Source organism: Delftia sp. CH05 (assembly GCF_009827015.1).
Taxonomy (GTDB): domain Bacteria; phylum Pseudomonadota; class Gammaproteobacteria; order Burkholderiales; family Burkholderiaceae_C; genus Comamonas; species Comamonas tsuruhatensis.
This window is the reverse complement of record NZ_WUMG01000003.1, coordinates 167,964-223,777: the sequence shown is the minus strand read 5'-3', so window position 1 is coordinate 223,777 and position 55,814 is coordinate 167,964. Positions and strand designations below refer to the sequence as shown.

At 68.8% G+C, this 55,814-nt stretch carries 50 protein-coding genes (2 of these 50 cut by a window edge); 22 read left to right on the top strand and 28 right to left on the bottom strand.

From position 1 onward, the window contains the following. From GRX31_RS04550 to GRX31_RS04515, 8 genes are all read left to right on the top strand, one after another. On the top strand, positions 1–1,201 hold the 3' portion of the coding sequence (locus tag GRX31_RS04550; RefSeq protein ID WP_017405426.1) for an AMP-dependent synthetase/ligase. It extends 737 nt beyond the left edge of the window; only the last 1,201 of its 1,938 coding nucleotides appear in the window; its start codon lies beyond the left edge, outside the window; its stop codon occupies positions 1,199–1,201. A gap of 14 nt (positions 1,202–1,215) precedes the next feature. After that, positions 1,216–2,001: an ABC transporter ATP-binding protein gene (locus tag GRX31_RS04545; RefSeq protein ID WP_012203089.1), complete on the top strand. Its 786-nt coding sequence runs from the start codon at positions 1,216–1,218 to the stop codon at positions 1,999–2,001. A 10-nt stretch (positions 2,002–2,011) separates the two neighbouring features. Further along, positions 2,012–2,941, top strand: a complete 930-nt coding sequence (locus GRX31_RS04540; RefSeq protein ID WP_016446594.1) for a branched-chain amino acid ABC transporter permease — start codon at positions 2,012–2,014, stop codon at positions 2,939–2,941. Between the two features lie 24 nt (positions 2,942–2,965). Next, a complete protein-coding gene (locus GRX31_RS04535; RefSeq protein WP_016446595.1) occupies positions 2,966–4,030 on the top strand; it encodes a branched-chain amino acid ABC transporter permease in 1,065 nt (354 codons plus the stop codon). A gap of 230 nt (positions 4,031–4,260) precedes the next feature. Then, complete coding sequence (locus GRX31_RS04530) at positions 4,261–5,577, top strand: ABC transporter substrate-binding protein (RefSeq protein ID WP_160851667.1); 1,317 nt, start codon at positions 4,261–4,263, stop codon at positions 5,575–5,577. A gap of 173 nt (positions 5,578–5,750) precedes the next feature. Then, a complete protein-coding gene (locus GRX31_RS04525; RefSeq protein ID WP_016446597.1) occupies positions 5,751–6,584 on the top strand; it encodes an ABC transporter ATP-binding protein in 834 nt (277 codons plus the stop codon). A 190-nt stretch (positions 6,585–6,774) separates the two neighbouring features. Continuing rightward, entirely contained in the window at positions 6,775–8,022 is a 1,248-nt protein-coding gene (locus tag GRX31_RS04520; RefSeq protein WP_016446598.1) for a phenylacetate--CoA ligase family protein, read from the top strand. Positions 8,023–8,264: 242 nt separating this feature from the next. Then, on the top strand, positions 8,265–9,254 hold the full coding sequence (locus GRX31_RS04515; RefSeq protein ID WP_016446599.1) for a tripartite tricarboxylate transporter substrate-binding protein: 990 nt from the start codon (positions 8,265–8,267) through the stop codon (positions 9,252–9,254). A 109-nt stretch (positions 9,255–9,363) separates the two neighbouring features. On the opposite strand, the gene GRX31_RS04510 is transcribed toward GRX31_RS04515, so the two are convergent. Both GRX31_RS04510 and GRX31_RS04505 read right to left on the bottom strand, forming a co-directional pair. Next, on the bottom strand, positions 9,364–9,879 hold the full coding sequence (locus tag GRX31_RS04510; protein WP_016446600.1) for a hypothetical protein: 516 nt from the start codon (positions 9,877–9,879) through the stop codon (positions 9,364–9,366). Between the two features lie 64 nt (positions 9,880–9,943). Continuing rightward, positions 9,944–10,828: a LysR family transcriptional regulator gene (locus tag GRX31_RS04505; protein ID WP_160851665.1), complete on the bottom strand. Its 885-nt coding sequence runs from the start codon at positions 10,826–10,828 to the stop codon at positions 9,944–9,946. Positions 10,829–10,979: 151 nt separating this feature from the next. Between GRX31_RS04505 and GRX31_RS04500 the strand changes: the two genes are divergently transcribed. Further along, positions 10,980–11,963, top strand: a complete 984-nt coding sequence (locus tag GRX31_RS04500; protein ID WP_160851663.1) for an aldo/keto reductase — start codon at positions 10,980–10,982, stop codon at positions 11,961–11,963. A 22-nt stretch (positions 11,964–11,985) separates the two neighbouring features. On the opposite strand, the gene GRX31_RS04495 is transcribed toward GRX31_RS04500, so the two are convergent. From GRX31_RS04495 to GRX31_RS04485, 3 genes are read right to left on the bottom strand one after another with little or no spacing between them, the layout of a single operon-like run. Then, positions 11,986–12,315, bottom strand: a complete 330-nt coding sequence (locus tag GRX31_RS04495) for a DUF1840 domain-containing protein (protein WP_016446603.1) — start codon at positions 12,313–12,315, stop codon at positions 11,986–11,988. A gap of 33 nt (positions 12,316–12,348) precedes the next feature. After that, positions 12,349–13,677, bottom strand: coding sequence for a class I SAM-dependent methyltransferase (locus GRX31_RS04490; protein ID WP_016446604.1), 1,329 nt, complete (start codon positions 13,675–13,677; stop codon positions 12,349–12,351). Between the two features lie 24 nt (positions 13,678–13,701). Beyond that, a complete protein-coding gene (locus tag GRX31_RS04485; RefSeq protein WP_016446605.1) occupies positions 13,702–14,310 on the bottom strand; it encodes a hypothetical protein in 609 nt (202 codons plus the stop codon). A gap of 22 nt (positions 14,311–14,332) precedes the next feature. Here GRX31_RS04485 and GRX31_RS04480 point away from each other — a divergent pair, with 22 nt between their 5' ends. Further along, positions 14,333–15,622: an aminopeptidase gene (locus GRX31_RS04480; protein WP_160851755.1), complete on the top strand. Its 1,290-nt coding sequence runs from the start codon at positions 14,333–14,335 to the stop codon at positions 15,620–15,622. Here the strand turns inward: GRX31_RS04480 and GRX31_RS04475 are convergent. Together GRX31_RS04475 and GRX31_RS04470 are read right to left on the bottom strand one after the other, a co-directional pair. Continuing rightward, the gene (locus tag GRX31_RS04475; RefSeq protein ID WP_160851662.1) at positions 15,574–17,001 is read right to left on the bottom strand and encodes an ATP-binding protein; all 1,428 of its coding nucleotides are present in this window, start codon (positions 16,999–17,001) and stop codon (positions 15,574–15,576) included. The genes GRX31_RS04480 and GRX31_RS04475 overlap by 49 nt on opposite strands. Then, positions 16,994–17,668, bottom strand: a complete 675-nt coding sequence (locus GRX31_RS04470; RefSeq protein ID WP_016446608.1) for a response regulator — start codon at positions 17,666–17,668, stop codon at positions 16,994–16,996. The genes GRX31_RS04475 and GRX31_RS04470 overlap by 8 nt, the downstream gene beginning before the upstream one ends. 148 nt (positions 17,669–17,816) lie before the next feature. On the opposite strand from GRX31_RS04470, the gene GRX31_RS04465 reads away from it, so the two are divergent. After that, a complete protein-coding gene (locus GRX31_RS04465; protein ID WP_160851660.1) occupies positions 17,817–19,583 on the top strand; it encodes a phosphoethanolamine transferase in 1,767 nt (588 codons plus the stop codon). 18 nt (positions 19,584–19,601) lie between these two features. On the opposite strand, the gene GRX31_RS04460 is transcribed toward GRX31_RS04465, so the two are convergent. From GRX31_RS04460 to GRX31_RS04435, 6 genes are all read right to left on the bottom strand, one after another. Continuing rightward, a complete protein-coding gene (locus tag GRX31_RS04460) occupies positions 19,602–20,117 on the bottom strand; it encodes a nucleoside deaminase (protein WP_126311247.1) in 516 nt (171 codons plus the stop codon). Between the two features lie 14 nt (positions 20,118–20,131). Beyond that, a complete protein-coding gene (locus GRX31_RS04455; RefSeq protein WP_012203071.1) occupies positions 20,132–20,899 on the bottom strand; it encodes an ABC transporter permease in 768 nt (255 codons plus the stop codon). A 16-nt stretch (positions 20,900–20,915) separates the two neighbouring features. After that, entirely contained in the window at positions 20,916–21,758 is an 843-nt protein-coding gene (locus GRX31_RS04450) for an ABC transporter ATP-binding protein (protein ID WP_017406667.1), read from the bottom strand. A 69-nt stretch (positions 21,759–21,827) separates the two neighbouring features. Next, the gene (locus tag GRX31_RS04445; RefSeq protein ID WP_160851658.1) at positions 21,828–22,865 is read right to left on the bottom strand and encodes an ABC transporter substrate-binding protein; all 1,038 of its coding nucleotides are present in this window, start codon (positions 22,863–22,865) and stop codon (positions 21,828–21,830) included. Positions 22,866–22,920: 55 nt separating this feature from the next. Further along, positions 22,921–23,436, bottom strand: coding sequence for a nucleoside deaminase (locus GRX31_RS04440; RefSeq protein ID WP_012203068.1), 516 nt, complete (start codon positions 23,434–23,436; stop codon positions 22,921–22,923). A 10-nt stretch (positions 23,437–23,446) separates the two neighbouring features. Beyond that, on the bottom strand, positions 23,447–24,475 hold the full coding sequence (locus GRX31_RS04435) for an ABC transporter substrate-binding protein (protein ID WP_043780730.1): 1,029 nt from the start codon (positions 24,473–24,475) through the stop codon (positions 23,447–23,449). A 597-nt stretch (positions 24,476–25,072) separates the two neighbouring features. Here GRX31_RS04435 and GRX31_RS04430 point away from each other — a divergent pair. Continuing rightward, positions 25,073–26,095 carry an isopenicillin N synthase family dioxygenase gene (locus GRX31_RS04430; protein WP_047468388.1) on the top strand — a complete coding sequence of 341 codons (1,023 nt, stop codon included), beginning with the start codon at positions 25,073–25,075 and terminating at the stop codon, positions 26,093–26,095. A gap of 82 nt (positions 26,096–26,177) precedes the next feature. Here GRX31_RS04430 and GRX31_RS04425 read toward each other — a convergent pair whose 3' ends face one another. The 4 genes from GRX31_RS04425 to GRX31_RS04410 all read right to left on the bottom strand — a co-directional run bounded on the left by GRX31_RS04425 (position 26,178) and on the right by GRX31_RS04410 (position 29,949). Beyond that, on the bottom strand, positions 26,178–26,432 hold the full coding sequence (locus GRX31_RS04425) for an acyl-CoA-binding protein (RefSeq protein ID WP_012203065.1): 255 nt from the start codon (positions 26,430–26,432) through the stop codon (positions 26,178–26,180). Positions 26,433–26,547: 115 nt separating this feature from the next. Continuing rightward, a complete protein-coding gene (locus tag GRX31_RS04420) occupies positions 26,548–27,327 on the bottom strand; it encodes an ATP-binding cassette domain-containing protein (RefSeq protein WP_160851656.1) in 780 nt (259 codons plus the stop codon). A gap of 61 nt (positions 27,328–27,388) precedes the next feature. Then, positions 27,389–28,597, bottom strand: coding sequence for a M20 aminoacylase family protein (locus GRX31_RS04415; protein WP_133073434.1), 1,209 nt, complete (start codon positions 28,595–28,597; stop codon positions 27,389–27,391). Between the two features lie 194 nt (positions 28,598–28,791). After that, on the bottom strand, positions 28,792–29,949 hold the full coding sequence (locus GRX31_RS04410; protein ID WP_016446617.1) for an ABC transporter substrate-binding protein: 1,158 nt from the start codon (positions 29,947–29,949) through the stop codon (positions 28,792–28,794). Positions 29,950–30,146: 197 nt separating this feature from the next. Here GRX31_RS04410 and GRX31_RS04405 point away from each other — a divergent pair, with 197 nt between their 5' ends. Together GRX31_RS04405 and GRX31_RS04400 are read left to right on the top strand one after the other, a co-directional pair. Continuing rightward, the gene (locus tag GRX31_RS04405) at positions 30,147–32,225 is read left to right on the top strand and encodes a molybdopterin-containing oxidoreductase family protein (protein WP_160851654.1); all 2,079 of its coding nucleotides are present in this window, start codon (positions 30,147–30,149) and stop codon (positions 32,223–32,225) included. Between the two features lie 90 nt (positions 32,226–32,315). Continuing rightward, on the top strand, positions 32,316–34,100 hold the full coding sequence (locus tag GRX31_RS04400) for an ABC1 kinase family protein (RefSeq protein ID WP_160851653.1): 1,785 nt from the start codon (positions 32,316–32,318) through the stop codon (positions 34,098–34,100). 220 nt (positions 34,101–34,320) lie between these two features. On the opposite strand, the gene GRX31_RS04395 is transcribed toward GRX31_RS04400, so the two are convergent. The 3 genes from GRX31_RS04395 to GRX31_RS04385 form a co-directional block, all read right to left on the bottom strand. After that, positions 34,321–35,295, bottom strand: a complete 975-nt coding sequence (locus GRX31_RS04395; RefSeq protein ID WP_016446620.1) for a Bug family tripartite tricarboxylate transporter substrate binding protein — start codon at positions 35,293–35,295, stop codon at positions 34,321–34,323. Positions 35,296–35,376: 81 nt separating this feature from the next. After that, positions 35,377–36,390, bottom strand: coding sequence for a TraB/GumN family protein (locus GRX31_RS04390; protein ID WP_160851651.1), 1,014 nt, complete (start codon positions 36,388–36,390; stop codon positions 35,377–35,379). Continuing rightward, on the bottom strand, positions 36,387–37,409 hold the full coding sequence (locus tag GRX31_RS04385; RefSeq protein WP_026062874.1) for a fumarylacetoacetate hydrolase family protein: 1,023 nt from the start codon (positions 37,407–37,409) through the stop codon (positions 36,387–36,389). Before GRX31_RS04385 ends, GRX31_RS04390 begins: the two co-directional genes overlap by 4 nt. Before the next feature lie 126 nt (positions 37,410–37,535). Here GRX31_RS04385 and GRX31_RS04380 point away from each other — a divergent pair, with 126 nt between their 5' ends. From GRX31_RS04380 to GRX31_RS04345, 8 genes are all read left to right on the top strand, one after another. Continuing rightward, complete coding sequence (locus tag GRX31_RS04380; protein WP_012203056.1) at positions 37,536–38,315, top strand: IclR family transcriptional regulator; 780 nt, start codon at positions 37,536–37,538, stop codon at positions 38,313–38,315. A gap of 167 nt (positions 38,316–38,482) precedes the next feature. After that, the gene (locus tag GRX31_RS04375; protein WP_202396480.1) at positions 38,483–39,661 is read left to right on the top strand and encodes a DUF3108 domain-containing protein; all 1,179 of its coding nucleotides are present in this window, start codon (positions 38,483–38,485) and stop codon (positions 39,659–39,661) included. A 235-nt stretch (positions 39,662–39,896) separates the two neighbouring features. After that, positions 39,897–40,190 (top strand): BTH_I0359 family protein, encoded by a 294-nt coding sequence (locus GRX31_RS04370; RefSeq protein WP_034363542.1) that lies wholly within the window; start codon positions 39,897–39,899, stop codon positions 40,188–40,190. A 238-nt stretch (positions 40,191–40,428) separates the two neighbouring features. Beyond that, positions 40,429–41,886, top strand: a complete 1,458-nt coding sequence (locus GRX31_RS04365) for an MFS transporter (protein WP_016451943.1) — start codon at positions 40,429–40,431, stop codon at positions 41,884–41,886. 13 nt (positions 41,887–41,899) lie between these two features. Beyond that, the gene (locus GRX31_RS04360) at positions 41,900–43,441 is read left to right on the top strand and encodes an FGGY family carbohydrate kinase (protein ID WP_160851649.1); all 1,542 of its coding nucleotides are present in this window, start codon (positions 41,900–41,902) and stop codon (positions 43,439–43,441) included. Continuing rightward, positions 43,438–45,120 (top strand): glycerol-3-phosphate dehydrogenase/oxidase, encoded by a 1,683-nt coding sequence (locus tag GRX31_RS04355; protein ID WP_160851647.1) that lies wholly within the window; start codon positions 43,438–43,440, stop codon positions 45,118–45,120. The genes GRX31_RS04360 and GRX31_RS04355 overlap by 4 nt, the downstream gene beginning before the upstream one ends. Beyond that, positions 45,114–46,664, top strand: a complete 1,551-nt coding sequence (locus tag GRX31_RS04350; protein WP_012203050.1) for an FAD-binding oxidoreductase — start codon at positions 45,114–45,116, stop codon at positions 46,662–46,664. Before GRX31_RS04355 ends, GRX31_RS04350 begins: the two co-directional genes overlap by 7 nt. A gap of 1 nt (position 46,665) precedes the next feature. Then, positions 46,666–47,232 carry a glycerol-3-phosphate responsive antiterminator gene (locus GRX31_RS04345; protein WP_012203049.1) on the top strand — a complete coding sequence of 189 codons (567 nt, stop codon included), beginning with the start codon at positions 46,666–46,668 and terminating at the stop codon, positions 47,230–47,232. Between the two features lie 8 nt (positions 47,233–47,240). On the opposite strand, the gene GRX31_RS04340 is transcribed toward GRX31_RS04345, so the two are convergent. From GRX31_RS04340 to narI, 8 genes are all read right to left on the bottom strand, one after another. Then, positions 47,241–48,335 carry an AbrB family transcriptional regulator gene (locus GRX31_RS04340; protein WP_046239402.1) on the bottom strand — a complete coding sequence of 365 codons (1,095 nt, stop codon included), beginning with the start codon at positions 48,333–48,335 and terminating at the stop codon, positions 47,241–47,243. 72 nt (positions 48,336–48,407) lie between these two features. Beyond that, a complete protein-coding gene (locus tag GRX31_RS04335; protein WP_160851646.1) occupies positions 48,408–48,980 on the bottom strand; it encodes a hemerythrin domain-containing protein in 573 nt (190 codons plus the stop codon). 52 nt (positions 48,981–49,032) lie between these two features. Beyond that, positions 49,033–49,686: a DUF4276 family protein gene (locus GRX31_RS04330; RefSeq protein ID WP_202396479.1), complete on the bottom strand. Its 654-nt coding sequence runs from the start codon at positions 49,684–49,686 to the stop codon at positions 49,033–49,035. Positions 49,687–49,688: 2 nt separating this feature from the next. Next, entirely contained in the window at positions 49,689–50,921 is a 1,233-nt protein-coding gene (locus GRX31_RS04325) for an AAA family ATPase (RefSeq protein ID WP_017407750.1), read from the bottom strand. Between the two features lie 100 nt (positions 50,922–51,021). Further along, positions 51,022–53,466: an adenosylcobalamin-dependent ribonucleoside-diphosphate reductase gene (locus GRX31_RS04320; protein WP_160851642.1), complete on the bottom strand. Its 2,445-nt coding sequence runs from the start codon at positions 53,464–53,466 to the stop codon at positions 51,022–51,024. 55 nt (positions 53,467–53,521) lie between these two features. Further along, positions 53,522–54,199, bottom strand: a complete 678-nt coding sequence (locus GRX31_RS04315; RefSeq protein WP_016451950.1) for a carbonic anhydrase — start codon at positions 54,197–54,199, stop codon at positions 53,522–53,524. Positions 54,200–54,213: 14 nt separating this feature from the next. Next, complete coding sequence (locus GRX31_RS04310; RefSeq protein WP_160851752.1) at positions 54,214–55,035, bottom strand: peptidylprolyl isomerase; 822 nt, start codon at positions 55,033–55,035, stop codon at positions 54,214–54,216. 106 nt (positions 55,036–55,141) lie between these two features. Next, positions 55,142–55,814, bottom strand: partial view of a respiratory nitrate reductase subunit gamma gene (gene narI / locus GRX31_RS04305; protein WP_012203043.1) — the 3' portion only. The gene runs 65 nt beyond the window's last position; only the last 673 of its 738 coding nucleotides appear in the window; its start codon lies off the right edge, out of view; its stop codon occupies positions 55,142–55,144.

The following is a 55,814-nucleotide window of genomic DNA, read 5'->3' as shown; positions in this document are numbered from 1 at the left end:
CTTCACCATCAACTGCCCGGAGTCGGCCTCGACCGTGTCCATCGACCTGCGCGAGATCGGCCCCAGCTACTACTTCGCGCCGCCGCGCATCTTCGAGGGCATGCTGACCTCGGTGTCCATCCGCATGGAGGATGCCGCGCCGTTCAAGCAGTGGATGTACGGCCGCGCCATGGCCGTGGCGCGGCGCGTGGGATCGGACATCCTGGACGGCAAGAAGGTGGGCGCGCTGGACCGCCTGAAGTACGCGCTGGGCGACCTGTGCATCTACGGCCCGCTGCGCAATGCCATGGGCCTGTCGCGCATCCGCGTGGCCTATACGGCAGGTGCGGCCATCGGGCCCGAGCTGTTCCGCTTCTTCCGCTCCATCGGCATCAATCTCAAGCAGCTCTACGGCCAGACCGAGACCTGCGCCTATGTGTGCATACAGCGCGACGGGCAGGTGGAGCTGAGCAGCGTGGGCCAGGCCGCACCGGGCATCGAGCTGAAGATCGCCGACAACGGCGAGGTGCTGCTCAAGGGCGTGTCCGTGCTCAAGGAGTACTACAAGCGCCCCGACGCCACGGCCGAGGTGGTGGATGCCGACGGCTGGTTCCACACGGGCGATGCCGGCGTGATCGACGCCAGCGGGCAGCTGCGCATCATCGACCGCGCCAAGGACGTGGGCAAGACCAGCCGGGGCGCCATGTTCGCGCCCAACTACATCGAGAACAAGCTCAAGTTCTTCCCCCAGATCAAGGAGGCCGTGTGCTTCGGCCACGGTCGCGACCAGGTCTGCGCCTTCATCAACATCGACTACGAGGCCGTGGGCAACTGGGCCGAGCGCCAGGGCCTGCCCTACGGCGGCTATGTGGACCTGGCATCGAAGGCCAAGGTGCTGGAGATGGTGGCCGACTGCGTGGCCCAGGTGAACGCCGACCTGGCCGCCGAAGCCGGCATGGCCGACACGCAGGTGGCGCGCTTCCTGGTGCTGCACAAGGAGCTGGACCCCGACGACGACGAGCTGACCCGCACGCGCAAGGTGCGCCGCGGCTTCATCGCCGACAAGTACGGCGTGCTGGTCGATGCGCTGTACACGGGCAAGCGCGAGCAGTTCATCGAGACCCAGGTCAAGTTCGAGGACGGCCGCACCGGCAGCGTCAGCGCCACGCTGTCCATCATCGATGCCAAAACCCATTCGGTGGCTGCCACCGCCAGGGCCTGACCGGAGCCGCTGACATGACCCACAAGAAGATCGGCGATGTCATCCTCGACATCAAGAACATCAGCCTGCGCTTCGGCGGGGTGAAGGCGCTGACGGACATCTCGTTCGATGTGCGCGAGCACGAGATCCGCTCCATCATCGGCCCCAACGGCGCAGGCAAGAGTTCGATGCTCAACTGCATCAACGGCGTGTACACCCCGTCCGAGGGATCGATCACCTTCCGGGGCAAGACCTTCAGCCACATGAACAGCCGCCAGGTGGCCGAGATGGGCGTGGCGCGCACCTTCCAGAACCTGGCGCTGTTCAAGGGCATGAGCGTGATCGACAACATCATGACCGGCCGCAACCTGCAGATCAAAAGCGGCATCCTGATGCAGGCCCTGCGCCTGGGCCCGGCCCAGCGCGAGGAGATCCGCCACCGCGAGTTCGTCGAGCACATCATCGACTTCCTGGAGATCCAGGCCTACCGCAAGACCCCCGTGGGCCAGCTGCCCTACGGCCTGCAAAAGCGCGTGGACCTGGGCCGCGCCCTGGCCATGCAGCCGCAGGTGCTGCTGCTGGACGAGCCCATGGCCGGCATGAACGTGGAGGAAAAGCAGGACATGTGCCGCTTCATCCTCGATGTGAACGACGAGTTCGGCTCCACCATCGTGCTGATCGAGCACGACATGGGCGTGGTCATGGACATCAGCGACCGCGTCGTGGTGCTGGACTACGGCAAGAAGATCGGCGACGGCGCACCCGACGAGGTGCGCCAGAACGAAGACGTGATCCGCGCTTACCTTGGCACAGGCCATTGAGGGGACTGACATGGGATTTTTTCTGGAAACCTTGTTCGGCGGCCTCATGGTGGGCACGCTGTACGCGCTGATCGCCATCGGCTTCGTGCTGATCTTCAAGGCCTCGGGCGTGTTCAACTTCGCCCAGGGCGCGATGGTGCTGTTCTCGGCCCTGGCCATGGCGCGCTTTTCCGAGTGGATCCCGAAGTGGATCGGCATGGAGCCGGGCTGGTTCACCAACCTGCTGGCCATCTGCGTGTCGCTGGCCATCATGGTGGTCGTGGCCTGGGTGATCGAGCGGCTGGCGCTGCGCCACCTGGTCAACCAGGAGCCCATCACGCTCTTGATGGCCACGCTGGGCATCGCCTACCTGCTCGACGGACTGGGCCCGATGATCTTCGGCAGCGCCGTCTACAGCATCAACGTGGGCATGCCCAAGGACCCCATGTTCATCCTCGACGGCCTGTTCGAGGGCGGCGTGCTGCTGAGCCAGGAAGACCTGTATGCGGCCTGCATCGCCGCGCTGCTGGTGGCCGCGCTCAGCGTGTTCTTCCAGAAGACCAAGACCGGCCGCGCGCTGCGCGCCGTGGCCGACGACCACCAGGCGGCGCAGTCCATCGGCATCCCGCTGTCGCGCATCTGGGTCATCGTCTGGTCGGTGGCCGGCGGCGTGGCCCTGGTGGTGGGCATCATCTGGGGCTCCAAGCTGGGCGTGCAGTACTCGCTGTCGCTGGTGGCCCTGAAGGCCCTGCCCGTGGTGATCCTGGGCGGCCTGACCTCGCTGCCCGGCGCCATCATCGGCGGCCTGATCATCGGCGTGGGCGAGAAACTCTCCGAGGTCTACCTGGGCCCCATGGTCGGCGGCGGCATCGAGACCTGGTTCGCCTACGGCCTGGCCCTGTGCTTCCTGCTCGTGCGGCCCCAGGGGCTGTTCGGCGACAAGATCATCGACCGCGTCTGAGACCGTATACGGAGAACTTGCACCATGTTTTATCGTGAGAACGGTCAATTCAAGACGACCTACGCATCCGACCAGCAGATCTTCGGCGTCGCCCAGGACCGCTGGGCCATCGTGGCGCTGCTGGCCGTCGCCTTCCTGGTGATTCCCTTCAGCGTCAGCGACTACACCTTCCAGGCCGTGCTGATCCCCTTCCTGATCATGTCGCTGGCGGCGCTGGGGCTGAACATCCTGGTCGGCTACTGCGGCCAGATCTCTCTGGGCACCGGCGCCTTCATGGCCGTGGGCGCCTATGCGGCCTACAACCTGCAGGTGCGTTTCGAGGGCATGCCGCTGCTGGTGGCCCTGATCGGTGGCGGCGTGCTGGCCATGGTCTTCGGCGTGATCTTCGGCCTGCCCAGCCTGCGCATCCGCGGCCTGTACCTGGCCGTGGCCACGCTGGCCGCCCAGTTCTTCGTGGACTGGCTGACCAGCCGCGCCGCCTGGGTGACGAACAACTCCTCCTCGGGCTCGGTGAGCGCGGGCCCGCTGTCCATCATGGGCTGGAAGATCGACACGCCCATGGAAAAGTACCTGCTGTGCCTGGGCATCCTGTGCCTGCTGGGCCTGGCCGCCAAGAACCTGGTGCGCGGCGCCATCGGCCGCGAATGGATGGCCATGCGCGACATGGACGTGGCCGCCAGCGTGATCGGCATCCGCCCGACCTACGCCAAGCTCAGCGCCTTTGCCGTGAGCAGCTTCATCGTCGGCGTGGCCGGCGCGCTGTGGGGCTTCGTTCACCTGGGTGCCTGGGAACCTGCGGCCTTCAGCCTGGACCGCTCGCTGCAGCTGCTGTTCATGATCATCATCGGCGGCCTGGGTTCGGTGGTCGGCAGCATCTTCGGCGCGGCCTTCTTCGTCCTGCTGCCGCTGCTGCTCACCCAGGTGCCTCACTGGCTGGGCCTGCCGCTGTCCACGGCCACGGCGACCTACCTGGAGCACATGATCTTCGGTGCGCTGATCGTGTTCTTCCTTATCGTGGAGCCGCATGGTCTGGCAAAACTGTGGGCCACAGCCCGCCAGAAGCTTCGCGTCTGGCCCTTCCCGCATTGATATGACACCCCCTGAGTCGCTTCGCGCCTTCCCCCTCTCTACTCGCTACGCGAGGGAGGGGGACGACACCCTCGGTGCGGGGCGGCCCTTCCTCGGTGTCCCTGACCTGGGGCTCGCCAGTTCCACAGATGGCGCCAGGAAACATGGAATGTTTGATTCTGATCGAGACAGGGCGCCACAGAGTGCCGGATAACCGGGGAATCTTCCCCAGCCAACTAGGAGACAACGTCATGATGTTCAAGAAAGTCGCCATCGCCGCCGCCACCGTCGCAGCCGGAATCGGTGGCCTCGTGGCCGCCCCCGCCGTCCAGGCCCAGGACCAGTTCGTGCCGCTGCTGGTCTACCGCACGGGCCAGTTCGCTCCGCTGGGCATTCCATGGGCCGATGGCAAGCAGGACTACATCAAGCTGGTCAACGCCAAGGGCGGCATCAATGGCGTGAAGATCGCCTACGAGGAATGCGAGACGGCCTACGACACGGCCAAGGGCGTGGAGTGCTATGAGCGCCTGAAGGGCAAGGGCGGCGGCGCGGCGGGCTTCGATCCGCAGTCCACCGGCATCACGTTCGCCGTGACGGACAAGGCGCCCGGCGACAAGATGCCCATCATCACCACGGGCTACGGCCTGTCGCAGTCGGCCGACGGCAAGGTCTTCGAGTGGAACTTCCCGCTGCTGGGCAACTACTGGACGGCGGCCGACTCCATCATCCAGGACATCCTCAAGAAGGAAAAGGGTAGCCTCAAGGGCAAGAAGATCGCCCTGGTCTACCACGACTCGCCCTATGGCAAGGAACCCATTCCGCTGCTGCAAAAGCGCGCCGCCAAGGAAGGCTTCGACCTGACGCTGCTGCCCGTGACGGCGCCCGGCGTGGAGCAGAAGTCCACCTGGCTGCAGATCCGCCAGCAGCGCCCCGACTACGTGCTGCTGTGGTCGGCCGGCGTGATGACGCCCACGGCCGTGCGCGAGGCGCAGGCCACCGGCTACCCGCGCGAGAAGATGTACTCCATCTGGTGGGCCGGCTCGGACCATGACGTGAAGGACATCGGCGCCGGCGCCAAGGGCTACAACACCGTGACCATCCACAACACGGCCGAGCACGACAAGGTGCACGACGAGGTCAAGGCCATGGTCTACGACAAGGGCCAGGGCACGGCCACCGACGCCAAGGAACTGGGCGCCATGGCCCATACGCGCGGCATGGTGATCTCCATGCTGCAGGTGGAGGCCATCCGCACGGCACAGGAAAAATACGGCAAGGGCAAGGTCATGACCTCCGAGCAGGTGCGCTGGGGCCTGGAGAACCTGAACCTCACGCAGGAGCGCCTCAACGAGCTGGGCTTCGGCAAGATCATCCGCCCCGTCAAGACCAGCTGCGACAACCACCTGGGCACCGACTGGTCGCGCATCGCCCAGTGGGATGGCACCAAGTGGAAGGTGGTCTCCGACTGGTACCAGGCCGACAAGTCCATGGTCGAACCGCTGGTCAAGGAGTACGCGGACAAGTACGCCAAGGAAAAGAACGTAAAAGCTAGAACTTGCACCCCCTGAGGCGCTTGCGCGCCTTCCCCCTCTCTACCCGCTTCGCGGGGGAGGGGGACGACACCCTCGGTGCGGGGCGGCCCTTCCTCGGTGTCCCTGAGTTGGGGCATGCCCCGCGCAGAGATGCTTCGAGAGTTGCGGCCCCGCACTCCGCTTTCGTATCAACGCCCATGGACGACGCCATGACCACCGCACCCACCTCCGCCCCGGCCGCCAGCGATCCGCTGCTCGTGGTCAATGGCATCGAAGTCATCTACAACCATGTGATCCTGGTGCTCAAGGGCGTTTCGCTCCAGGTGCCGCGCGAGAGCATCGTGGCCATCCTGGGCGGCAACGGCGCGGGCAAGACCACGACGCTGCGCGCCATCTCCAACCTGCTCAAGGGCGAGCGCGGCGAGGTGACCAAGGGCACGATCGAGCTGGAGGGCGAGCGTATCGAAAGCCTCACGCCCTCCGAGCTGGTGCAGCGCGGCGTGGTCCAGGTCATGGAGGGGCGGCACTGCTTCGCCCACCTGACCATCGAGGAAAACCTCATGACCGGCAGCTACACGCGCACCGACAAGGGCGAGATCGCGGCCAACCTCGAGAAGGTCTACAACTACTTTCCGCGCCTGAAGACGCGCCGCACCTCGCAGGCCGCCTACACCTCGGGCGGCGAGCAGCAGATGTGCGCCATCGGCCGCGCGCTGATGGCCAACCCGCGCATGGTGCTGCTGGACGAGCCCTCGATGGGCCTGGCCCCGCAGATCGTCGAGGAGGTGTTCAACATCGTCCGCGACCTCAACAGCAAGGAAAAGGTCACCTTCCTGCTGGCCGAGCAGAACACCAACATGGCGCTCAAGTACTCGGACTACGGCTACATCATGGAAAGCGGCCGCATCGTCATGGACGGCGCAGCCTCGGACCTGGCCAGCAACGAGGACGTCAAGGAGTTCTACCTGGGCGTGGGCGGCGGCGAGCGCAAGAGTTTCAAGGACGTGAAAAGCTACAAGCGCAGAAAACGCTGGCTTGCATGAATACCCCCTGAGTCGCTTCGCGCCTTCCCCCTGAAAGGGGGACGACACCCTCGGTGCGGGGCGGCCCTTCCTCGGTGTCTCTCGCCTGGGGCCGCGCCGGTTTCGCAGGCAACGGCGTTGCTGAATTTCTGGAATAAACCACTATCACTGGCCGGACTCCATCTGCCCTTTTCCACATACAGGACTAGCCATGAGTGCCTTCTACGACGCGCTGGAGACGCGCACCCCTGACGAACGCGAAGCGGCGCTGCTGGCCGCCCTGCCCCGACAGATCGCCCATGCGCAGCAACAGTCGGCTGCCTTCGCCCGGATCCTGGACGGCGTCGACGCCGCGCAGATCACCAGCCGCGAGGCCCTGGCCCGCCTGCCGGTGACGCGCAAGTACGAGCTGCTGCAGCGCCAGGCCGAGCAGCGGCCCGCGCAGATCTTCGGCGGCTTCAACGCCATCGGCCTGGGCCAGCCCATGCCGCGCCTGTTCTGCAGCCCCGGCCCCATCTACGAGCCCGAGAGCCGCCGCCCCGACTACTGGCGCATGGCGCGCGCGCTGCATGCCTCGGGCTTTCGGCCCGGCGAGCTGGTGCACAACTGCTTCAGCTACCACTTCGTGCCCGCGGGCTCGATGATGGAAAGCGGCGCCCATGCGCTGGGCTGCACGGTGTTCGCAGGCGGCACGGGCCAGACCGAGCAGCAGGTGCAGGCCATGGCCGACCTGCGTCCCGCCGGCTACGTGGGCACGCCCAGCTTCCTCAAGATCATTGTGGAAAAGTCCGTGGAGATGGGCCTGCCCATCCCGTCCGTGACCAAGGCCATGGTCTCGGGCGAGGCCTTTCCGCCCTCGCTGCGCGACTGGCTGGCCGAGCGCGGCATCGCGGGCTACCAGTGCTACGCCACGGCCGACCTGGGCCTGATCGCCTACGAGACCGAGGCGCGCGAAGGCCTGGTGCTGGACGAGCAGGTCATCGTCGAGATCGTGCGCCCCGGCACGGGCGACCCCGTGGCGCCCGGCGAGGTGGGCGAACTGGTGATCACCACCTTCAACCCCGACTACCCGCTGATCCGCTTCGGCACGGGCGACCTCTCTGCCGTGCTGCCCGGCCAGTGCCCCACGGGCCGCACCAACGCACGCATCAAGGGCTGGATGGGACGCGCCGACCAGACCACCAAGGTGCGCGGCATGTTCGTGCACCCGGGCCAGATTGCCGACGTCGTGCGCCGCTTTCCGCAGGTGGGGCGCGCAAGGCTGGTGGTCACGGGCGAGATGGCCAATGACCAGATGCAGTTGCTGGTCGAAACCCGCGAGACCTCGCCGGGCCTGGCCCAGCAGCTGTCCGACGCGGTGCGCGAAGTGACCAAGCTGCGCGGCGACGTGCAGATGGTGCTGCCGGGCACGCTGCCCAATGACGGCAAGGTGATCGAAGACGCGAGGTCGTACAAGTAGCCACCGAGGCGCGGGGGACGGTGGCCGCGCCGCCGCGCAGCCGGCGCAATCCCTGAAAACATGACGCCTGTCAAGCCTCCAAGGGTTTGCACTAGATCAATGGCAAGGGAATCTGCTGCGGCGCAATAGAAACAATTCTTAAAATTCGTCTCCTCGTGCATTCGGTTTCTTTTGCGTGTTTGCCCTTTAGGGCGAAAACGCATCGCCCCCTATCATTTGCACGCCATTCACCTGGAGACACTATGAAAGCATTGTTCAAGATCGCAGCCATCGCCCTGGCAGCCGGCGCAGCCATTGGCGCTCATGCGCAGGACTATCCTGCCGCAGGCAAGACGATCACCCTCATCGTGCCGTTCACCGCAGGCGGCCCGACCGACAAGGTGGCCCGCGATCTGGCCGAGTCCATGCGCAAGCATCTGAACAATGCCACCATCGTGGTGGACAACGCCGACGGCGCCGGCAGCACCATCGGCACGGCCAAGGCTGCACGTGCCCGCCCTGACGGCTACACGCTGCTGATCAACCACATCGGCATGTCCACGATCCCGTCGCTGTACCGCAAGCTGTCGTTCAACGTGCTCAACGACTTCGAGTACGCCGGCATCATCAACGACGTGCCCATGACCCTGATCGGCCGCCCCAGCCTGCCGGCCAAGAACTTCGCCGAGGTCAAGGACTGGATCGGCAAGAACCAGGGCAAGGTCAACCTGGCCAATGCCGGCATCGGTTCCGCCTCCCACCTGTGCGGCCTGATGCTGCAGGCGGCCATGAAGACCGAAATGACGCCCGTGCCCTACAAGGGCGCCGCGCCGGCCATCGCCGACCTGATCGGCAACCAGGTCGACCTGCTGTGCGACCAGACCACCAACACCACGGGCCAGATCACGGCCAAGAAGGTCCAGGCCTATGCCGTGACCACGCCCAAGCGCCTGGTCATGCCCGCACTGAAGGACCTGCCGACGCTGGCCGAAGTGGGCGTGCCCGACTTCCAGGTCACCATCTGGCACGGCCTGTACGCGCCCAAGGGCACACCGGCCGACGTCGTCAAGAAGGTCAACGAGGCCATGAAGGCCGCCCTCAAGGACCCCGAGTTCATCAAGCGCCAGGAAGCCCTGGGCGCCGTGATCGCCAGCGACGGCCGCATCGAACCCGAAGGCCACAAGAAGTTCGTCCAGGCCGAGATCGAGAAGTGGGGCAAGGTCATCAAGGCAGCCGGCACCTACGCCGACTGATCCCGAGGACCACCACCGCGACGGATCGCCCAGTTGCAACCACGATCAAGCCCGGCTTCGGCCGGGCTTTTTCGTTGGCGGGGACGGCGCGACAGCGGCGATGCAGGGTTCAGGGCGCCGGCCCGCGCAGCGCCATCACGGCCTGCCAGCTGCCGCCGCGCTGGCTTGCGTTGTAGAGGTTGCTCTGCGTGTTGCCGGGACCTTCGTAGTAGCTGCCGCGCATCAGGCATTGCGATCCCGAGGCGGTGCAGTGCACAAGCTCGACGCCGAACATCAGCGCCGGCCGGCCGCTGGCCCGGTCCAGCACCTGCTCGCCGCCCTTGCCCACGTCGCAGGCCGAAGCCGGCCGCACCTGGCTCTGGCCGCTGAGCAGGGCCAGCGTGCCCGCATCGGGGTCCAGCAGCGCCCAGCCCCGGCCGTTGCCTATGCAGTAGGCCGCCGCCTTGGGGCCGAGGTTGGAGGCGTTGTCCAGAAACAGCAGCGAATACACGGCCGCCGCCGCTCCCGGGGGCGCCTGCGGGCCGGTGGGCGCCTTGGGCCTGTCGGCGCAGGCGGCCAGCGCCAGCGTGGCGGCCAGCGCGCCCAGCCAGGGCAGGAATCGGGAGGAATGACGGAGGCGGTGCATGGAAGTCCTTTCTTTCTCGCAATCTGCGTGCGTGTTTAACACGGCGCGCGGCCCCTGCTGCGGCTCAGGCCGGGCCTTCGAGTTCGGCATGCCGCCGCTCGAACAGTTCAATGAGGTGGTCCGCCACGGCCCGCACCCGCCGCGAATGGGCAAGGTCGGCATGCATGGCAAGCCAGATCGGCTGGTCGGCGCCCAGCTGCGGCTCCACGCAGACCAGCCCCGCCTGCCGCGCCAGGAAATGCGGCAGCACGGCCAGGCCCAGGCCCGCCTGGGCCGCGGCCAGCTGCGCGGACAGGGTGTTGGTCTCCAGCCGGCAGGGACGCCCGCGCAGGGCGCGCGCCATCCAGCGTGCGGCGGGCAGGTGGGCATGGCTGTCGCCCCAGCCGATGAAGGCGTCGCCTTCGAAGGGGTCCGAGCCGCTCCGGCCAGCGCGGCCAGCAACATGGCCGGCCGATCCGTACAAGCCGAAACCCAGCGTTCCCAGGCGCCGGATCGTGACGTGGCCGGCCTCGGGCTGGGTCATGCGCACGGCCAGGTCGGCATCGCGCCGGTGCAGGTTCAGCGTCTGCACGCCGCTGACCAGCTGCACGCGCAGCCCCGGATGGCGCGCGAACAACTGCGCCAGCGAGGGCACGATCAGCGGGTTGGCCAGGTTCTCCGCCGTGGCCAGCCGCACCACGCCCGCCACCTGTGCCTGGCTGTGCGCTGCATCGCCCAGGGCCTGGGCCGCCTGCTCCAGCGTCTCGGCCGGGGCCAGCAGCGCCTGGCCGTCGGCCGTGAGCCGATAGCCGCTCTGGTGGCGGCTGAACAGCGGCATGGCCAGCGCGGACTCCAGCCGGTCCAGCCGGCGCGAGACCGTGGCCACGCCCAGCCCCAGCGCGGCCGAGGCGCCGCTCAGGCTGCCGGCGCGGGCAATGGCCAGGAAGATGCGGGCGTCATCCCACTGCAATGAAGTGCTCCTTGGTTTTCCTGGAAAGCCCTTGCGGAGAGCCTTTGTGGAAATGTTTTCCGGAAATGGAAGATCGAAGCGCGATTTTCTCAGTAGGCAAGCCCACCCCGGAAAACCATACTGGCCCCTTGTTTCAGCAAGAGGATATGCAATGCAACAACGCACACTTGGCCACGATCTGCAGGTATCCGCCCTGGGCCTGGGCTGCATGGGCATGAGCGAGTTCTATGGCCCGCGCGACGACGCCCTGGCGCTGCAGGCGCTGGACCATGCCGTGGAGGCCGGCATCGACTTCCTGGACACGGCCGATGTCTACGGGCCGCACCACAACGAGGAGCTGATCGGCCGCTTCCTGGCATCGCGCCGCCCGCGCGTGAAGATCGCCACCAAGTTCGGCATCGTGCGCAAGGCTGGGGAGTACCGGCGCAGCATCGACAACAGCGCGCAGTACGCGCGGCAAAGCTGCGAGGACTCGCTGCGGCGCCTGGGCGTGGAGCGCATCGACCTGTACTACGTGCACCGCGTCGATGCCACGCGGCCCATCGAAGAGACCATGCAAGGCCTGGCGCGCCTGGTGCAGGAAGGCAAGATCGCCCGCATCGGCCTGTGCGAGGTCAGCGCGGCCACGCTGCGCCGCGCCCATGCCGTGCACCCGGTGGCGGCGGTGCAGACCGAGTATTCGCTGTGGACGCGCGAGGTGGAGGACGAGGTGCTGCCCGCCTGCCGCGAGCTGGGCGTGGGGCTGGTGGCCTATTCGCCGCTGGGGCGCGGCTTTCTCACGGGACGCTTTCATGGCGGCACGGCCTTCGAGCAGGGCGATTTCCGCGCCAGCCTGCCGCGCTTTCAGCCCGGCAACATCGACACCAACCAGGCCCTGGTGGGCGCCGTATCGGCCCTGGCGCAGCGCAAGGGCAGCACGCCCGCGCAGATCGCCCTGGCCTGGCTGCTGGCCCAGGGGCCTGACGTGGTGCCCATTCCGGGCACCCGGCGCATCGCCCATCTGCAGGACAACCTGGGCGCGCTGTCCGTGGCACTGACGCCCGGCGAGCTGGACGAGCTGCGGCGCGCCAGCGACGAGCTGCCCGTGGCCGGGCAGCGCTATACGGAGGAAGGCATGAAGGGCATCAACGCCTGACGGGCCAGCGGGGGCCGCCGGCTTACCAGGTGACGTCGCTGTTCTCGGCGGCGCTGCGGCGCAGCATGTCGATCATGGGCGCAGCGCGCTGGCGCAGGCTGACGGCATCGCGTGCGCCCGGTGCGGCATTGTCCTGGTCGCCATCCTGCGCATCCTCTTCCTGGTTGGCCTTGCGGCGGGCATCGTCATCGGCCACGGCGGCTTCCAGCGCATCGATGGCGGCCGGGATCTGCTGGACGGTGATGATGCCGCTGGCGCCGGGCGTCTTGCCGACGATCTCCAGGACCTGGCGGCCGTTGGATTCGAGCATGATGACGTCGGCCGTGGCACGGGACTTGAACTTGTAGAGCATGGCTATCCTTTTTCTGTGTGGCGTGTCATGCACTCAGCGGTACATGTACTCGCGGTTGAAAGCATAGTCCGATTGGGCTCCCACCATGGACCCCGACTGCAGCCGTCCGTCGGGATGCGTGCACAGCATCTGGTGCAGGGCGATCCAGCCGCGCTCGAAGCCCATGGCGCAACCCGCCAGATAGAGCCGGTAGGCGCGCAGCACCTTGGCGGCACCTTCGGCATCGGCATGCTGCTCAAGGATACGCTGCGCCTGCGGCAGCTGGGCTTCCAGTGCGTCGGACCAATTCCACAGCGTGCGTGCGTAGTGGGGCCGCAGGTTCTCCGTGTCCACCATTTCCAGCCCGCTGTGGCCCATGTCGTGCAGCACGCGGCTAACATGCATCAGCTCGCCGCCGGGGAAGATGTAGCGGTCGATGAACTCGCCCATGCCCGCACCCAGCTGGGTGTTGTCCACGCCGCCCGCGGTGATGCCGTGGATCAGCGCCATGCCGCCCGGGCGCAGCAGGCGGTGCACGGTCTGGAAGTACTCGGGCAGCTGGGCCTGGCCCACATGCTCGAACATGCCCACCGAGCCTATCTTGTCGAAGGGCTGGCCGGGCGCCAGCGCGCGGTAGTCCAGCAGTTGCATGTCCACCCTGCCCTGCAGGCCGCGCTCGGCAATCAGCTGCTGCACATGGCGGTGCTGGTTGTGCGAGAGCGTGATGCCCGTGGCCGTGACGCCGTAATGCTCGGCCGCCCACAGCAGCAGCGCGCCCCAGCCCGCGCCGATGTCCAGGAAACGCTCGCCGGGCCGCAGGTCCAGCTTGCGGCAGATGTGGTCGAGCTTGGCCTCCTGGGCCTGGGCCAGCGTCATCTGCGGATCGCGGAAGTAGGCGCAGGAATAGACGCGGCGCGGGTCCAGCCACAGGCCGTAGAAGTCGTCGGAGATGTCGTAGTGGAACTGGATCTGCTGGGCGTCGCGCGCCAGCGTGTGCGCGGCCATGGAGCGCATGCGGGCCATGGCATGCACCCACCAGTGCGATGTGCCGCGCACCGGATCGGATTGCAGCAGGCTGGCGGCCACCGCCATCACGTCGCGCATGCGGCCATCGATGCGTACCAGCCCCTCCACGATGGCACTGCCCAGTGTCCCTATCTGCCCGGCCGCCAGGCTGGCCATGGCCGCCATGGACTGGAAATGCAGCACCACCTGCGCATCCGCAGGACCGGCGCGCTGGCCGGACGGCAGGATCACGGCCACGGGAACAGGGAGAGACGCCAGCCGCGCCTCGATGGAGCTCAGCACTTGTGTCATGGCGTTCATTTTTGACAGCAAGCCGCACTGCGTCAATCGCAGCCTGGGCTGTGCATGGCGGGGCATGGCGCCCCGCCACAGAGGGGGCGATCAGGCGATCAGCTGCCTGTAGTCGCGCCGTGTCTGGTCACTCACCGAAGCAAGCACTTGCTCGAAGGGCGTCTTGTGCCGTGCGACCAGCCGCAGGGATGCCACGGCGCGCGATTTGCAAAACCAATGACAGGTGTACTGCATGAGCAACAGCTCGGCCGTCATCATGAAGGCGCGCGCACGGCGTTCTTCCTCGGTGGCGCTGTCGGCCACGCGCACGGAGGCAATGCCGCGCGCATGCAGCTGCATGGCTTCGCGCAGATCGAAGCCGGACGACGGGAACAGCCGGTCCAGATAGGGCAGCGCCACGGGCAGCGTGCTCACGCGCGTGAGCTGCGGATCGGCCGAGGCCATTTCCTTGGCAAAGCGCTGGAACTGCTCGACCAGGCTGGTTTCGGTGTTGTCCAGCACGGTCCAGATCTGGGCGCGGCGCTGCTCGTCGTTCTCGCCCAGGGCGCGCAGATAGCCTTCGATCAGGCCGCCCATCAGCTTCTCTATCTGGAAACGCCCCAGATACTGGGCCAGCAGCAGGGTATGCCGGCGCTGCTCCTGCGTCTTGAGAAGGTAGATTGCGATGAAGACAATGATCGCCAGCGTGAAGAAGTCCATGAAAGCAGCAAGGGGGCCAAGGGTGCGTGAAGGCTTGAGTGTAGTCAGGCGCGGCCTGCCCGCGATTTTGGCGGGCATAGGCCTGCTGCTGGGCGGCTGTGCCAGCACGGGGGCCGGCGGCGACGGCCTGGGCTATTACTGGCAGAGCCTGCGCGGCCAGATACACCTGCTGCAGGCCAGCCGCCCCATTGACGACTGGCTGCAGGACGACAACCTGGCACCCGCGCTGCGCGAGCGCCTGCTTGCGGCCCAGCGCATGCGCAGCTTCGCCGTGCAACGGCTGGGCCTGCCCGACAACGCCAGCTACCGCCGCTACGCCGATCTGCAGCGGCCCTTTGCCGTGTGGAACGTGGTGGCCGCGCCGCCCGACAGCCTGGAGCTGCACCGCTGGTGCTTTCCCGTGGCCGGCTGCGTGGGCTACCGGGGCTACTTTTCCGAGGCAGACGCCGTGGCCCAGGCCCGGCTGCTGGCCGACCAGGGCCTGGAGTCCGGCAGCTACGGCGTGCCCGCCTATTCCACGCTGGGCTACCTGAACTGGCTGGGGGGCGATCCGCTGCTCAACACCTTCGTGGGCTGGGGCGAGGGCGAGTTCGCCGGCCTGCTGTTCCATGAGCTGGCCCACCAGGTGGTCTACGTGGCCGGCGATACCGCCTTCAACGAATCCTTTGCCACCACCGTGGAGCGCCTGGGCGCAACGCTGTGGCTGGCCACCGAGGCCGGCCCAGCCGCCCGCGCGCGCTGGGAGTCCAGCCAGCTGCGGCGTACGCAGTGGCGGGCACTGACCGGGCGCACGCGCCAGGCGCTGCAGCAGCTGTACCAGGACCCGCAGCAGCGCGGCCCCGCCATGCAGCAGGCCAAGGCGCAGATCTACCAGCAGCTGCGCAGCGACTACGCTGCGCTGCGTGCGCAATGGCGCAGCGCCGATGCAGCCTTGCTGACGACCGACGCGCAGCGCCAGTTCTACGAACGCCACCAGGCCCGGCTGGACCAATGGGTGGCCGATGCCAACAACGCCAGCTTCGGCGCGCTGGCCGCCTATGACGACTGGGTGCCGGCCTTCACCGCGCTGTGGCACCAGGCCCAGGCCCAAGCAAAGACCCAAGCTCCGGCCCAGGCCCAGCCCGGCAACGAGGCAATCCAGGGCTGGCAGCGTTTCTATGCCGAGGTGCGGCAGCTGGCCGCCCTGCCCGCAGCGCAGCGCAACGCCAGGCTGTGCAGGCACATGCCGGCCGATGCGCCCCTGCCGCCTGCCTGCGCCCCGGATCAGGCCGGGGCGTCGGGATCCGCGGACGGATCGCGCCCCGGCAACTGAATGCGTGCCAGCAGGCCGCTGGAGCTGCCAGGCGGTGGCGACTGCAGCTGCAGGCTGCCGCCGTGCTGGGCCACGATCATGGACACGATGGACAGGCCCAGGCCATAGCCCGGCGATGCCAGTTCGCGCACGGCGCCCTGGGGCAGGCGCAGATCGTCCACATGGCGCACATGGCGCTCGCGCGCGGTGCCCAGCGCCACGGCGTCCATGCCCGGCCCCTCGTCGCGCACCTGGACGGTATGGCTGTCGCAGACTTCGAGCAGCACCTCCGAGCCATCGCTGTAGCGCAGCGCGTTCTCCACCAGGTTGCGCAAGGCAATGGCCAGCGTGTCCACGTCGCCCGCCACCGGCCCGCAGGGCTGCTCGGGCAGCACCACGTCCAGCCGCAGCTGGGTGGATTCGTCCTGCTGCCAGAACTCGGAGGCCACCATGCTGGCCAGCGTATCCAGCCGCACATCGTCCTGCGCCAGCGCCGAGCCCGAGGCCGCGCGCGACAGCTGCAGCAGCTTTTCCGTGCGCTGGCTCAGCCGCTCCAGCGCCTCGTGCGCGGCCCGCACGTCGGTGTTGTCCACGCCACGGTCCAGGGCCGTCTGCAGGCGCAGCGTGGCCACGGCCAGCGGCGTGCGCAGCTCGTGGGCCGCATTGGCGGCCATGGAGCGCTCCACCTGCAGCGCATGCGACAGGCGCTGCATCAGGTGGTTGATGCCCCTGCCCAGCCGCCACAGCTCGCGCGGCATGGCGTCCAGATCCAGCGGCTCCAGGTTGGAGCCGCCGCGCTCGCTCAGCTGCAGCTGCATGTCGCGCAGCACGCGCAGGCGCCGCCGCGCGGTCACGCGCAGCGCCCAGCCCATGAGGGCGAGCATGACCACCATCACCGAGCCCAGCGCCAGCAGCGCCCGCTGCAGCGCCTCGCTGCGCTCGACCATGGGATCGGCCAGCATCAGGAACAGCGGCTGCCGGGGATGGGCCACCACATAGATGCGCCAGCCCTCGCGCTCGTAGAAGCCCTCGCGCATGGGCACGGCAAAGGCCGCCACGGGGGCGGCCTGGGTGCGCAGCAGCACGTTGCCGCGGCCGTCCTGCAGCTGGTAGACCAGATCCTCGGCCTCGTCGCCCGGCTGCGAGGCCACATGCGGGCGCTGCACGCCCTCGCGCGAGTGGTCTTCCTGTTCCAGCTGGTGCACGGCCACCTCCAGCAGGCGGTGGCCGCTGTCGATCATTTCCTGGTCGAAGTTGTGGTGCACGATGTGGCTGACATACCAGGCCAGCGCCAGCACGCAGGCCAGCCAGACGGCGGCCAGGGCCAGTGTCAGCTCGCGGGCCAGCTGGTCGGCCAGACGGGGCGGCAGCGCCAGGCTGTAGCGCTGCGGCTCATCCATGCTCGAGGGCCAGGCGGTAGCCGGTACCGCGCACGGTCAGGATGCGGTCGCGCCCGAGCTTGCGGCGCAGCCGGCTGATGAACACTTCCAGCGTGTTGCTGTCGGCCTCGGCATCGAAGCCGTAGAGCGCATCGAGCAGATGCTCGCGCGCGTGCACACGCTGCGGCTGGGCCGTGAGCACGCGCAGCAGCGCCCATTCCTTGGGCGTGAGCAGCAGGGTGCGGCCGGCGTCGCGCACCATTTCACGGGCCAGGTCGATCTCCAGCGTGCCCATGCGCAGCACGGCGTCCTGCCCGGCCTGCATGCCGCCGCCGCGCCGGCTCACGGCGCGCAGGCGGGCCAGCAGTTCCTCGGGGTCGTAGGGCTTGACCAGATAGTCGTCGGCCCCCGCGTCCAGCCCGCGGATGCGGTCGCTGACCTGGTCGCGGGCCGTCAGCACGATGGTGACGGGAGGCTGCGCCAGCCGGCGCAGCGTGGGCATGAGCGCCAGGCCGTCACCGTCGGCCAGGTGCAGGTCCAGCAGCACGGCCGCGTAGCTGGCACCGGCCAGGCAGGCGCGCGCCTGGGCCAGAGAAGGCACGCTGTCGATCAGAAAGGCCTTGGAGCGCAGATAGCTGCCCACCGCCTGGGCCAGGGCCTCATCGTCTTCGACCAGCAGGATTCGCATGGGAGGTTGGGCCTTCGCACATCAGGATGCGCACCGGATACGGACGGAACAAGCGTGGCGCAAGGGGGGGGCGGCAGGGGTTCAAGCTGAACGGAGTCTGAACGCGGGGTTCAGATGTTCTTAAGCTGCGAATTCTACGCTCGCGGCCATGTCAGAACGCCTGCTCGCCCGCCCCCCCTTTGCCGGCTCCTCCGGCACCGGCCAAGCCCCGGCCCCATCTTCTGCCCAGCCTGCCCAGGCGGCCCCCGCCAGCCTCCCGGCACGGCTGCGCACGGCCTGGAGCGCACCGCGCTCGCCCCAGGCCGTGGCCCTGGTGCTGGCGCTGTGGCTGCTGGCCACCGCCAACTGGGCGCTGTGGCGGCGCCTGCCCCACCTGGAAGGCTATGACGGCAGCCTGGCCGCCCTGGTGCTGCGGCTGCTGCCCCTGGGCCTGGGCGGCCTGCTGCTGCTGCTGTCGCTGACGGCCTGGCCGCGCGGCATGAAGCCGCTGTGGATTGCCCTGCCCTGGATTGCCGGCGCGGCCCAGTACTTCATGACCGCCTACGGCACGGTGATGGACGGCGGCATGATCAACAACATCCTGCAGACCGACCTGCGCGAGAGCAGCGACCTGTTCAACCCCCAGCTGCTGCTGCAGCTGCTGCTGGTGGCCGGACTGCCCACGGCCTGGCTGCTGCGGCTGCGCGTCATCCGCCCGCGCCGCGGCATGCAGACCGTGCTGCGCACGCTGGCGCTGCTGGCCGCCTCGGTGCTGCTGCTGGCGGCCTCGGTCTTTGTCTCGTACCGCGAGCTGGCGCCCGTGGTCCGCAACAACCTGTGGATGCGCCACATGCTCAATCCGGTCAGCCCGGTGCTGGCCTCGCTGGATGCGGTGCTCAAGCCCATCCTGCGGCCCAAGCGCCCGTTCGCCAGCATTGCGGCCGGCGCCACGCTGGGCGCCACCTATGCGGCCGAGCGCAAGCCGCCGCTGTTCGTCATCGTCGTGGGCGAGACGGCGCGCGCCGCCAACTGGGGCCTGAACGGCTATGCGCGCGACACCACGCCCGAGCTGGCCAGGCGCCAGGTGCTCAACTGGAGCAACGTGACCTCCTGCGGCACCAGCACGCGCGAATCCGTGCCCTGCATGTTCTCGCACCTGGGCCGCACCGGCTTCTACAAGAGCAAGGTGGACTACGACAACCTCGTGGACGTGCTGTACAGCGCCGGCCTGGCCGTGCTGTGGCTGGACAACCAGGCCGGCTGCAAGGGCGTGTGCGACCGCATTCCCAACGCCAGCACCGCCGACCGCCTGGACACGCCCGACGGCAAGGCCCTGTGTTCCAGCGATGGAGAATGCCTGGACGGCATCCTGCTCAGCGGCATCGACGAACGCATCGCCGCGCTGCCGCGCGAGCGCCGCGAGCGCGGCGTGGTGCTGGTCATGCACCAGATGGGCAGCCACGGGCCGGCCTACTACAAGCGCTCCACGCCGGAGACCAAGGTCTTCCAGCCCGAATGCCTGACCAATGCGCTGTCCAGCTGCACGCGCGAGCAGGTGGTCAATGTCTACGACAACTCCATCCGCTACAACGACCATTTCCTGTCGCAGACCATCGACTGGCTGACGCGCCAGCAATCGCGCTACCAGACCGGCATGGTCTACATGTCCGACCACGGCGAGTCGCTGGGCGAGATGGGCATCTACCTGCACGGCATGCCCTACGCCATGGCGCCCGACGAGCAAAAGCACATTCCCATGATTGCCTGGCTGGGCAACCTGGGCGAGCGCACCGGCGTGTCCGAACGCTGCGTGCGCGGCCAGCTGGACGCGCCGCTGTCGCACGACAACCTCTACCACACCACCCTGGGCCTGCTGGACGTGACCAGCCCCACCTACCAGAAGCCCCTGGACGCGCTGGCCGGCTGCCGCAGTTGAGCCGCCCGCGCAGGCGGCTCAGCCCTGTTGCCAGAAGCCCCGGTGCGGCGCCAGCATCTCCTCCTGCAGCGCAGGCACGGGCCCCACGACCTGCACGCTGCGCTGCCCGCGCGCGAAGACCTCGCGGCAGGGCAGGGACAGCGTGGGATTTTCGGGATGGTCGCCCGTCAGCGCCAGCAGCGCCGTTTCCTCGGCGCCGTAGAGCACGCGGCCTATGCCGGCCCAGTAGATGGTTCCGGCGCACATGGCGCAGGGCTCGAAGGTGGTGACCAGGGTGCACTGCGCCAGGTAGGCGCCCGGATAGTTGGCGGCGGCCGTGCGCGCCAGCGTGGACTCGGCATGGTTCACCGTGTCGATGTTGCCCTGCTCGGCCAGCACGGTCTCGCCATCGGGCGCCAGCAGCAGCGCGCCAAAGGGATGGCGGCCCATGGCCATGGCCCGCTCGGCCACGGCGCCTGCGCGGCGCAGCTGGCGGGCCGCCTGTTCGTCGGTCAGGGGCGTCATGGAAGGTGTCGTCGCGGGTGCGGGCGTCATGGCCGGATTCTCCCTCACTCGCCCTGCGAGCCGCGCCGGGCCCAGCCCGTGGTGCGCTTTTCGATGGCGCTGAACAACTCGTACATCACCATGGCCATGGCGCCCACCACGATCAGGCCGGCAAAGGCCAGGCCCATCTGCATGGACGAGCCGGCCGACACCAGCAGGTAGCCGATGCCTTCGTTGGCCGCCGTCATCTCGCTGACCGTGGTGCCCACGAAGGCCAGGGTGATCGCCACCTTCAGCGAGCCGTAGAAGTACGGCATGGAGCGCGGCAGGCCGACCTTGATGAGCACGTCCCAGCGCCGGGCGCCCAGCACGCGCAGCACATCCTCCAGCTCGGGCTCCAGCGTGGCCAGGCCGGTGGCGATGTTGACCATGATGGGAAAGAAGCTGATCAGGAAGGCCGTGAGGATGGCCGGCCCCGCGCCGATGCCGAACCAGACCACCAGGATGGGCACGAAGGCCGCCTTGGGCAGTGCGTTGAAGGCGGTCATCAGCGGATAGAACGCCGCATAGGCCAGGCGCGAGGAGCCGATCAGAAAGCCCAGCAGCACGCCCACCACGATGGCGATGCCAAAGCCCGCCATCGTCACCCAGTAGGTGCGCCAGGCGTGGGCGGCGATGATGCCGCTGAACTCGGCCAGCTGCCGGCCGATGGCCCAGGGGCTGGGGAAGATGAATTCCGAGACCTCGAAGGCCGAGCAGATGACCTGCCACAGCAGGATGACCGCCAGCAGCAGCACCCAGGGCGCCCAGCGTTCCGCGTATTTCTTGTGCATGTGAATCTCCCCCGTTCTATTGTTGGATGGCCGCGCCGGTCTTGCGCATGGCGCCGATGTGGCCGCGCAGCTCGTGCACGATGTCGGTGAATTCGCGCGTGTAGGTCAGCTCCAGCTCGCGCGGGCGCGGCAGCTCGATGTCGCGGCGCACCACGAAGCGGCCCGGGCTCTTGCTCATCACGTACACGGTGTCGGCCAGGAAGACGCTTTCGCGCAGGTCGTGCGTGACCAGGATGACGTTGAAGCGCTGCTCGGCCTGCAGGTCGCGCAGCACGCACCACAGCTCCTCGCGCGTGAAGGCGTCCAGCGCGCCGAAGGGTTCGTCCAGCAGCAGCATCTGGGGCTCGTGGATCAGCGCGCGGCAGATGCTGGCGCGCTGCTGCATGCCGCCCGACAGCTGCCAGGGGTACTTGTCCTCGTAGCCGCCCAGGCCCACCTTCTGCAGCAGGGCGCGCGCACGCGCCTCGTACTCCTTGCGCTTTTGGCGGAACTGCGAGCGGTGCGGCTCCACGATCTCCAGCGGCAGCAGCACGTTGTCCACCGTGGTGCGCCAGGGCAGCAGCGACGGCGCCTGGAAGGCCATGCCCGAGATCTTCAGCGGCCCGGTCACACGCTCGCCGTTGACCATGACGCGGCCCATGGAGGGCATCTTCAGCCCCGTGGTCAGCTTCATGAAGGTGGACTTGCCGCAGCCCGAGGGGCCGACGATGGCGATGAACTCGCCGCGCCGCACCTGCAGGTCGATGGCCTCGACCGCGAAGTGGTTGGCGCGCAGCAGCTCCTCGTTGTAGGCAAGCCAGACGTCGCGGAACTCGACGAAGAAGGCGTCGTCATCGCCGTGGGATGTGGAGGAATTCATGTCAGGCAGCAGGCAAGGGCCGTGCACGCCACCCGCTGGCGCACGCGCACGGTGTCAATCACTTTGTCGTCACTTCTTGGGCAGGATGTTCAGCTCGGCCGCAGACGGCAGGAAGCTGCCGTTCCAGACCTCGGCCGGGTTCACGCGCGTCTTGGTGGCGTAGACATCGGAGACCTGCGACGCCATCAGCGACAGCCGTGTGGGCACGACCTGGCCAAAGCCCTCGGCACGCGCGTCGGCGCTGTTGACCACGGTGTCGATGGCCAGTTGCAGGCGGCGCGTCTCCAGCTGGGTGTTGACGATGCCGTCGCGCTCCTTCACGTAGGCAATGGCCGCGCCCGGGTTGGCGATGACTTCCTTGGCCCCCTTGGCGAAGGCCTGCAGGAAGGCCTTGATGGCGGCCGGGTTCTCCTTGATCAGCTTCTGGCTGGCGATGATGGCGTTGCCGTACAGCTTCACGCCGAAGTCCGCATAGGGCATGACCACCACGTCGGCGGCCTTGATGCCGCGCGCCTCCAGGTTCAGCAGCGAGGTGAAGGTGAAGCCCGTGATGGCATCCACGTCGCCGCGCACCAGCATGGTCTCGCGCAGCGGCGGGTCCATGGCCGTCCACTGCACGGTGCCGACCTGGTTGGCCTTGGCGAACAGCGGGAAGGCGCGGCGGCCCGCATCGAACACGGGCGCGCCCAGCTTCTTGCCGGTGAGGTCGGCCGTCCTGGCGATGCCGCTTTTCTTGAGCGCCATCACCGAGGCCGGCGTGTTGTTGTAGACCATCATCACGGCCACGGGCTTGTTGGGCATGTCCGGGTTGTTGGCCTGGAACTCCATCAGCGCCGCGATGTCGGCAAAGCCCAGGTCATAGGCGCCCGAGGCCACGCGCTGCACCACGCCGCCCGAGCCGCTGCCGGCATCGACCGTGACATCCAGGCCCGCGTCCTTGAAGTAGCCCTTGGCCACCGGCTGCAGGAAGAAGGCGGCCGGCCCCTCGAAGCGCCAGTCCAGCTGGAACTTCAGCGGCGTGGCCGCGTGGGCCTGTGTATGGGCCGTTGCCAGGCCCGCGCTGGCGGACAGGGCCAGGACGGTGTGCAGGAACAGTCGTTTTTGCATGGTGGGCTTCCTCTCTGGTGGTCAAAAGAAACGGTGGGGACGGAACGGGGCCGGGTCAGCTTTTCCAGGCGCCCTGGTGCGATGCGGCGGCCTCGCCGATCAGCGCCGGGCCTATGCATTCGATGGCGTGGGACGAGGCGGCGAACACATCGCGGCAGGACAGCTCGGCATCCTTCTGGTCCAGGCGCTCGCCGCGGAATTCGCGCAGGCGCACGGCGTCTATGCCGTAGACCACGCGGCCTATGGCCGACCAGAAGATGGCGCCCGCGCACATCACGCAGGGCTCGGCCGATGAATACAAGGTGGCTGCGGACAGCGCCTCGCGGTCATGCAGGGGGCTGGCCAGGCGGATGGCCGACAGCTCGGCATGGGCCGTGCAGTCGCCGCTCTCGCCGTTGGCGTTGGAGGCCTCGGCCAGCACGCGGCCATCGGCGGCCACGATGAGTGCGCCGAAAGGGCGGTTGCCGCGCTGGCGCGCGCGGTCGGCCATGGCGATGGCGCGGCGCAGGTACAGGCCGTCGCGCTCGTCGAGCGAGGCCTCAAGGGGCAGTGAAACGGTGGCGTGGTCCATGTGCACTCCCTCAGGCCTTGGCCATGCGCGCGGCCAGCGGCGGCAGCAGGCTGCGGTTGAACAGCGCATCGGCCGACACGGGTGCCTTCAGGCCGAAGGCCTGGCTGACCTGCTCGGCCTGTCGGGCCAGCAGCTGCGGGTCGATGTCGCCCAGGCCGTGGCGCTGCGTATCGGGCGCGGCCAGGTATTGCGAGGTGATGGCCCAGCGCGCCAGTTCCAGCTTTTCATCCAGGATGGGCTCGCGCTGGCGCACGGCGGCCACGGCCAGCGCAGGCTGGGCCAGGCATTCGATGAGGGCACGGTTGCTGGCACGCAGGAATCCCGCCACCAGCGCCGGCTGCTCGGCCACCAGAGCGCTGGAGGCCAGGATGGCATTGCCGTACAGCTGCACGCCCGCATCGGTGTAGCGCAGCACCGACAGCTCCTCGGGCTTGATGCGTGCGAACAGCGACACGGCCGAGTCATGGAAATAGGTGGCCGCATCCACATCGCCGCGCACCACCACGTTGTCGCGCGCCGAGAACTCCGTCGTGGTCCAGGCGAACAGGTCGGCCGGCAGGTTCTGGCGCTGCGCGACCAGGGGCCAGACGCGGCGCGTGGACTCCACGGCGGCGGCGGCCACCTTCTTGCCCTTGAGGCTGGCGAACTCGCCCGTGATGCCCCGGTCCTTGCGGCCGATGATGGCGAACGGCGCGCGGTTGTAGTACTGGTAGACGGCCTGCACGCGCGCGGCACCTGCGTTCTGCGCCTGGAACTCGATCAGCGAGCTGATGTCGCCCAGGCCCAGCTGGTAGGCGCCGCTGGCCACCCGCGTGATGGATGCCACCGAGCCCGAACCCACGTCGATGCTCACGTCCAGCCCCTCGTCGCGGTAGTAGCCCTTTTGCAGCGCCACGAAAAAGGGCGCGGTCTGCGAGGTCACGCGGAAGTCCAGCGTGAACTTCAGCGGTGTCAGCGCCTTGCCCTGGGCGAAGGCACCGGGCATCACGGCACTGGCAGCGGGAAGGGCGGCGGCGGCAAGGAAATGGCGGCGTTGCATGGTGGAACTCTCAGTCGCTATCAACATGGGGACCGGCCGCTGGCATGGGGCCGGGCGGCTGGCGTGACATGAGCAATTTCCGGGCAACGCGCACTGGGCGCGTGCTGAACGCTTCTACTCGTTCGTCCTTGTATGCAAAGTGCGTACCACCCCCTGAGTCGCTTCGCGCCTTCCCCCTCTCTCGCTGCGCGGGAGGGGGACGACACCCTCGGTGCGGTGCGGCCCTTCCTCGGCGTCACTGGGCTGGGCCGCGCCGGTTTTCGACGCGGCGGGCATGCATCAGATTGGTGCCAGACGGTTCCGATGCGGCGCGTGCACCAAGCTGCCCGGCCCTCTTGCACCACTATGGAACGCAGGCGGCCATGAACCGGCCTTCGCGGGCTGGCGCGCTGTTTGCTTGGGTGGTTGGCAAGAGTAGAAGCGTTCAGCTTGCCGGTCTGTGCCGGCGCGGGTCATTGCTCTTGAAGCGGGTGCGGGAGCGGCGTGGCTGCGACCTGTGCCCTGTCAGCCACTTCAAGAGCGACGGGCGGGATCGGTGTCTTTTTGCGCCGGCCGCCGCGTGCCTTGCCACTGCCTTTGCGGCAAAGGAAACAGACCATGAACATGCTTGCCAACTCCACCCTGCCTTCGGCACCGGCGTCAGATTACGCGCTGGGTGAACTCGCCAAGGAGGCCCGCATGGGCGGCCAGGGGCAGGAGACGCGCGCACGGGAGGTGCGGGTGATCGACATCTCCGACTTCGACCGCCGCAAGGCCGAGATCGCCGATGCGATCTGGCAGGCCTCGGTGGAGATCGGCTTCTTCCAGGTGTCGGGCCACGGTATTCCCCAGCCCGATATCGATGCGGCCTTCGGGCGTGCCGAGCAGTTGTTCGCCCTGCCGCGCGAGGTGAAGGCGCAGTGGCCGCTGTCGCGCAATGCGGGCTGGGAGCACAAGGCGCAGATCCGGCCTTCCACGCGCACGCCCGACCAGAAGGAGTCCTACCAGGTGACGCGCCCGCGCATGGCCGGCCTGTGGCCCACGCAGCAGGAGCTGCCGGGCTTTCAGCAGGCCACGCTGGACTTTGAGCGCCAGTGCTGGCAGGTGGGCATGCAGCTGCTGTCATGCTTTGCGCACAAGCTGGGCTTTGATGCGGACTTCTTCACGCGCGCCCACGACCCTTCGGTGCCCGCCTACCAGAGCACGCTGCGCATGCTGCACTACTTCGCGGTCGATCCCGCGCTCAAGGATGAGCTGGGCCTGTGGCGCGCAGGCGCCCACACCGACTTCGACTGCCTGACCCTGCTGTTCCAGCGCGCGGGCCAGGGCGGCCTGCAGGTGCTGCCGGGCAAGGAGATGGAGGGCCAGCAATGGACGCCCGTGGACCCCGTGGAGGGCGTGATCACCTGCAACATCGGCGACATGCTCACGCGCTGGAGCGACGACCAGCTGCCCAGCAACTTCCACCGCGTGCGCAATCCCCTGCCCCATGAATACCAGGGCGCGCGCTACAGCCTGGCCTTCTTCTGCCAGGCCAACGAGGACGCGGTGATCGAGGGCCCGCAAAAGAAGTACCCGCCCATCACGGGCGCGGAGTACCTGCGCCAGCGCATCAGCGCGAACTTTTCCAACAAGTACTGAGCCCGGCCGGGGCCGTGGCCGGAAACGACAAGGCCCCGGAGTCCGGGGCCTTGCCTGTGTCTGCGATCGGTGGTGGTGTTGATCAGCGCAGCGATTCGATCAGGTCGATGTACTGCTGCTTGGCGTCGTCGGCCGAGGTGTCCTTGAGCTTTTCCCAGGCGTCCCACTTGGCGCGGCCGACCATGTCGGTGAAGCTGGGCTTCTTGGCCTCGTTGTCGCCTTCGGTGGCCTGCTTGTACAGCGCGTAGAGCTTGAGCAGCGTGGCGTTGTCGGGGCGCTCGCTGATCGAGGTGGAGTTCTTGACGGCGGCCTCGAAGGCGGCGTTCAGATCGGACATGGCGGGTCTCCTGGTGGGCGGTTCGTGTAGCGGCACAGTGTAGCCAAAAATGCAGGAATTTAGAACGACCGTGCTTTTTTCATCGTCATCCGAACCGAGACCGGCTACGCCCCTCCTACGCTGCGCTGCACAGGTGCCCGGCCATGGGCCATCGGTCGGCCCCGCAAGGCGCGGGGGCCGGCGCCTGGCCCCGGGCGCTGCCCGGTTGAAGGATGCGGCCGTGCTCCATCACGACCACGCGGTCGGCGACGGCGAAGGCCTGCTGGCGGTCTTGCGTCGCATAGACGGCCGTACAACCCAGGCTGCGCAGCAGCTGGGGAATTTCCTCGCACAGGCGCTCGCGCAGGTTGCCGTCTAGGCCGGACAGGGGTTCGTCCAGCAGCACCAGGCGCGGGCGCTCCACCACGGCGCAGGCCAGCGCCGCACGCTGCTGCTGGCCGCCCGACAGGCTGCCGGGAAGGCGCTCGCCCATGCCCTGCAGCCCGACCAGGCCCAGGGTCTGCTGCACCCGCTCGTGGATCTGCGCGCGAGGCAGGCCGCGCATTTCCAGCGCGAAGGCCACGTTGGCCTGCAGGCTCATATGGGGCCAGAGCGCATGGTCCTGGAGCACCAGGCCCAGCTCGCGCCGCTCGGGCGGCAGGGACTGCGAGGCGCTGGCCGCGCACTGCCCGCCCATCCAGACTTCGCCGCGGCTGGGCTGCTCCAGCCCGGCCAGGATCTTGAGCAGGGTGGTCTTGCCGCAGCCCGAAGGCCCCAGCAGGGCCAGCACCTCGCCGGGGGCGATCTGCAGACTGATGTCCTGGAGCACGGCGCGCTCGCCGTGGATGCGCTTGAGCTGCCGGGCTTGGACGACCACGCCCTGCGCGGCGGCCGTGGAGGATTCGATGGAGGTCACAGGGACCGCATGCTAGGTGCGGTGTGTGACATGCCGGTGTCGGCCGGACCCTGCAAGGGCCTCAGCGCGTGGGCTCGCTCAGCCAGCGCTGGGCCAGCTTCACCCAGAACGTGGCGCCCTGCGGGATCAGCTGGTCGTTGAAGTCGTAGCTGGGGTTGTGCAGCGTGCAGGGACCGCCGCCGTGGCCGATGGCGCGGTGGTCGCCGTCGCCATTGGCGATGAAGCAGTAGGCGCCGGGCTTTTCCAGCAGCATGAAGGCGAAGTCCTCGGCGCCCATGGACGGCTCCTGGGGCAGCACGTTGGCCTCGCCCACGACCTCGGCCATGACGCGGCGTGCGAACTCGGCCTCGGGCGCGGAGTTGATGGTGGGCGGGTAGTTGCGCACGAACTCGAACTCGCAGCGCGTGTCATGCGCCGCGCAGATGCTCTCGGCCAGGGTCTTCATGCGCCGCTCGATCAGGTCCAGCACCTCCAGCGTGAAGGTGCGCACCGTGCCCTGCAGCTCCACGCTGTCGGGCACCACGTTCGTGGCCTCGCCCGCATGGACCATGGTGACCGAGACCACGCCCGCCTCGATGGGCTTGACGTTGCGGCTGACGATGGTCTGCAGGCCCAGGATGAGCTGGGCCGCCACGGGCAGCGGGTCGATCACCATGTGCGGCATGGCCGCGTGGCCGCCCTTGCCGCGCACGACGATGCGGAACTCGTTGCTCGACGCCATGGCCGGGCCCGGGCCCACGGCCATGGTGCCGGCCTTCATGCCCGGCCAGTTGTGCATGCCGAACACGGCCTGCATGGGGAACTGGGTGAACAGGCCGTCCTCGACCATCTCGCGCGCCCCGCCGCCGCCCTCTTCGGCCGGCTGGAAGATCAGGTGCACCGTGCCCTCGAAGCTGTCGCGGTGCACGGCCAGGTACTGCGCGGCGGCCAGCAGCATGGCGACATGGCCGTCATGTCCGCAGGCATGCATTTTTCCGGCGTGGCGGCTGGCGTGCTCGAAGGTGTTGAACTCCTGCATGGGCAGGGCGTCCATGTCGGCGCGCAGCCCGATGGCCCGGCCGCTGGCGCCGCCGTCACGGCCGTGGATGGTGCCCACCACGCCCGTGCGGCCCAGGCCGCGGTGCACGGCAATGCCCCAGCCTTCGAGCTGCCGGGCCACCAAGTCGGCGGTGCGCAGTTCCTCGAAGCACAGTTCGGGATGGGCATGTATGTCGCGGCGCAGCGCGGTGATCTCGGGTGCGCTGTCCAGCAGCTCCTGCAGCAAGGCCATGGGGTTCTCCTTCTAGAGCGTGTTATGCACTTTTAAGTACCCGCGTTGGTTCTGCGCGCTGGTGATCGCAAGGCGCAGTGCGCCGCCAAGGCTCATGCCTTGGCAAGCGCTGCAACGCCGCGAGCGCCTGCGCGCAGAGCCAACCCGAAGGGAAAGCCGGGAAAGGGGCCCGGCCCTTCTCCAATGCTGCAAGCCTACACCCGGACCTTGCCGTCGCCGGTCAGCATGGACAACTCCACGAAGCGCGGCTTGGCCGATTGCGGCTTGAAGGCCAGCGGGAAGCCGGCCACCTGCTGGCCGTGCATGGCGTCGAGCGCGGCCACCAGGCCGTCGCGCGTGGGCTTGCCCGAGGCCGAGGCCTGGCGCAGCGCATCGGCGAACACGCGTGCCGCCAGATAGCCTTCCATGCTGGAGTAGTTGGGCGTCAGCTTGCCGCCGCCCTTCTGGATGGCCGCCAGGAAATCGCGCGTGATCTGGCGCGAGGTCTGGAAGGGCGAGGGCACGACCTGGGTGACGACCACCCCTTCGGCATCCTTGCCCAGCGTCTGCGCCAGTGCCTGCGAGCCGACGAAGGAGACGTTGTAGAACTGCCCGCCAAAGCCCGCCTGGCGCGCCGCGCGCACAAAGGCCGCGCTGGCCGAGTAGGTGACGATCTGCACGATCACATCGGCGCCCAGCGGCACCAGCGTCTTGACGGCGGCGGCCACATTGTTCGAGTTGCGCTCCACCGTGGCCGCGCCCACGGGCTCCAGCCCCTTGGCGGCCAGCGCCGCCTTGACGCCAGCCAGGCCCGACTCGCCATAGGCATCGTTCTGGTGCAGCACGGCCACCTTCTTCAGGCCCAGGCCCGTGAGGTGCCGCACCATCAGCGCCGTCTCGTCGGCATAGGAGGCGCGCACGTTGAAGACCAGTTGGGCCAGCTGGGGCTGGCGCAGCGCGTCGGCGCCCGTCAGCGGCGCGAACAGGGGCACGCGCGCCTTTTGCAGCAGCGGCAGCGCGGCCATGCTGGTGGACGTGCCCACGTAGCCGAACAGCGCGAACACGTCGTCGGACAGGAAGCGCTGGGTATTGGCCGCGCAGCGCTCGGGCTCGTAGCCGTCGTCCATCACGCGCAGTTCGATGTTGCGCCGGGCAATGCCCCCCTGCGCGTTGAGCTGTTCGAAGTACAGCTTGGCGCCTTCATGGAAGGGCTGGCCGATCTGTGCCGCGGGGCCCGTCATCGGGCAGGACTGGCCCAGCACGATGGTGCCTCCCGCGTCCTGGGCGCGCACTGCGCCGGTCCAGGTGGCGGCAGCCGCCGTGCTGGCTGCGATGAACTGTCTGCGGCTGAACGCCGTCTTGGGTCGGAGCATGAACTTGCCTGTTTTTGTCACTGGAATCGGCGCCGTTGCTGCGTGCAGCCGGCTGCAAGGGTCCGCATAATAAAGACAAGCGGCGATTGCGGCATGCAAGACCGGCACCGCCCCTTGCCCGTGACGGCCTTTTCCTGTTTTTCCGGCTTTCACGGTTCTTTCGCAAAGTCCCCACCCTGTCCAAGACCGCTGCCACCATGTCCTCCGCCACGCCCCCACTCCAGGCCACCTCACAGGTCCTGGGCGCCTGCCCCCATGACTGCCCCGATACCTGCTCGCTGGTGACCACGGTCGAAGACGGCATCGCCAAAAGAGTCCAGGGCAACCCCGACCATCCGCACACGGGCGGCGTGCTCTGCGCCAAGGTCAGCAAATACACCGAGCGCAGCTACCACCCCGAGCGTGTGCTCACCCCGCTGCGCCGCGTGGGCCCCAAGGGCTCCGGGCAGTTCGAGCCCGTGGGCTGGGACGAGGCGCTGGCCGACATCGCCGCCCGGCTGCACGCGCTGGCGGCGCGCGATCCCGAAACCATCCTGCCCTACAGCTACGCAGGCACCATGGGCCTGGTGCAGGGCGAGAGCATGGACCGGCGCTTCTTCCACCAGCTCGGCGCCTCGCTGCTGGACCGCACCATCTGCTCCAGCGCCGGGGGCGAGGCCCTGAACCTGACCTATGGCGGCAAGCTGGGCATGCGCGTGGAGCATTTCACCGAAAGCCGGCTCATCCTCATCTGGGGCAGCAACAGCATCGGCAGCAGCCTGCATTTCTGGCGCTATGCGCTGGAGGCCAAGCGCAACGGCGCGCGCCTGGTGTGCATCGACCCGCGCAAGACCGAGACCGCCGACAAATGCCACGAGCACCTGCAGCTGCTGCCCGGCACCGATGCCGCCCTGGCGCTGGCCCTGATGCACGAGCTGATCACGCACGGCTGGCTGGACCACGACTACATCGCGCGCCACACGCTGGGCTGGGAGGAACTCAAGGCCCGCGCCCTGCAGTGGCCGCCCGAGCGCGCGGCCCAGGTCTGCGGCCTGCCCGTGGAGCAGATCCGCCAGCTGGCGCGCGACTACGGCACCACCACGCCTGCGGCCATCCGGCTGAACTACGGCGTGCAGCGCGCGCGCGGCGGCGGCAATGCCGTGCGCGCCATCGCCTGCCTGCCGGCCCTGGTGGGCGCCTGGCGCCACCGTGCCGGCGGCCTGCTGCTGTCCGCCTCCGGCGCCCTGCCCGCGCAGCGCGCCCGACTGCAGATGCCGCACCTGCTGGGCGAGCGCCTCCCGCGCACCATCAACATGAGCACCATCGGCGACGCCTTGCTGCACGAAGGCGGCAATGGCTTCGGCCCGCGCGTGGACGCCATCGTGGTCTACAACAGCAATCCCGTGGCCGTGGCGCCCGAGTCGGCCAAGGTCGTGGCAGGCTTTGCGCGCGAGAACCTGTTCACCGTGGTGCTGGAGCAGTTCATGACCGACACGGCCGACCTGGCCGACTACGTGCTGCCGGCCACCACGCAGATCGAGCACTGGGACATCCACGGCAGCTACGGGCATACCGACGTGCTGCTCAACCGCCCCGCCATCGCGCCGCTGGGCCAGGCGCGCAGCAACGGCCAGATCTTCCGCGACCTGGCCGCGCACATGGCGCGGCATGACGACGCCTTTGCCGCCGCCCATTTCCAGACGGGAGACGAGCAACTGTGCCGCGAAGCCTTCGAGGGCCGCGGCGTGGACTTCGACGAGCTGCTGGACAAGGGCTTTGCCACCCTGGCCCTGCCCGAGGCCCCCTTTGCCGAGGGCGGCTTCGCCACGCCCTCGGGCCGCTGCGAATTCACCAGCGCCGAGCTGGCGCGGCGCGGCATGGACCCGCTGCCCGACTACCTGCCCAACTACGAAACCGCCGAAACGGATGCGCGCTACCCGCTGGCCATGATCTCGCCGCCGGCACGCAACTTTCTCAACAGCAGCTTCGTCAACGTCAAGAGCCTGCGCACCATGGAAGGCCGCCCACTGGTGGAACTGCACCCCGACGACGCCGCCCCGCGCGGCGTGGCCGAGGGCGACCGCGTGCGCGTCTTCAACGACCGGGGCAGCTACGAATGCCACGCCACCCTCAACGGCCGCGCGCGCCGTGGCGTGGTCAACGGCCTGGGCATCTGGTGGCGCAAGCACGGCGACAACGGCACCAATGTCAACGAGCTCACCCACCAGCGCCTGACCGACCTGGGCCGCGCGCCCAGCTTCTACGACTGCGCGGTGCAGGTGCAGCGGCTGGCCTGAGCCCCGCCCCGGAGGCGGGCGATTCCTGCGCAATGGCGTCCGGCGCATCGGCACAATGGACCGCATTGCCACCACCGACAGGAGATGCCCATGCTGCAAACCGCCGTGGTCGCCGTGCGCGACCGTGCCCGGCTGCAGGAAATCGTCGGCGTGCTGCTGCGCTTCGGGCTGGCCGACCTGGTCGACACGCTGGGCCTGGCCCGCTTCGCGCCGCGCGGCAGCCAGCCCCATCCCGAGCATCCGCTGGATGCCAGCCGCCCCGAGCGCCTGCGCATGGCCCTCGAACACCTGGGCCCCAGCTTCGTCAAGCTGGGCCAGATCATGGCCACGCGCTCGGACCTGCTCGCGCCCGAATGGACGGCCGCCCTGCAGCAACTGCACAGCCACGCCGCCCCGCTGCCCTGGGAGACGGCCCAGCCGTTGATCGAGCAGTCGCTGGGCCTGCCCGTGGAGCAGGTGTTCACGCATTTCGATCCCGTGCCGCTGGCCTCGGCCTCCATGGCCCAGGTGTACCGCGCGCGGCTGCCTGCGGCCGAAGACCGGGATGACCGGGATGACCGGGAAGGCCGGGATGACCGGGAAGGCCGGGAGGAAGGCAGCGGCAGCGACAGCCCCCCTGCGGCCCGCGCTGCCGACATCGAAGTCGTGGTCAAGGTCCAGCGACCCGGCCTGCGCCCCCAGATCGAGGCCGACCTGCGCCTGCTAGAGCACCTGGCGCTGCTGGCCCAGGAACAATGGCCGCAGCTGGCACGCTACCGCCCGCGCGAGGTCACGCGCCAGCTGGGCCAGGCGCTGCGCGAGGAACTGGATTTCACCGTCGAAGCCCACAACGGCGACGCCGTGGCGCGGCACTTCGCGGCCCAGCCCGAGATCGTCGTGCCGGCCATCCACTGGGCATTGAGCGGGCCGCGCCTGCTGGTGCAGGACTTCGTGCCGGGCGTGCCGGCCTCGGCCGTGGGCGCGGACCCCGCGCTGGACGGCCCGCTGCTGGCGCGCCGTGGCGCCTGCGCGTTTTTGCAGATGGTGCTGCGCGATGGCCTGTTCCACGCCGACCCGCACCCCGGCAACCTGCTGGCCCTGCCCGGCAACCGCGTGGGCTTCATCGACTTCGGCATGGTCGGGCGGCTGTCGCCCCAGCGCCGCCGCCAGGTGCTGGGCCTGATGCGCGCCCTGGTCGAGGGCCAGGGCCGCAGCCTCTCGGGCGTGCTGCTGGACTGGGCCGCCGAAAGCGAAATGCCCGGCCGCGCCCCGCCCTCGGCCGCGCGCATCGAGGCTGCCGTGGATCGCTTCGTGACCCGCCATGGCCCCGGCGCCAGCAACGGCCGCCTGGTCATGTCCCGCGCCCTGCAGGACTTCATGGCCCTGGCCCGCGAAACCGGCGTGGCCCTGCCCGCCGACATGGCGCTGCTGCTCAAGGCCCTGATCACGGCCGACCAGGTGCTGCTGCAGCTGGACCCGCAATTCGACGTGGTGCAGACGGCCACGCCCCTGGTCAAGGCCCAGCTGCTGCAGCGCTACTCCCTGCGCAGCCTGGCGCGCCAGCGCCGCGCCGCCATGGCGCAATGGATGGACCTGGCCGACGACGCGCCGCACACCCTGCGGCTGGTGATGCAAAGACTGCGCTCGGGCCGGCTGCAGGCCGACCTGGACATACGCCACATCGACCGCCTCTCCCAGGCCCTGGAACGCGCCGCCACCCGCCTGGCCCTGGCCGTGGTCTCCGGCGCCTTCATCCTGGGCCTGGCCCCCGGCCTGCTGACCATGGGCCCGCGCCTGTGGGGCATCCCCCTCTTCGCCGCCCTGGGCGTGGCCGGCGCCGCCGCCAGCCTGGCCGTTCTTTTCACCACCATGCGCAGGCAGAAGGCGCTGGATTGATCGCTGGATTGGCGATGAGCAACGCCCAAAGGCACCGCCAGCACACCAGCGCCCAAACCCGCCACGGCCCAACCCAGAGACACCGAGGAAGGGCCTACGCCGGCCGCGCCGCCCCGCACCGAGGGTGTCGCCGGCTGCCCGTACGCCCCCTCCGCGAAGCGAGAAGGGGCGACGTGCAACGGGCGACGTGCAACGGGAAGCGGCGCAGCCGCTCAGGGGGTCAGTCCAATTTGACGCCCGCGCTCTTGATGATGGCCCCCCAGCGCTTGGACTCCGCGCGCGACATGGCCAGGAACTGCTCGGGCGTGCCGGGCAGCGCCTCCATGCCGAAGTCCTGCATGCGCTTGACCACGGCGGGGTTGGCCAGGGCCTTGTTGAGCTCGGCGTTCAGGCGCTGCACCACGGCCGGGGGCATCTTGGCCGGGCCCAGGATGCCCTGGAAGGCATAGACCTCGGTATCGGGCACGCCGACCTCGGCCAGCGTGGGCAGCTCGGGCAGGCTGGGCACGCGCTTGCCCGTGCCGATGGCCAGGGCGCGCACCTTGCCCGACTGGATCACGGGCAGGCCCGAGGCCAGGTCCAGGAACATGCAGGGCACCTGGCCGCCCATCACGTCGGCCAGCGCGGGTGCCGCGCCACGGTAGGGGATGTGCGTCAGGAAGGTGCCCGTGCGGTTCTTGAACATCTCCATGGCCAGGTGGTGGGGCGAGCCGTTGCCTGGAGAGGCGTAGTTGACCTGGCCCGGATGCGCCTTCACGTAGGCCAGGAATTCCTTGAAGGTCTTGGCCTCGAAGTTCGGGTTCACCACCAGCGCCATCGGGAAGCGGCTGATGCCGCCGATGTAGGTGAAGTCCTTTTCGGGGTTGAAGGACAGCTTGCTGAACAGGTGCTCGTTGTAGGCCAGCACGGCGTTGTCGGCCGACATGATGGTGTAGCCGTCGGGCTTGGCCGTGGCCACGATCTGGGCGCCGATGTTGGTGGAGGCGCCGGGGCGGTTGTCCACCACGATGGTCTGGTTCAGCGTCTGGCGCATGGCCTCGGCCACGGTGCGCGCCAGCACGTCGGTGCCGCCGCCGGGCGGATAGGGCACGACCCAGCGGATGTTGCTGGCGGGCCAGTCCTGCGCCTGTGCAAAAGGCGCGGCCATGCCGGCCGATGAGGCCGCCACGGCGGCCAGGAATTGTCTACGGTCCATTGTTGTCTCCTGTGGGATGGGTGTGGATGGGTCCTGGCCGCGCCCTGTTGCTTTTGTTCATGGAGGCGGCGGCCGTATGTTTCAGGGCGGGCTGGCAGCGGGGAACTCCACGCGCTGCACCTTGAAGCCCTGGGCCGCCAGCAGCGCCGGCAGGCCGCGCGTGCCCACCATGTGCAGGGCGCCCACGGCGGCGAACACGCTGCGGCCGGAACGGATCTGCCGCGCCACTTCGCGCGCCAGGCCGGGGTTGCGGCCATAGACCATGCGGTCGTAGTCGGCACGCTCGGCGGCATTGGCCATGCAGTCGCACCAGTCGGGCAGGCTCTCCAGCAGGTGGATGCGGCCATCGGCCCAGACGCCTGCGATCAGCCCCAGCTTCTGGGACGCGGTGCCGCTTTCCAGCTGGCGCAGGCCGGACTCCACCGTCTCGGCCACGCGCGCGGGGTCGTCCGAGACCAGCTCGCGCAGTTGCAGCTCGGGCGTCTCCAGGGACAGCACGGGCTTGTCCAGCGCGCGTGCCATCCCGGCCAGAGAGAAGTCGATGCCGTAGGCCGCGTCCAGTCCCTCGCTGCGGCCGGCCAGCGACAACAGGGAGATCACCTGGGCGTCGGGGCGCAGCAGGGCCAGTTCGGGGCCGGCGCAGGCCAGGCGCCTTTGCTCCTCAAGCCGGCGCTGGAGATCGCCGCGCAGCGGCGGCGCATCGGGCCGCGCCTGCATGCCTGCGAACAAGACCTTCATGACATCGGGATCGAGGATGTTCAGCTCCAGCGCCAGGCTGTCGGAGGCGCGCAGCGCGTCCGCCACCGTGGGGCCGGGCACGCTCCAGCCGAGCTTGGCCGCGTGCATGGTTCCGTACAGCCAGCTGGTGCGGCCCCGGTGCTCGATGCGCCACAGCAGCCCACGGTCCTGCGCCTTGCGCTGCATGGCGCGGATCTCGTCCGGGCCGGGCATGCGCGCCTCGGGCGGGCAGGTGACGGGGGCTGCGGCCGGGGGCGCCGCGAATGCCGCGGCCAGCGGCGACAGCGCCAGCGCGGCCAGACCGGCGCGCAGCGACCTGCCCGCCAGGCGCCACCAGGGTGCGCAGACGCGGCTCATTCGGCAGGCTCGACGATGTTCTGGTCGATGGCGCCGAAGATGCTCTGGCCGTCCTTGCCCTTCATCTCGATGCGGATGGTGTCGCCGAAGCGCATGAACTCGGTCTTGGGCGCGCCGTCCTGGATGGTCTCTATGCAGCGCTTCTCCGCAATGCAGCTGTAGCCCTTGGGCCACTCCATGCGCCGGTTCTTGCCCTTGCCGCTTTCCACGCCCTTGTTGCTCACGGTGCCGCTGCCCACGATGGAGCCGGCGCGCACATTGCGCGTCTTGCAGATATGGGCGATGAGCTGGCCGAAGTGAAAGCTCATGTCCTCGCCCGCATCGCACATGCCGACCTTGCGGCCGTTCCAGGTGGACTGCAGCGTCAGGTGCAGGCGGCCGCCCTTCCAGGCGTCGCCCAGCTCGTCCAGCGTCACGGCCACGGGGCTGAAGGAGGTGGCGGGCTTGGACTGGAAGAAGCCGAAGCCCTTGGACAGCTCATTGGGGATCAGGTTGCGCAGGCTCACGTCGTTGGCCAGCATGACCAGGCGCACGCCGCCCAGCGCACGCTCGGGCGTGGCGCCCATGGGCACGTCGGCGGTAATGACGGCGATCTCGGCCTCGAAGTCGATGCCCATGGACTCGCTGGGCACCACCACATCGTCGCAGGGGCCCAGGAAATCGTCGCTGCCGCCCTGGTACATCAGCGGGTCGGTGTAGAAATTGGCGGGCACCTCGGCGCCGCGCGCCTGGCGCACCAGCTCCACATGGTTGATGTAGGCCGAGCCGTCGGCCCACTGGTAGGCGCGCGGCAGCGGCGCCATGCACTGGCGCGGATCGAAGGCAAAGGCATGGACCGCCTTGCCGCTGTTGAGCAGGTGGTACAGGTCCTGCAGCTGGGGCGCCATGTAGCTCCAGTCGTCGAGCACCTGCTGCATGCGGCTCGCTATGCCGGTCGCATAATGGGCCTGGCTCAGGTCGCGTGACACCACGACCAGTTGCCCGTCCCGCGATCCGTCCTTGTATGTGGCAAGTTTCATGCTGCTCCCCCGTGCCGCCGCCGCGCGCCACGGCATCCGGGCAGCGGCCTGGATACCCATGGCGACGCAGCCACGAATTACGATAAGTTAAATTGATTTAACTAAACAAAACCAAATTCTATTGCAATGGACAAGGAACGCGCAGGGATTCAATCGGTCGAGGTCGGTTTTACATTGCTGGAGGCGCTGACGCGCGCCCGGGGCCCGCAGATGCTCAAGGACCTGGCGTCCGACGCCGGCATGAGCGCCGCCAAGGCGCACCGCTACCTCGTGAGCTTCCAGCGCATCGGCCTGGTTACTCAGGACGCGCGCACCTCCCGCTACGACCTGGGCCCGGCCTCGCTCAAGCTGGGCCTGGCATCGCTGGCGCGGCTGGATCCCGTGCGGCTGGCGCGCGAACGCATGCCCGCGCTCATGGAGCGCATCCACCACACGGCGGCCATCGCCGTCTGGGGCAACCACGGGCCGACCATCGTGCACTGGGAGGAAAGCGCGCAGTCGGTCACCGCCAATCTGCGCCTGGGCGACGTCATGCCCATGCTGGCCTCGGCCACCGGGCGCTGCTTCGCGGCCTGGCTGCCGCGCGAGGTCACGGCCCCGCTGCTGGAGCCAGAAGTGGACAAGGCCCGCCGCATCCAGCGCAAGGACCTGCCGCTCACCCCCGAGGCCATAGACGCCATGCTGGCCGAGGTGCGCGAGCGCGGCACCGCCCGCGTGGTCGATACCGTGCTGCCCGGCATCGTGGCGTTTTGCACGCCGGTCTTCGACTCCTCGGGCCATATCGTGCTGGGCCTGACCACGCTGGGCTCGATTGCCACCTTCGACCCCGAATACGGCGGCGCCATCGATGCGCCCCTGCGCGAGGCCTGCGTGCAGCTGTCCCAGGACCTGGGCTGGAATGCCTGAGATGAAGCTACACCCCCTGAGTCGCTTCGCGCCTTCCCCCTGGAAGGGGGACGACAGCCTCGCTGCGGGGCGGCGCGGCCGGCGTAGGCCCTTGCTCGCTGTCCCTGGCCTTGGGCCGCGCCGGTTTCATGGGCTGTGGGTGGCGCGCAGCACTATGGATAACTGACATGAGCCTGCGCCAGCGCGCCCTGCCCGCCCTCACCGCCGTGGTGCTGGGCGGCCATGCGCTGGCCCTGCTGGGCCTGCCGCTGTGGAACCAGGTATCGGCACCGCGCACCGAGGTGGCGGCCATGCAGACACGGGCGCTGTCCCTGCCCGAGCCACCCGCTCCCCCGCCTGCCGCCGCGCCCGAGACACCTGCGCCCGTACCCAAGCCGCAACCCCGCCCTCGCCCCAAGGTCCAGCGCCCGACACCCGCCGCGCCCACCGCACCCGTGGCCGAGCCGCTGGACACGCCCATCCGCGAAACCGTGGAGCCCTTGCCGATGGCCGCAGCGCAGGAGCCTGCTGCATCGGACGCCTCGGAAACCGCCCGTGCTGCTGCCGATACGGGTGCCGGCAGCGAGCCAACTCCGGCCACACCGCCGGCGCCGCCCGCTCCCAAGCCCGAACCCGAAACACCGCCCACGCCCTCGGCCGGACCGGCCCAGGGCATGGCCATCACCTCGCCCGACGGCACGCCGCTGGCCTCCGACGCCCCCGTTCCCGTGCAACTGCCCGATCCCGCGCGGCTGTCGTTCGCCGTCACCGGCCAGGCCAAGCGCTTCAACTATTCGGCCAATGCCGAGCTGGTCTGGCGCCATGCCAACGGCCAGTACCAGGCCAGCCAGGAAGTCAGCCTGTTCCTGCTGGGCTCGCGCTCGCAGACCAGCGAGGGCCGCATCACCGACAGGGGCCTGGAGCCCAGCCGCTTCAACGACAAGGCGCGCAAGGAGCAATCGGCGCAGCTGGCGTTCGACCAGAACCTGGCGCGCTTCAGCACGGGTGCGCCCGACGCGCCCATCGCGCCCGGCGCCCAGGACCGGCTCAGCGTGTTCCTGCAGCTGTCCGCCCTGCTGGCGGCGGCGCCGCAGCGCTACCCGGCGGGCACGCAGATCAGCTTCATCACCGTCAGCGCGCGGCGCGCCGACCGCTGGACCTTCCGCGTGGGCGAGACCGAGACGCTGGAGCTGCCCTCGGGCAGCACGCAGGCGCTGCGCCTGGACAAGATCGCGGCGGCCGGCGATGACCAGCAGGCCTCGCTGTGGCTGGCGCCGTCCATGCAATACCTGCCCGTGCGCATCCGGCTGGCGCAGGACAACGGCGACTTCGCCGATCTGCAGCTCAAGAGCCGCCAGGCGCCATGACACACGGGCCACCGGTGGGACACCGGTGATTTCCCGGTAGTCCTGCACTTGCAGCCAACGCCACCGCCCGCCTACCACAGCGCGGCCTGCGGCACACGCCGCAGCGCATGCCAATCCGTGGAATACTGCATGCAAGTGCCTGCGATAGATCGGGACCCCCACGGTCCTTGAAATCCGGCGCTTCGCAGCCATGTAGGCTGTGCGACGCCCGGCAACGGGCCAGAAAGGGAACACCATGCAAATGCTTTACGACTCCGAATCTTTTGTGGTGCTCCATCTGCGTCCCGACATGGATCCGGATGCAGCGGCCGGCGAAGCTGCGGTCGATGCCGCCCGCCAACTGCCACGCCACGGCTTCGAAATCGTGGACAAGCGCTCGGGCAAGGAGGTCTACCTGGATGGCTCCTGGGCCGAGATGTTCCAGAAGCAGATCATCGCCTGGCAGCAGGACGCCCCCACCGAGGAAGAGGTCGAGGACGCCCTGGAGCGCTACGCCGGCCTGGCCCAGCAGCCTGTCGTGGTCCACTGACAGCACACAGCGCACGGTCCCGTGAAGGGACTTCGCGCCAGGCCCGCCGCAGGTTCTCTGCGGCGGGCCTTTTCTTTGGGCGCGGCCATTGCGCGCACCCTGGTGCTTTCACCGATCCGCAGGCTGCGCCTGCTGCCTAGAATCGCCGCACAGGTTCAAGATTTGAAGACCATCTGTGAGATGGTCTTGTCGCGCCTGTACGGTTTGCCGGCCTCTTGCAGAAACACAGGAGGCCAGCATGCAGACCAGCATCCACAGGGTTCGCGGCGTTCAGGATGTCATCGCCTACATCGACGCACGCCAGGGCATTTCAGGCCGCGCCGGCACCATCTGGTGGCTGGCCCTCGGCGGACTTTTCCTCGACGCATTCTCCAACTCCGCACTCAGCGTGGGCCTGGGCCCCATGACGCGCGACCAGCAGCTCACGCCGGCCGAAGTGGCCTGGATGACGTCGCTGGCCTCCTGGGTGTCCATCGCCTTCAATCCCATCGGCGGCTGGATGGCCGACCGCTGGGGCCGCATGCGCCCGCTGGTCATCGCCAAGGTGCTGGCCGTGGCCGGCGCGCTGCTGGTCAGCATGGCGCCCGACTACGCCACCATCCTCTTCGGACGCTTCTTCGTGGGCGCGGCCTATGGCATCGACTTCGCCATCGCCATGGCGGTGCTGGCCGAATTCACGCCCGCCCGCCTCAAGAGCCGGCTCAATGTCTGGCAGGGCATGTGGTACATGGCCGTGTGCAGCAACCTGGTGCTGGCGCTGTGGTTCCATTCCTGGGATGTGGGCGATTCGCTGTGGCGCTATTCGGTGGCCGCCACGGCGGTGTTCGGCCTGTTCATCCTGGGCATGCAGGCCGCGCTGCTGGTGGAAAGCCCGACCTGGCTGGCACGCAAGGAGCGGCTGGATGACGCCGCCCGCGCCATGACGCGCATCTACGGCGCACACGGCCAGCGCTTCGAGGCCGCGCCGCCCGCCGAACGCCTTCCCGTGCTCAACCCGGCGCGGCGAGGGCTGGCCAATGTGCTGCTGATCTTTCGCGGCATCTACCTGCCGCGCACGCTGCTGGCGGCCACGGTGCAGATAGGCCAGTCCATCCAGTACTTTGCCGTGGGCTGGTACCTGCCGCTGATCAGCGCCTCGCTGTTCGGCAAGGACTTCCGCGAGGCCACGCTGGGCGCGCTGGTGTTCAACGTGTTCGGCATCGTCGGCGGCTTCCTGTCGCCCGTCATCGGGCGCAGGCTGGGCCTGCGGCGGGCCTCGGCCTTCGGCTTTGCGCTGGTGTTCCTGATGCTGCTGGTGCTGGGCCTGTTCAACGGCCGCATGCCGATCTGGCTGGCCGTGGCCGTGCCCTCGCTGTTCATCCTCTTTCATTCGGGCGGGCCCGGCGCCAACGGCAAGAGCCTGTCCACGCTGTCGTTCCGCAGCGAGCTGCGCGCGGGCGCCAACGGCGTGATCGGCGCCCTGGGCGCCATGGGCGCGGCGCTGGGGCTGCTGGTGTTCCCGCTGTTCCGCCAGCAGTACGGGCTGGAGAACACCTTCCTCATCCTGTCCGTGGTGCCGCTGCTGGCCAGCATCGTCTGCTTTTCCATCCGCTGGGACCCCACGCGCACCACGGTGAACCCCGACGACGAGCCCGGCGCGCCCCAGTTCGCGGACGACGCCGCCCCGCCCGCCAAGATCGCTCAAACCACCGCCTGAAAGAGACCACCCCATGCACCATGAAGCCGTGATCCTTTGCATCGACGAAGGCACCTCGGGCACGCGCGCCGCCGTCGTGGGGCGCGACGGGCAGGTGTCCGCCCAGGACTATCTGCCGCTGGAAATCCACTGCCCGCGCCCCGGCGTGGTCGAGCAGGACGCCGACCTGCTGCTGGAGCGCACGCTGGACGTGTGCCGCCGCGCCATCGCCCGCGCCCAGGGCAGCGGCCAGCAGATCGTGGCCCTGGCCATTGCCAACCAGCGCTGCTCGGCCGTGCTCTGGGACACGGCCACGGGCCGTTCGCTGGCGCCCATCATGGTCTGGCAGGACTCGCGCCACCGCGACGAACTGGCCCTGCTGGCCGGCGACTGGGATGCCCGGCTGATCCGCCACGCGGGCCGGCCCGTGGGCGTGCGTTCGCCCTACCTGTGGGCCGCGCGCAAGCTGCGCGAATGCCCGGCCGTGGCCCAGGCCTGGCAGCAGCGCCGCCTGGCCTTCGGCACCATCGACTCCTGGCTGCTGTGGCATCTGTCGGATGCGCGCGCCGTGGTCACCACGCCCACCAATGTGACCTCGGGCAACGCCTATGCGCTGGGCGATCACCGCTACCTGCAGGACTGGCTGGACGCGCTGGAGTTTCCCGCCGAGCTGCTGCCCCGCCTGTGCGAGGACGTGCAGGACTTCGGCCGCACGCGCACCGAGCTGCTGGGCCTGGCCGTGCCCATCCTGGCCTGTGCGGGCGACCAGCATGCGGCCGCCGTGGGCCTGGGCTGCCTGGAGCGGGGCCAGGCGCTGTGCGTGCATGGCACGGGCAGCTTCGTCGATGTGCTCACGGGAACAAAGCTGCCCGCGCATGACGCGGCCCATGAAAGCTCGCTGACCATGACGGCGCGGCGCATGGACGGTGTCTCGCGCTATGCCATCGAGACCTATGTGCCCACCACGGGATCGGCGCTCAACTGGATCTGCGAGAAGCTGCAGTGGTTCGACAACCCGCAGCAGATCAGCACCCTGGCCCGCGAGGCCGAGACGCCGACCGACCTGGTCTTCATCCCCGCGCTCACCGGCCTGCGCCTGCCGGCCATGGAGCCGGGCGCGCGGGCCTCGATCTCGGGCGTGTCCATGGCCACCTCGCGGCCGCAGCTGGCGCGCTCCATCCTCGAAGGCATTGCGCATTCCGTGGCCTCCTGCGTGCAGGCGGACGAGGCGGCCGCAGGCACCGAGGTGGGCGAGCTGCTGGTGGGCGGAGGACTGTCGGGCAGCGATGCGCTGCTGCAGATCCAGGCCGACCTGGGCGGCCTGCCCGTGCGACGCCTGGCCGATACCGACAAGGCCAGCCTGCGCGGCATCGCCTTCATGGCCGGCAGCGCGGGCCTGCTGTGGGACGGGCTGGAGCAGGCCTGCGCCACGCTGCGCACCGAAGCGGTCTTCACCCCGCGCATGGCCGCCGACGAGCGCGGCGAGCGCCGCCGCATCTGGCGCGCCCGCGTGGGCGACGAACTGGCCCGCGCCCGGGCCCCCGGGCGCAGCGCCGCCCTGGAGGGCTGCGCATGATGCAATGGCCCTTTGGCAAGGAGCGCAGGGACAGCGCCATGCTGACCCAGACCGCGCCGCTGCAGCTGCAGCGCGCGGACCAGCTGGCTCGGCTGGGTGACGAGGCATTCGACCTGCTGGTCATCGGCGGCGGCATCACCGGCGCCTATGCGGCGCTGGACGCCAGCCTGCGCGGCCTGCGCGTGGCGCTGGTGGAGAAGGACGACTTCGCCTCGGGCACCTCGTCCAAGTCCTCCAAGATGGTGCACGGCGGCCTGCGCTACATCGAGCAGGGCAACCTGGGACTGGTGCGGCACTCGCTGCTGGAGCGCCAGCGCCTGCGCCGCAATGCGCGGCACCTGGTGCAGCGCCTGCCCTTCCTGTTTCCCGTGATGGAGCGCGACGGCGTCTTCGACGCCCGCCTGGCCAAGGCCTTCGGCAGCCTGCTGTGGACCTATGACCTGGCCGGCGGCTGGCGCGAAGGCATCCTGCACCGCAAGCTCGGCAAGGCCGAGGTGCTGTCGCACTGCCCGACCTTCCGCGAAGAGCAGCTCCTGGGCGGCTACATGTACTTCGATGCGCGCGTGGACGATGCGCGGCTCACGCTGGCCGTGGCGCGCACGGCGGCCTTCCATGGCGCGGCCGTGCTCAACCATGCCCGGGCCACCGCCATCACGCGCAACGCCCACGGCGGCGTGGACGGCGCCATCGTCCAGGCCGATGGCCGCGAGATCACGGTGCGCGCGCGCAGCGTGGTCATGGCCACGGGCGTCTGGCTGCGCGACTGGGATGGCCGCAGGTCCGACCAGCAGGCGCAGCTGCACGTGCGCCCCGCCAAGGGCGTGCACGTGGCCATTCCCTGGCTGCGCATACGCAACGACTGCACCGTCACCATCCCCGTGCCGGGCCGCAGCCGGCGCGCCACCATCACGCGCTGGGGCGATGTCTCCTACCTGGGCACCACCGACGAGGACTATGCGGGCAGCCTGGACGACGTGCACTGCACGCGCGCCGAGCTGGACTTCCTGCTCGAAGGCGCCCGATCGGCGCTCAAGGTGGACTTGTCGCCCGAGGACGTGGTCGGCTCCATCGCCGGCTGCCGCCCCCTGGTCGGCCCGCCCGGCGGCAAGACCGTGGAGATGAAGCGCAACCACGAGATCCATGTGGCAGCCGACGGCCTGGTCACCATCGTCGGCGGCAAGCTCACCACCTCGCGCCACATGGCCGAGCAGACCGTGGACGCCGTGGAAAAGCTGCTGGGCCGGCGCACGCGCTGCACCACCGCCTCGGCCTTCCTGCTGGGCGCGGCCGGCTACGACGCCCAGGCCATCACGGCCACGGGCGGACTGTCGGCCCACCTGGGCGAGCGCTACGGCACGGAGGCACGCTTCGTCAGCGACATCCTCGACGCGCATCCCGCGCTGGCCCGGCCCATCGTCGAGGGACTGCCCCACACCGAGGCCGAAGTCCTCTACGCCGCGCGCCACGAAATGGCGCGCACGGTGGAAGACGTGCTCTCGCGCCGCATGCGCGCACGCCTCATGGCGCGCGATGCATCGGCCCGCGCCGCAGCGCGCGTGGGCGACATCCTGGCCCAGGAACTGGGGCTGGCACCTGCGCAGATAGCGCAGCAGATCCACGACTACCGCCGCGCCATGGAGCGCGAGAAACAGATTTTGATGGGAGACATCCAATGCTGAGCAAAGACGCAATCGCCCGCGGCTACAACCGCCGCAACTACGTGGTGGGCGCCCCCACGACCCCGGGCTGGGCGGCGCAGGCCGCACCCGCAGCCGACCGCCCTGCCTCTGAAGGTCCTGCCTGCGGCCTGCAGCACGAGCCCGTGGCCGTGCCCGAGGCCGCGCTCGCCGCGCTGCGCGCCGCCTGCGACCGCGTGCAGACCGAGCGCGCCGACATCGTTGCCGGCACGCGCGACTGGTGGGCGCGCACCATGGTGGCCGAGACCTCGGGCCACCCGGCCACGCCGCAGGCCGTCATCGCCCATGCATCCACCGTGGAGCAGGTGCAGGCCGTGATGCGCATTGCCGACGCGCACGCCATTCCCGTCACCGTCTCGGCCGGGCGCAGCAACGTCACGGGCGCGGCCCTGCCCCTGCGCGGCGGCATCGTGCTGGACCTGTGCGAACTCAATCGCTTCATCGCCATGGACGAGCAAAGCCAGATCGTCGAGGTCGAGGCCGGCATGTTCGGCGACGTGTTCGAGGAAACCATCCAGCGCCGCCACGGCATGACCATGGGCCACTGGCCCTCGTCCTTCGGCATCAGCACCGTGGGCGGCTGGGTGGCCTGCCGGGGCGCGGGCCAGCTGTCCACGCGCTACGGAAAGATCGAGGACATGGTCCACGGCATGGACGTGGTGCTGGCCGATGGCCGCCTCGTCACCGTGGGCGGCTATGCGCGCGCGGCCATCGGGCCGGACCTGCAGCAGCTGTTCATCGGCTCGGAAGGCACGCTGGGCGTGATCGTGCGCATCCGCTTCAAGCTGCACCGCCTTCCCGACCACGGCCGCGCCATCGCCTATGGCTTTGCCAGCTTTGCCCAGGGCCTGGAAGCCTGCCGCCAGATCCTGCAGCAAGGCGCCAACCCCGCCGCGCTGCGGCTGTACGACGCGCTGGAAAGCGGCGTGCAATTCGGCCGCAGCGACCTCAACGTGCTGCTGATCGCCGACGAAGGCGCGCCCGAGATCGTCGATGCCGTCATGGCCATCTGCGAGCGTGTGTGTGCACCCTTGGGTGAACGGCTGGACGGCGCCGCCACCCTGGAGCGCTGGCTGGACACGCGCTACCTGACCGGCAAGAGCGCCGAGGGCTTCAAGAAAGGCCCGGGCTTCGTCGCCGACACGCTGGAGATGTGCGGCCCCTGGAAAGACCTGCCGGCCATCTACGAGGAAGTGGTCGCCGCCCTGCAGGCCATCCCCGGCACCCTGGCCGGCTCGGCCCACCAGTCGCATGCCTATGTGGATGGCGCCTGCCTGTACTTTTCGCTGCGCGGCGAGGTGGCCGTGGACCAGCGCGCCCAGTGGTACCGCGCGGCCTGGGACGCGGCCAACGCCGTGCTGCTGCGCCACGGCGCCACGCTCAGCCACCACCACGGCGTGGGCCTGCTGCGCGCGCCCTACATGCGGCAGTCGCTGGGCCCGGCCTTTGCGCTGCTGGAGGCCACCAAGCGCATGCTGGACCCCAAGAACCTGCTCAACCCCGGCAAGCTGGGGCTGGACCTCTGACATGGGCCGCCCGGACAACTCCCTGGGCGCGCGGCTGGCGCGCCGCCCCGTCATCGCCACCTTGTACGGGGCCGAGCAAATGGACGCGCTGCTGGCCAGCCAGGCCGAGGTCGCCATCGTCGCCAACATCGAACTGCGCCGGCTGCGCTCGGTGATCTCCACCATCACCGGGGCGGGCAAGATCGCCATCGTCAACATCGACAGCTGCGACGGCATCTCGCCCGACAAGGGCGGCGTGGACTACCTTGTGGACCTGGGCGCCAGCAGCCTGCTGTCCACGCGCGTGGCCACCATCCAGCGCGCCAACAAGGCCGGGCTGCTGACCATGCAAAAAGTCTTCGTCACCGACCGCTCCACCTGGCCGCGCAGCATCAAGGCCGTGGAGCAGAGCGACCCCAACCTCGTGCAGATCATGCCCGCCCCCATGCTGGCCCACATCACCGAGGCCGAGCGCCGCATCCTGCCGCCCCTGGTGGCCTCGGGCTTCGTCTGCAGCCAGGAGCAGGTCCAGCAGGCGTTGGCCGGTGGGGCGATTGCGGTATCGACCAGCGACAGTGGACTGTGGTGAGGCGGGCCCTAGGCCGTGCGCGACGCGGCCGGCCCGCGCGCCTCCACCCAGCGGAACAGCGGCGCCACCAGCAGCAGCACGGCGATCAGCCGGCAGACCTGGAAGGCCGTGACCACGGGCACGCCCAGCTGCAGCACCTTGGCGGTGATGGCCATCTCGGTGATGCCGCCCGGCGAGGTGCCCAGCAGCAGGGTGACCCAGGGCAGGTCCACGGCCAGGTGCAGCAGCCAGGCGAAGCCCGCGCAGATCGCCATGAGCCCCACGGTGCCCACGGCCACCGAGCCCAGCCAGCGCGGCGCGGTGTGCAGGAATTCGCGCTTGAAGCGCACGCCCAGGCTGATGCCGATCACCAGCTGCGCCGCATTGACCAGGGCCTGGGGCACGGCCGACAGTTCCTGGCCGCACATGGTCAGCAGCATGGACACCAGCAGCGCGCCCAGGAACCAGGGGTTGGCGCGCCTGAGCCGGTCCATGGCCCAGGCGCCCAGGCCCGTGAGCACGGCCAGCAGCGCCAGCCCCGGCCATTCGACGATGCGGATGCTGGGCGGCGTCAGCCCCTCCAGCCCGTGCAGACCGCTCCACTGCAGCGCGAACGGAATGCTCACGGTGACGATGACCAGGCGCAGGCTGTGGCTGGCCGCCACCAGGTCGGTGCGCGCGTTCTCGCGCTCGGCCAGCAGCGTCATCTCCGACGCCGCGCCAATGGCGCCAGCGAAATAGGTGGTGGCGCGCATCTCGCCCGCCGGTATCTGCGGCATGCGCGGCGCATGCACGCGGTACAGCCAGGCGCCGAAGCCCCAGCCCAGCAGCAGCGCCCAGACAATGGCCACGGCAATCGCCCACCACAGCCCCGCGATCAACTGCACCACGGCCGGCGTGAAGTACAGGCCCAGCGAGGCGCCGATGATCCACTGCCCGCCGTTGCGCAGCCGGCCCGAACTGGCCGTGGGCGCGCCCAGGATGGAGGCCAGCGAGGTGGCGATCAGCGGCCCCAGCATCCAGGGCAGCGGCGTGCGCAGCCACAGGCACAGCTGGGCGGCGGCAAGGGCGCCCAGCAGGGTCAGTGCGATGCGAAGCAGGAAAATGGGGCGGCGCTCGGGCATGGCAGGCGAGGCGGGGGCAGGTCCAAAGCCTGCGAGTATCGCCGCGCCGGCTCCCGCGCGCTGCCGGCGGCGCTATCTCCGTGACAGGTCCGCGCCCCGCCGCACCGCCATCTCGCGGCCCATGTCCGCCTGCGCTGCCTCTGGCAGCAGGCCGCGCGCCTGCGGGTAGGCCAGCCGCTCTTCATTCTCGACATGGCTGGCATAGCAGGCCGCGAAGCGTTCGAACACCGCCTCGTCAGCCGCGCCAAAGCCCTGGGACTGCCCCTCGGCCATGTCCAGCAGCGGCTGGCGCGCCAGCGCCCAGTCGGCGCTCATCAGGCCGTGCTCGCGCTGCAGGCGCTGCACCAGGGCCACGGTCTGCGCATCGCCCTGCTCCAGCAGCGGCGGGAAGACATGCAGCTCCTCGTCCTCATGGTGCAGCGGCGCCGCCTGGTCGAAGTAGCGCAGGATGTCGCGCGCCGCCTGGCGTGCGCTGTCGTCGCAACCTTTGGTCTGGAGATGCACACGCAGCCGGTCCAGCAGCGCCAGCATGCGCAGCACGCGCTCGTGGCAGGCTTCGAGCATTTCGAAGGGCTGGTCGAAGCCCACGGCCGGTGAGCGCCAGCCTGGAAGCGTGGAGATTCGCTGTGCAGGATCGTGGTTCATTTTTTGTCCAGCAAGACTCTCGACAAAGACAGGGTAGCGCAACGCCTGCGCTTCACCCCTGCCCGGCAGTCAGCCGCCGCAAGCCATCGCGGAATTTGCCAAAGCTTGGCGATTCATTGCGCTCCACATCCAGGTGCGGACCTATGTTCCTGGCCCACTCATGCTTGATCTGTCCCGGCAACGGCCAGCCAGCATGTTTGATGGCGGCGTGGCCGCCCGGATGGATTGCGTCGGCCAGCAGTTCCCAGGTGCCGCAAACGCTGTCTTGCCGGTAGCGGGCCAGCACATCCTTTTTTGCTTTGGGGTAGGCGGCAATCAGCGCCTGGCGATCGCCGAGGTACCAAGCCTCCATCTCCTCGATGGCGAGGCGAAACAGGGTTTGGGGCGCAGGGTCACATTGCTGGAGTATCGCGTCCAGTTCGCCAAGAAATTTCCTGCAGTCGCGTGTGTCGCTGTCAAGAACCACCACGACGGCATCAATGCCGTGCGTCTTGCCATGCGCTCGCAGAATCCCCGGCAGCCTGTCAAGCAAGGTCATCTTGACGGGATCGCTTTTCTTGCCGAGTTCTTTGGGGATGCGGCCGATCCCCTTGAAATCGTGGATTCGCCAGGTGTGCGGCTGGCCTTGTTGGCCAATGATCTGCGGCAGCAACGCTTCGACCAGCCGTGCGCCTGAACCATCCTCTACCAGCACCTCGATATGCATGCTCACCTCGCGTCCAGGTAGTCGCTGTACCAGAGCCCCCCCAGAGGCAGGCCCTCTTCCACGAGGTTGCGAACCAGTTCAATGTCGGAGGCGCGGCGGATGGCCGAGAAGCCGTCCTCACCCTTCTCCAGAATCCAGACCTCCTTGGGCGAGAGCGCATCCACAAAGTAAGGCTGGTGCGTGGTGACAAAGACCTGCGGAGCCCCTTTCTTGCCGGTGGCGTGGCTGCGCAGTTCGTTGGCCAAGGCTTCCAGCAAGCGGTGATACAGGCCGTTCTCCGGTTCTTCTATGCAGATGAACGGTGGCGGCTCGGGGTCTTCCATCAACAGCAGGTAGGCGAAGATTTTCAGGGTGCCATCGGACATCTGGGATGCATAGAACGGATCGGCAAACGCACCGTCGTTGAATCTCAGCAGCACGCGCTTGTCGTCCGTGACCTTGGTGTCGATGCTCGTCACCCCGGGAATCTTGGTGGCGATGCGGTCCAGGATGACCTGGAAGCGCGCCTTGTGCTCGCGCTCCATGTACTGGACCACGTTACCGATGTTGTCGCCATGCACATTGAGGTGGCGCTGCACTCCCGCCGGCTGGATGGTCCGCGCGGCATCGGGGTGGAAATAGGACAGGTACCAGCCCTTGAGGAAGTCCCGAAAGCGCTTGATGCGCGGGTGCTCTTTCAGGGTTCCCAGCGTGGCAATGCCGAGTTGGCGCAGATCTGTCAGCTCAACGTCTTCCTGGGCACGGTCTTCTTCGTCGCTCTCTGCCTCGACTGCCTCTTCCCCGGCCCAGACCTTGCCAATCCCATGATTCAAGCGCAGAAACGGATAAGGCCTGCCGTGCTTCTGGCCTTTGCGGCGCTGTTTCAGGACTTCGGATTCCACAAACGGCCGGCCGCTCGCATCCATGTTGATGGCCAGCTCATAGGTGATGGGGCGCTCGCCCGGCCCCTCGCGGTAGTAGATGTCGAACTGAATCGCTTCATTGACGCCAAGAGCGCGCATGCGCTCGAAGCCACCGCGCAGCTTGTCGTCACAGGCTGTCTCCACATCCGTGTTCAGGCAGTCAGCCACAAAGCCAAAGGCATCGAACAGCGTGCTTTTGCCCACCCCGTTCTTGCCGATGACCACCGTGAAAGGGGTCAGCGGATCACCTTTTTGATCGGTCGAAAGCTTGCCCAGCGTGATGTCACGCAGCGCCTTGTAATTGCGGACCCTGAAACCTTCGATCTGTGCCATCTCAACAACCTCTCCCGCGAATGCGACATCACCGCCACGGCGACCTGTGCAAGCCATTCCACAAAGGACTGCAGATTATGGTGCACGGGCCGCATGGCGATCACCCGCAACTCCCCAGATGGCCGCAGGCCGTGCAGTACTCGCAGCCGTCCTTGCGGATCACGGCATGGGCGCCGCATTCCTCGCATTTGCGGCCGGCCATGACCATGGGGTCGGTGGCCAGGGCCTCGGGCTCGGGCAGCGGCGATGGGGCGGGCGGCGCGCCGCTGCCGCGCCGGGCCAGGATGTTCTGCACCGCATAGGCGATGGCGGCCACCTCGGAGTCGTGCCACATGGGCACGCGTGTGCCGTCGTCGCGCTGGTGGGTGCCCAGGCGCACGGGGCCCCGGTCCCAGGCCACCTTGCGCATGTCGCTGAGGGCGCGCTCCAGGAAGCCGCCGCGCGCGGCCAGTGACAGCAGGCGCATGCTGGAGGTCACCCACTGCTGGGATTCGCCGCTCTGGCCCACGGGCATGAAGAATTCGATGGCGCGGTCCACCGTGCGGCCATCGGGCAGGACCACGGGCAGGAAGGAGACGACCAGGTACAGGCGCTTGGGGCCTTGCTGGGTCCAGTACTCGATCTTCTCGGCCACGGCGTCCAGCGCGCCCTGCGGGCGGCTTTCTATCACGGTGCGCAGCGGGTCGGGTGCGGAAGCCGCCGCTCCCGCCGGCGCGGGGGAGGCCGGCTTTTCAGCAGATTCGGGCGCATGGGTTTCGAGCACGGCACCCAGGATGGTGTTGGGCCGGTAGGTGGCCAGGCCCTTGAGACCGGCCTTCCAGGCCTGGCGGTACAGGTCCTTGAAGTCCTCGTAGGGATAGTCGGCGGCCACGTTGACGGTCTTGGAGATCGCCGTGTCCACGAAGGGCTGCACGGCCTGCATCATGGCGATGTGGCCGGCCGCAGGCATCTGCAGCGCGCTGACGAAGTACTCGGGCAACTGCTGCACGTCGCCCCCCAGCGAGCGGTACAGGCGCCAGGCATGGTCCTCGACCGCGTACTCGGCGCTGCCGCCATCGGCCGTGCGTTTCTTGCGCTTGTAGGTCCAGGAGAACGGCGGCTCTATGCCGTTGGAGGCGTTGTCGGCAAAGGCCAGGCTGACCGTGCCCGTGGGCGCGATGGACAGCAGGTGGCTGTTGCGTATGCCGTGCGTGCGTATGCGCTGGCGCAGCGCATCGGGCAGGCGGCTGGCGAATGTGCCTTCGGCCAGGTAGCCATCGGCGTCGAACTTGGGGAAGGCCCCCTTCTCGCGCGCCAGCTCCACCGAGGCGCCATAGGCCGCATCGCGCATGCGCTCGGCAATGCGCGCGGCCATGGCACGGCCCTCGGGCGCGTCGTAGCGCAGGCGCAGCATGGCCAGCGCATTGCCCATGCCGGTGAAGCCCACGCCGATGCGCCGCTTGGCCTCGCTTTCCTCGCGCTGCTGCGGCAGCGGCCACCAGGTCAGCTCCAGCACGTTGTCCAGCGCACGCACCTGCACGCCCACGGCGCGCTCGAAGGCCTCGAAGTCGAACACAGGCTCGCCCGCGAAACCGAACGGATGGCGCACGAAGCGCGTGAGGATGACGGGGCCGAGGTCGCAGCAGCCGTAGGAGGGAAGCGGCTGTTCGCCGCAAGGATTCGTCGCCGCGATCTCCTCGCAGTAGCGCAGGTTGTTGTCGTCGTTGATGTGGTCCAGGAAGAGGATGCCGGGCTCGGCGAAGTCGTAGGCCGAGCTCATGATGGTGTCCCACAGCGTGCGGGCGGGCAGGGTCTGGTAGACCCACTGGCCGTCGGCGCGCTGGTGGGCACCCTGATCCAGCAGGGCGGTGCCGGGGCGGGCGCGGTGCACCAGGTGCCAGGGCTGGTCTTCGGCCACGGCCTGCATGAAGGCGTCGCTGACGCCAACCGAGACGTTGAAGTTGTTCCAGCGGCCCGGCGTGCGCTTGGCGGTGATGAATTCGAGCACGTCGGGGTGGTCGATGCGCAGCACGCCCATCTGGGCGCCGCGCCGCGCGCCCGCGCTTTCCACGGTGGCGCAGGACTGATCGAAGACGTTGATGTAGCTGCACGGGCCCGAGGCCAGCGAGGCGGTGGCGCGCACCTCGGCGCCACGGGGGCGGATGCGCGAGAAGTCGTAGCCCACGCCGCCGCCGCGGCGCATGGTTTCGGCGGCTTCGCGCAGGGCTTCGTAGATGCCGGGGTAGCCGCCGTCGTCCACGCCCTGGATGCAGTCGCCCACGGGCTGCACGAAGCAGTTGATCAGCGTGGCCTGCAGGTCGGTGCCGGCCGCGCTCATGATGCGCCCCGCGCCTATGGCGCCGGCCTGCAGGTTGGCCAGGAACAGGGCCTCGCATTCGGCGCGGCGCGCCTCGGGCTCGACCGAGGCCAGGGCGCGGGCCACGCGGGCGTAGAGCTCGCCCACGCCGGTCTCGCCGTCCTTGAGGTATTTCTCGCGCAGCACATCGAGGCTGATGGGCTGCAGATCCGCCGCGTCCTGCGCGCGGCCCAGGTTTTCGCGATGCATTGGCATGGCTCCCGTGTTGACTTGCCTGCCGCCGTCCCTGGCACTTGCTCGGGCCTCAGTCGACAAGCACTTGTCCATCATGCTCCACGTAGGGCGGGTACGGCCCGGTGCCGCTGTGCGGAGCTTGAGATGCCGCAACAAAGCGGCCGGTCTGGACATCGAAGACATGGACTTCGCCGTCTTCGATGACATAGTGCCATCCGTGCAGGCTGAGCTGCCCGGCCTCTACCCGCGATCGCACCATGGGATAGTCCATCAGCCGTTCGAGCTGCAGCACGACGGCGCGCTGCTCGGTGCGGCGCAGCGCCTCGGGGCCGGCCTGCACGGGCAGCACGGCCTCGCGGCCCAGGTCCAGCCAGCGCTGCAGGTTGCGTGCCTCGGGCGAGACTTCTCCATACAGGGCCTTGATGGCCCCGCAGTGGCTGTGGCCGCAGACCACGATGCGGCTGACCTGCAGGTTGAGCACGGCGAATTCGATGGCCGCCGCCGTGCCGTGGTGGCCGTGCGATCCGTCGTACGGCGGCACGAAGGCGCCCACGTTGCGCACCAGGAACAGCTCGCCCGGCGGCGCCCCCGTGAGCAGGTAGGGCACGAGGCGCGAGTCCGAGCAGCCGATGAACAGCGTAGTGGGGTGCTGGCCCTCTTCGACCAGGGTGCGGAACTGCGCGCGGTACTGCGGGAAGGCGTGCTCGTGGAAGCGCCGCAGGCGCTGCAGCAGTTCGTCGTCGGGCATGGGCACGTCCCCCGCTATTGCACCAGCGGCGAGTCGGCCGCAGCGATGCGCACGCCCACCACCTCGGACTGGCCGGCCAACAGTTGCAGGTACTGGTGGAGCGCGCTCACCCAGGTCTGCTGGTGCAGGGCCTGGGCGACGGCCGGGCGCGCCTGCTGCCAGTCGGGCAGAACGCCCGTCTCGCGCGCGCAGACCTCGACCACGTGCAGGCCGAAGCGGCTGTGCACCAGGCGCGGCAGCACGCCGATTTCCTGGGAGGCAAAGACATCGCGCGCGAATTCGGGCGCGCAATCGCTGCGGCCCAGCCAGCCCAGTTCGCCGCCATACTGGCCGCTGGGGCAGTTGGACCATTGGCGCGCGGCCTCGGCAAAGCGCAGGCCGGCGTCGTCGGCACAGCGCAGCTCGATCAGCAGGGCCTCGGCCCGCTGGGTGAGGGCACGCACGTCCACGCCGGGCGTGACGGCAAACAGCACGTGGCGCAGGCGCACGCGCTCGCCCTGGGCGAAGCGCGCGGGGTTGGCATCGAAGTGGCGGCGGCAGGCGTCCTCGCCGGGTTCGGGCAGGTGCAGCGATTGCTCCAGCAGCTGCTCTATGGCCTGGGAGGCGCGCTCGCTGATGACGCCGTCGTCGCCGGCCGCATCATCGGCGCCCAGCAGGCCTTCGCGCTGGGCCGCCTGGCGCAGCAGCTCGGTGCAGGCGCGCTGGCGCAGTTCGCGCTCGGGCGGGCGCTGTCCGGGTGCGTGCAGCGGCGTGTTGTTGATGCGGGCCACCTCGGCACCGGCCTCGCCCACGGGCGGGAAGGCCGGCACTTCGGGAATCGCCGGGAGATCCCCCATCGGGGCAGAAGAAGAAGAAGAAGAAGAAGAAGAAGAAGGGGTTGGAGACGCGCAGCCGCAGTGGCCGCCGCCCGATCCGTTGCATCCATGTTCCATGTCGATCTCCTCAATGGCCGGGCTTGGCGTCACGGCGTGCCGACGATGCGGGCAGGCCCAGGCGGCGCGAGCGCACCAGCTGGTAGGGGCGCAGCAGGTAGACCAGGGTGCCGAAGCCGCTCCAGACGTGGACCAGGCGCGTGAAGGGGAAGACCAGGAAGATGCTCATGCCCAGGAACATGTGGGCCTTGAACACCCAGCCGGCCTCGGCCAGCAGTTCGGCCGCGCCGCCACGGAAGGTGACGATGCGCTGCGCCCATTCGGCCAGGGCCATCATCATGGAGCCGTCCATGTGCTTTGCCGACAGCGGAATGGTGGCCAGGCCCAGCAGCAGCTGCAGCCACAGCAGCCAGAGGATGGCGATGTCGCTGAACCTGGAGTGGGCGCGGATGCGCACGTCCGACAGCCGGCGGTGCAGCAAGATGGTGAGGCCGATGAAGCCCAGCGTGCCCGCGATGCCGCCGCTGACCATGGCCAGCAGCTGCTTGGCGCCTGCGGCCATGAAGGGCTCGTAGACGAAGTGCGGCGTGAGCATGCCCACGGTGTGGCCGAAGAACAGGAACAGCACGCCGATGTGGAACAGGTTGCTGCCCCAGCGCAGGCTGCCGCTGCGCAGCAGCTGCGATGAATCGCTCTTCCAGGTGTACTGGTCGCGGTCGAAGCGCAGCCAGCTGCCGATGAAG

What these genes read in the sequence shown, in the direction of transcription:
- GRX31_RS04345 (WP_012203049.1), top strand. Translation starts at nt 46,666, where the DNA reads ATGGGCCGCCCGGACAACTCCCTGGGCGCGCGGCTGGCGCGCCGCCCC.
- GRX31_RS04335 (WP_160851646.1), bottom strand. Translation starts at nt 48,980, where the DNA reads ATGAACCACGATCCTGCACAGCGAATCTCCACGCTTCCAGGCTGGCGC.
- GRX31_RS04470 (WP_016446608.1), bottom strand. Translation starts at nt 17,668, where the DNA reads ATGCGAATCCTGCTGGTCGAAGACGATGAGGCCCTGGCCCAGGCGGTG.
- GRX31_RS04545 (WP_012203089.1), top strand. Translation starts at nt 1,216, where the DNA reads ATGACCCACAAGAAGATCGGCGATGTCATCCTCGACATCAAGAACATC.
- GRX31_RS04315 (WP_016451950.1), bottom strand. Translation starts at nt 54,199, where the DNA reads ATGCCCGACGACGAACTGCTGCAGCGCCTGCGGCGCTTCCACGAGCAC.
- GRX31_RS04410 (WP_016446617.1), bottom strand. Translation starts at nt 29,949, where the DNA reads ATGCTCCGACCCAAGACGGCGTTCAGCCGCAGACAGTTCATCGCAGCC.
- GRX31_RS04350 (WP_012203050.1), top strand. Translation starts at nt 45,114, where the DNA reads ATGCTGAGCAAAGACGCAATCGCCCGCGGCTACAACCGCCGCAACTAC.
- GRX31_RS04390 (WP_160851651.1), bottom strand. Translation starts at nt 36,390, where the DNA reads ATGAGCCGCGTCTGCGCACCCTGGTGGCGCCTGGCGGGCAGGTCGCTG.
- GRX31_RS04360 (WP_160851649.1), top strand. Translation starts at nt 41,900, where the DNA reads ATGCACCATGAAGCCGTGATCCTTTGCATCGACGAAGGCACCTCGGGC.
- GRX31_RS04510 (WP_016446600.1), bottom strand. Translation starts at nt 9,879, where the DNA reads ATGCACCGCCTCCGTCATTCCTCCCGATTCCTGCCCTGGCTGGGCGCG.
- GRX31_RS04375 (WP_202396480.1), top strand. Translation starts at nt 38,483, where the DNA reads ATGAGCCTGCGCCAGCGCGCCCTGCCCGCCCTCACCGCCGTGGTGCTG.
- GRX31_RS04425 (WP_012203065.1), bottom strand. Translation starts at nt 26,432, where the DNA reads ATGTCCGATCTGAACGCCGCCTTCGAGGCCGCCGTCAAGAACTCCACC.
- GRX31_RS04465 (WP_160851660.1), top strand. Translation starts at nt 17,817, where the DNA reads ATGTCAGAACGCCTGCTCGCCCGCCCCCCCTTTGCCGGCTCCTCCGGC.
- GRX31_RS04430 (WP_047468388.1), top strand. Translation starts at nt 25,073, where the DNA reads ATGAACATGCTTGCCAACTCCACCCTGCCTTCGGCACCGGCGTCAGAT.
- GRX31_RS04310 (WP_160851752.1), bottom strand. Translation starts at nt 55,035, where the DNA reads ATGGGGGATCTCCCGGCGATTCCCGAAGTGCCGGCCTTCCCGCCCGTG.
- GRX31_RS04395 (WP_016446620.1), bottom strand. Translation starts at nt 35,295, where the DNA reads ATGGACCGTAGACAATTCCTGGCCGCCGTGGCGGCCTCATCGGCCGGC.
- GRX31_RS04455 (WP_012203071.1), bottom strand. Translation starts at nt 20,899, where the DNA reads ATGCACAAGAAATACGCGGAACGCTGGGCGCCCTGGGTGCTGCTGCTG.
- GRX31_RS04365 (WP_016451943.1), top strand. Translation starts at nt 40,429, where the DNA reads ATGCAGACCAGCATCCACAGGGTTCGCGGCGTTCAGGATGTCATCGCC.
- GRX31_RS04415 (WP_133073434.1), bottom strand. Translation starts at nt 28,597, where the DNA reads ATGGCCTTGCTGCAGGAGCTGCTGGACAGCGCACCCGAGATCACCGCG.
- GRX31_RS04475 (WP_160851662.1), bottom strand. Translation starts at nt 17,001, where the DNA reads ATGGATGAGCCGCAGCGCTACAGCCTGGCGCTGCCGCCCCGTCTGGCC.
- GRX31_RS04500 (WP_160851663.1), top strand. Translation starts at nt 10,980, where the DNA reads ATGCAACAACGCACACTTGGCCACGATCTGCAGGTATCCGCCCTGGGC.
- GRX31_RS04370 (WP_034363542.1), top strand. Translation starts at nt 39,897, where the DNA reads ATGCAAATGCTTTACGACTCCGAATCTTTTGTGGTGCTCCATCTGCGT.
- GRX31_RS04530 (WP_160851667.1), top strand. Translation starts at nt 4,261, where the DNA reads ATGATGTTCAAGAAAGTCGCCATCGCCGCCGCCACCGTCGCAGCCGGA.
- GRX31_RS04320 (WP_160851642.1), bottom strand. Translation starts at nt 53,466, where the DNA reads ATGCATCGCGAAAACCTGGGCCGCGCGCAGGACGCGGCGGATCTGCAG.
- GRX31_RS04405 (WP_160851654.1), top strand. Translation starts at nt 30,147, where the DNA reads ATGTCCTCCGCCACGCCCCCACTCCAGGCCACCTCACAGGTCCTGGGC.
- GRX31_RS04535 (WP_016446595.1), top strand. Translation starts at nt 2,966, where the DNA reads ATGTTTTATCGTGAGAACGGTCAATTCAAGACGACCTACGCATCCGAC.
- GRX31_RS04540 (WP_016446594.1), top strand. Translation starts at nt 2,012, where the DNA reads ATGGGATTTTTTCTGGAAACCTTGTTCGGCGGCCTCATGGTGGGCACG.
- GRX31_RS04340 (WP_046239402.1), bottom strand. Translation starts at nt 48,335, where the DNA reads ATGCCCGAGCGCCGCCCCATTTTCCTGCTTCGCATCGCACTGACCCTG.
- GRX31_RS04330 (WP_202396479.1), bottom strand. Translation starts at nt 49,686, where the DNA reads ATGCATATCGAGGTGCTGGTAGAGGATGGTTCAGGCGCACGGCTGGTC.
- GRX31_RS04325 (WP_017407750.1), bottom strand. Translation starts at nt 50,921, where the DNA reads ATGGCACAGATCGAAGGTTTCAGGGTCCGCAATTACAAGGCGCTGCGT.
- GRX31_RS04435 (WP_043780730.1), bottom strand. Translation starts at nt 24,475, where the DNA reads ATGCAACGCCGCCATTTCCTTGCCGCCGCCGCCCTTCCCGCTGCCAGT.
- GRX31_RS04445 (WP_160851658.1), bottom strand. Translation starts at nt 22,865, where the DNA reads ATGCAAAAACGACTGTTCCTGCACACCGTCCTGGCCCTGTCCGCCAGC.
- GRX31_RS04525 (WP_016446597.1), top strand. Translation starts at nt 5,751, where the DNA reads ATGACCACCGCACCCACCTCCGCCCCGGCCGCCAGCGATCCGCTGCTC.
- GRX31_RS04515 (WP_016446599.1), top strand. Translation starts at nt 8,265, where the DNA reads ATGAAAGCATTGTTCAAGATCGCAGCCATCGCCCTGGCAGCCGGCGCA.
- GRX31_RS04355 (WP_160851647.1), top strand. Translation starts at nt 43,438, where the DNA reads ATGATGCAATGGCCCTTTGGCAAGGAGCGCAGGGACAGCGCCATGCTG.
- GRX31_RS04520 (WP_016446598.1), top strand. Translation starts at nt 6,775, where the DNA reads ATGAGTGCCTTCTACGACGCGCTGGAGACGCGCACCCCTGACGAACGC.
- GRX31_RS04490 (WP_016446604.1), bottom strand. Translation starts at nt 13,677, where the DNA reads ATGCCCCGCCATGCACAGCCCAGGCTGCGATTGACGCAGTGCGGCTTG.
- GRX31_RS04440 (WP_012203068.1), bottom strand. Translation starts at nt 23,436, where the DNA reads ATGGACCACGCCACCGTTTCACTGCCCCTTGAGGCCTCGCTCGACGAG.
- GRX31_RS04460 (WP_126311247.1), bottom strand. Translation starts at nt 20,117, where the DNA reads ATGACGCCCGCACCCGCGACGACACCTTCCATGACGCCCCTGACCGAC.
- GRX31_RS04400 (WP_160851653.1), top strand. Translation starts at nt 32,316, where the DNA reads ATGCTGCAAACCGCCGTGGTCGCCGTGCGCGACCGTGCCCGGCTGCAG.
- GRX31_RS04380 (WP_012203056.1), top strand. Translation starts at nt 37,536, where the DNA reads ATGGACAAGGAACGCGCAGGGATTCAATCGGTCGAGGTCGGTTTTACA.
- GRX31_RS04495 (WP_016446603.1), bottom strand. Translation starts at nt 12,315, where the DNA reads ATGCTCTACAAGTTCAAGTCCCGTGCCACGGCCGACGTCATCATGCTC.
- GRX31_RS04485 (WP_016446605.1), bottom strand. Translation starts at nt 14,310, where the DNA reads ATGGACTTCTTCACGCTGGCGATCATTGTCTTCATCGCAATCTACCTT.
- GRX31_RS04450 (WP_017406667.1), bottom strand. Translation starts at nt 21,758, where the DNA reads ATGAATTCCTCCACATCCCACGGCGATGACGACGCCTTCTTCGTCGAG.
- GRX31_RS04385 (WP_026062874.1), bottom strand. Translation starts at nt 37,409, where the DNA reads ATGAAACTTGCCACATACAAGGACGGATCGCGGGACGGGCAACTGGTC.